41 protein-coding genes, 2 tRNA genes and 1 rRNA gene (1 of these 44 only partly in view) are annotated in these 48,276 nt (G+C 57.3%); 28 read left to right on the top strand and 16 right to left on the bottom strand.

All coding sequences use genetic code 11. The features are described 5' to 3' along the window. Positions 1 to 181: 181 nt before the first annotated feature. Positions 182 to 297: ribosomal RNA gene (gene rrf / locus N7V53_RS06235) — 5S ribosomal RNA — on the top strand. Between the two features lie 55 nt (positions 298 to 352). Continuing rightward, positions 353 to 429 (top strand) — tRNA-Asp (locus N7V53_RS06230). 85 nt (positions 430 to 514) lie between these two features. On the opposite strand, the gene fabF is transcribed toward N7V53_RS06230, so the two are convergent. Both fabF and N7V53_RS06220 read right to left on the bottom strand, forming a co-directional pair. Next, positions 515 to 1,795, bottom strand: coding sequence for a beta-ketoacyl-ACP synthase II (fabF, locus tag N7V53_RS06225; RefSeq protein WP_279792688.1), 1,281 nt, complete (start codon positions 1,793 to 1,795; stop codon positions 515 to 517). Positions 1,796 to 1,797: 2 nt separating this feature from the next. Then, positions 1,798 to 2,343, bottom strand: a complete 546-nt coding sequence (locus tag N7V53_RS06220) for a helix-turn-helix domain-containing protein (RefSeq protein WP_054804267.1) — start codon at positions 2,341 to 2,343, stop codon at positions 1,798 to 1,800. 184 nt (positions 2,344 to 2,527) lie between these two features. On the opposite strand from N7V53_RS06220, the gene dkgB reads away from it, so the two are divergent. Then, on the top strand, positions 2,528 to 3,331 hold the full coding sequence (gene dkgB, locus N7V53_RS06215) for a 2,5-didehydrogluconate reductase DkgB (RefSeq protein WP_279792686.1): 804 nt from the start codon (positions 2,528 to 2,530) through the stop codon (positions 3,329 to 3,331). 34 nt (positions 3,332 to 3,365) lie between these two features. Here the strand turns inward: dkgB and yafC are convergent, their stop codons facing one another. Next, positions 3,366 to 4,262, bottom strand: a complete 897-nt coding sequence (gene yafC / locus N7V53_RS06210) for a DNA-binding transcriptional regulator YafC (RefSeq protein WP_279792685.1) — start codon at positions 4,260 to 4,262, stop codon at positions 3,366 to 3,368. Between the two features lie 215 nt (positions 4,263 to 4,477). Here yafC and N7V53_RS06205 point away from each other — a divergent pair, with 215 nt between their 5' ends. Continuing rightward, positions 4,478 to 5,278, top strand: a complete 801-nt coding sequence (locus N7V53_RS06205) for an endonuclease/exonuclease/phosphatase family protein (RefSeq protein WP_071789488.1) — start codon at positions 4,478 to 4,480, stop codon at positions 5,276 to 5,278. A gap of 60 nt (positions 5,279 to 5,338) precedes the next feature. Here N7V53_RS06205 and mltD read toward each other — a convergent pair whose 3' ends face one another. Together mltD and gloB are read right to left on the bottom strand one after the other, a co-directional pair. After that, positions 5,339 to 6,709: a murein transglycosylase D gene (mltD, locus tag N7V53_RS06200; RefSeq protein ID WP_200135588.1), complete on the bottom strand. Its 1,371-nt coding sequence runs from the start codon at positions 6,707 to 6,709 to the stop codon at positions 5,339 to 5,341. Positions 6,710 to 6,782: 73 nt separating this feature from the next. Further along, the gene (gene gloB / locus N7V53_RS06195) at positions 6,783 to 7,538 is read right to left on the bottom strand and encodes a hydroxyacylglutathione hydrolase (protein WP_279792682.1); all 756 of its coding nucleotides are present in this window, start codon (positions 7,536 to 7,538) and stop codon (positions 6,783 to 6,785) included. Between the two features lie 33 nt (positions 7,539 to 7,571). On the opposite strand from gloB, the gene N7V53_RS06190 reads away from it, so the two are divergent. Beyond that, positions 7,572 to 8,279, top strand: a complete 708-nt coding sequence (locus N7V53_RS06190; protein ID WP_279792681.1) for a class I SAM-dependent methyltransferase — start codon at positions 7,572 to 7,574, stop codon at positions 8,277 to 8,279. On the opposite strand, the gene rnhA is transcribed toward N7V53_RS06190, so the two are convergent. Continuing rightward, positions 8,276 to 8,848: a ribonuclease HI gene (gene rnhA, locus N7V53_RS06185; protein ID WP_161629337.1), complete on the bottom strand. Its 573-nt coding sequence runs from the start codon at positions 8,846 to 8,848 to the stop codon at positions 8,276 to 8,278. The two genes, N7V53_RS06190 and rnhA, sit on opposite strands and share 4 nt — an antisense overlap. On the opposite strand from rnhA, the gene dnaQ reads away from it, so the two are divergent. After that, positions 8,802 to 9,533, top strand: coding sequence for a DNA polymerase III subunit epsilon (gene dnaQ, locus N7V53_RS06180; protein WP_023479454.1), 732 nt, complete (start codon positions 8,802 to 8,804; stop codon positions 9,531 to 9,533). The genes rnhA and dnaQ overlap by 47 nt on opposite strands. A gap of 134 nt (positions 9,534 to 9,667) precedes the next feature. Beyond that, positions 9,668 to 9,744: transfer RNA gene (locus N7V53_RS06175), tRNA-Asp, on the top strand. A 46-nt stretch (positions 9,745 to 9,790) separates the two neighbouring features. On the opposite strand, the gene N7V53_RS06170 is transcribed toward N7V53_RS06175, so the two are convergent. Then, on the bottom strand, positions 9,791 to 11,263 hold the full coding sequence (locus tag N7V53_RS06170) for an NCS1 family nucleobase:cation symporter-1 (protein WP_279792678.1): 1,473 nt from the start codon (positions 11,261 to 11,263) through the stop codon (positions 9,791 to 9,793). A 146-nt stretch (positions 11,264 to 11,409) separates the two neighbouring features. Between N7V53_RS06170 and N7V53_RS06165 the strand changes: the two genes are divergently transcribed. The 3 genes from N7V53_RS06165 to puuE are packed head-to-tail and all read left to right on the top strand — an operon-like array spanning position 11,410 to position 13,835. Further along, complete coding sequence (locus N7V53_RS06165) at positions 11,410 to 12,129, top strand: GntR family transcriptional regulator (RefSeq protein ID WP_279792676.1); 720 nt, start codon at positions 11,410 to 11,412, stop codon at positions 12,127 to 12,129. Then, positions 12,126 to 12,863 carry an aspartate/glutamate racemase family protein gene (locus N7V53_RS06160; protein ID WP_023479471.1) on the top strand — a complete coding sequence of 246 codons (738 nt, stop codon included), beginning with the start codon at positions 12,126 to 12,128 and terminating at the stop codon, positions 12,861 to 12,863. The genes N7V53_RS06165 and N7V53_RS06160 overlap by 4 nt, the downstream gene beginning before the upstream one ends. Positions 12,864 to 12,893: 30 nt before the next feature. Beyond that, positions 12,894 to 13,835 (top strand): allantoinase PuuE, encoded by a 942-nt coding sequence (puuE, locus tag N7V53_RS06155; protein WP_076769420.1) that lies wholly within the window; start codon positions 12,894 to 12,896, stop codon positions 13,833 to 13,835. Positions 13,836 to 13,868: 33 nt separating this feature from the next. On the opposite strand, the gene xni is transcribed toward puuE, so the two are convergent. The 5 genes from xni to queF form a co-directional block, all read right to left on the bottom strand. Next, the gene (gene xni, locus N7V53_RS06150; protein WP_023479496.1) at positions 13,869 to 14,621 is read right to left on the bottom strand and encodes a flap endonuclease Xni; all 753 of its coding nucleotides are present in this window, start codon (positions 14,619 to 14,621) and stop codon (positions 13,869 to 13,871) included. A gap of 112 nt (positions 14,622 to 14,733) precedes the next feature. After that, entirely contained in the window at positions 14,734 to 16,101 is a 1,368-nt protein-coding gene (locus N7V53_RS06145) for an L-serine ammonia-lyase (protein WP_279792672.1), read from the bottom strand. A gap of 57 nt (positions 16,102 to 16,158) precedes the next feature. Beyond that, entirely contained in the window at positions 16,159 to 17,448 is a 1,290-nt protein-coding gene (locus tag N7V53_RS06140; protein WP_279792671.1) for an HAAAP family serine/threonine permease, read from the bottom strand. A 457-nt stretch (positions 17,449 to 17,905) separates the two neighbouring features. Further along, positions 17,906 to 19,270 (bottom strand): nucleotide 5'-monophosphate nucleosidase PpnN, encoded by a 1,365-nt coding sequence (gene ppnN, locus N7V53_RS06135; RefSeq protein ID WP_279792670.1) that lies wholly within the window; start codon positions 19,268 to 19,270, stop codon positions 17,906 to 17,908. An 89-nt stretch (positions 19,271 to 19,359) separates the two neighbouring features. After that, positions 19,360 to 20,205 (bottom strand): NADPH-dependent 7-cyano-7-deazaguanine reductase QueF, encoded by an 846-nt coding sequence (gene queF, locus N7V53_RS06130; RefSeq protein WP_279792669.1) that lies wholly within the window; start codon positions 20,203 to 20,205, stop codon positions 19,360 to 19,362. Positions 20,206 to 20,273: 68 nt separating this feature from the next. Here queF and syd point away from each other — a divergent pair, with 68 nt between their 5' ends. The 8 genes from syd (at position 20,274) to N7V53_RS06090 (ending at position 28,695) form a co-directional block, all read left to right on the top strand. Continuing rightward, the gene (syd, locus tag N7V53_RS06125; RefSeq protein WP_279792668.1) at positions 20,274 to 20,819 is read left to right on the top strand and encodes a SecY-interacting protein; all 546 of its coding nucleotides are present in this window, start codon (positions 20,274 to 20,276) and stop codon (positions 20,817 to 20,819) included. A gap of 630 nt (positions 20,820 to 21,449) precedes the next feature. Next, entirely contained in the window at positions 21,450 to 21,779 is a 330-nt protein-coding gene (locus N7V53_RS06120) for a YqcC family protein (RefSeq protein WP_054804275.1), read from the top strand. Next, positions 21,779 to 22,573 (top strand): tRNA pseudouridine(65) synthase TruC, encoded by a 795-nt coding sequence (gene truC, locus N7V53_RS06115; RefSeq protein WP_279792667.1) that lies wholly within the window; start codon positions 21,779 to 21,781, stop codon positions 22,571 to 22,573. The genes N7V53_RS06120 and truC overlap by 1 nt, the downstream gene beginning before the upstream one ends. A gap of 5 nt (positions 22,574 to 22,578) precedes the next feature. Beyond that, positions 22,579 to 23,028, top strand: coding sequence for a flavodoxin (locus N7V53_RS06110; protein WP_023479490.1), 450 nt, complete (start codon positions 22,579 to 22,581; stop codon positions 23,026 to 23,028). A gap of 380 nt (positions 23,029 to 23,408) precedes the next feature. Further along, positions 23,409 to 24,764 carry an MFS transporter gene (locus tag N7V53_RS06105; RefSeq protein ID WP_023479481.1) on the top strand — a complete coding sequence of 452 codons (1,356 nt, stop codon included), beginning with the start codon at positions 23,409 to 23,411 and terminating at the stop codon, positions 24,762 to 24,764. Next, positions 24,764 to 26,104, top strand: a complete 1,341-nt coding sequence (locus N7V53_RS06100) for an enolase C-terminal domain-like protein (protein ID WP_279792742.1) — start codon at positions 24,764 to 24,766, stop codon at positions 26,102 to 26,104. Before N7V53_RS06105 ends, N7V53_RS06100 begins: the two co-directional genes overlap by 1 nt. Before the next feature lie 20 nt (positions 26,105 to 26,124). After that, positions 26,125 to 27,465, top strand: coding sequence for a glucarate dehydratase (gene gudD, locus N7V53_RS06095; RefSeq protein ID WP_279792665.1), 1,341 nt, complete (start codon positions 26,125 to 26,127; stop codon positions 27,463 to 27,465). 87 nt (positions 27,466 to 27,552) lie between these two features. After that, positions 27,553 to 28,695, top strand: coding sequence for a glycerate kinase (locus tag N7V53_RS06090; protein WP_279792663.1), 1,143 nt, complete (start codon positions 27,553 to 27,555; stop codon positions 28,693 to 28,695). A 500-nt stretch (positions 28,696 to 29,195) separates the two neighbouring features. Here N7V53_RS06090 and barA read toward each other — a convergent pair whose 3' ends face one another. Then, positions 29,196 to 31,970, bottom strand: a complete 2,775-nt coding sequence (gene barA, locus N7V53_RS06085) for a two-component sensor histidine kinase BarA (RefSeq protein ID WP_279792661.1) — start codon at positions 31,968 to 31,970, stop codon at positions 29,196 to 29,198. 57 nt (positions 31,971 to 32,027) lie between these two features. Here barA and rlmD point away from each other — a divergent pair, with 57 nt between their 5' ends. The 5 genes from rlmD to eno all read left to right on the top strand — a co-directional run bounded on the left by rlmD (position 32,028) and on the right by eno (position 39,838). Further along, on the top strand, positions 32,028 to 33,329 hold the full coding sequence (gene rlmD, locus N7V53_RS06080) for a 23S rRNA (uracil(1939)-C(5))-methyltransferase RlmD (protein WP_279792740.1): 1,302 nt from the start codon (positions 32,028 to 32,030) through the stop codon (positions 33,327 to 33,329). Positions 33,330 to 33,381: 52 nt separating this feature from the next. Then, positions 33,382 to 35,619: a GTP diphosphokinase gene (relA, locus tag N7V53_RS06075; RefSeq protein WP_023479480.1), complete on the top strand. Its 2,238-nt coding sequence runs from the start codon at positions 33,382 to 33,384 to the stop codon at positions 35,617 to 35,619. Between the two features lie 61 nt (positions 35,620 to 35,680). Beyond that, positions 35,681 to 36,472: a nucleoside triphosphate pyrophosphohydrolase gene (gene mazG / locus N7V53_RS06070; RefSeq protein ID WP_042717641.1), complete on the top strand. Its 792-nt coding sequence runs from the start codon at positions 35,681 to 35,683 to the stop codon at positions 36,470 to 36,472. 352 nt (positions 36,473 to 36,824) lie between these two features. Continuing rightward, entirely contained in the window at positions 36,825 to 38,462 is a 1,638-nt protein-coding gene (gene pyrG, locus N7V53_RS06065) for a CTP synthase (glutamine hydrolyzing) (RefSeq protein ID WP_023479487.1), read from the top strand. Between the two features lie 77 nt (positions 38,463 to 38,539). After that, positions 38,540 to 39,838: a phosphopyruvate hydratase gene (gene eno, locus N7V53_RS06060; protein ID WP_023479467.1), complete on the top strand. Its 1,299-nt coding sequence runs from the start codon at positions 38,540 to 38,542 to the stop codon at positions 39,836 to 39,838. A 51-nt stretch (positions 39,839 to 39,889) separates the two neighbouring features. On the opposite strand, the gene N7V53_RS06055 is transcribed toward eno, so the two are convergent. Beyond that, on the bottom strand, positions 39,890 to 40,999 hold the full coding sequence (locus tag N7V53_RS06055; protein WP_076769426.1) for an SDR family oxidoreductase: 1,110 nt from the start codon (positions 40,997 to 40,999) through the stop codon (positions 39,890 to 39,892). A gap of 395 nt (positions 41,000 to 41,394) precedes the next feature. Between N7V53_RS06055 and N7V53_RS06050 the strand changes: the two genes are divergently transcribed. Next, entirely contained in the window at positions 41,395 to 42,084 is a 690-nt protein-coding gene (locus N7V53_RS06050; RefSeq protein WP_279792655.1) for an N-acetylmannosamine-6-phosphate 2-epimerase, read from the top strand. On the opposite strand, the gene N7V53_RS06045 is transcribed toward N7V53_RS06050, so the two are convergent. After that, positions 42,070 to 43,011, bottom strand: coding sequence for a TPM domain-containing protein (locus tag N7V53_RS06045; protein WP_279792653.1), 942 nt, complete (start codon positions 43,009 to 43,011; stop codon positions 42,070 to 42,072). The genes N7V53_RS06050 and N7V53_RS06045 overlap by 15 nt on opposite strands. 183 nt (positions 43,012 to 43,194) lie before the next feature. Here N7V53_RS06045 and queE point away from each other — a divergent pair, with 183 nt between their 5' ends. Further along, positions 43,195 to 43,866 (top strand): 7-carboxy-7-deazaguanine synthase QueE, encoded by a 672-nt coding sequence (queE, locus tag N7V53_RS06040; protein ID WP_124969612.1) that lies wholly within the window; start codon positions 43,195 to 43,197, stop codon positions 43,864 to 43,866. A gap of 46 nt (positions 43,867 to 43,912) precedes the next feature. On the opposite strand, the gene queD is transcribed toward queE, so the two are convergent. Next, positions 43,913 to 44,272 carry a 6-carboxytetrahydropterin synthase QueD gene (gene queD, locus N7V53_RS06035; RefSeq protein ID WP_023479478.1) on the bottom strand — a complete coding sequence of 120 codons (360 nt, stop codon included), beginning with the start codon at positions 44,270 to 44,272 and terminating at the stop codon, positions 43,913 to 43,915. Between the two features lie 304 nt (positions 44,273 to 44,576). Here queD and cysJ point away from each other — a divergent pair, with 304 nt between their 5' ends. The 3 genes from cysJ to cysH form a co-directional block, all read left to right on the top strand. After that, positions 44,577 to 46,385: an NADPH-dependent assimilatory sulfite reductase flavoprotein subunit gene (gene cysJ / locus N7V53_RS06030; RefSeq protein ID WP_279792650.1), complete on the top strand. Its 1,809-nt coding sequence runs from the start codon at positions 44,577 to 44,579 to the stop codon at positions 46,383 to 46,385. Continuing rightward, positions 46,385 to 48,097: an assimilatory sulfite reductase (NADPH) hemoprotein subunit gene (cysI, locus tag N7V53_RS06025; RefSeq protein WP_279792648.1), complete on the top strand. Its 1,713-nt coding sequence runs from the start codon at positions 46,385 to 46,387 to the stop codon at positions 48,095 to 48,097. Before cysJ ends, cysI begins: the two co-directional genes overlap by 1 nt. A gap of 76 nt (positions 48,098 to 48,173) precedes the next feature. After that, on the top strand, positions 48,174 to 48,276 hold the 5' portion of the coding sequence (gene cysH / locus N7V53_RS06020) for a phosphoadenosine phosphosulfate reductase (protein ID WP_023479475.1). 632 nt of this gene lie beyond the right edge of the window; only the first 103 of its 735 coding nucleotides appear in the window; it begins with the start codon at positions 48,174 to 48,176; its stop codon lies off the right edge, out of view.

Below are 48,276 nucleotides of genomic sequence, written 5' to 3'. Positions count from 1 at the left end.
GATGAGAGACAGATTTTCAGCTGATACCAGATTAGATGTTGTGTCCGAAGGATTTTACGCAGCAGCAAGGCGGCAACTGAGACGAGACGACAGGAGCATACTGAAGTATGTGACTGTTGCGAGCGAAGGCAGCCAACGCAGAAGCGGCGTGAAAGACACAGGACGGAGCACAAAGAATTTGCCTGGCGGCACTAGCGCGGTGGTCCCACCTGACCCCATGCTGAACTCAGAAGTGAAACGCCGTAGCGCCGATGGTAGTGTGGGGTCTCCCCATGCGAGAGTAGGGAACTGCCAGGCATCAAATTAAGCAGTAAACCGGGGCAACAACCCGGTGGTTGTAGAAAAATTCGGTGGAGCGGTAGTTCAGTCGGTTAGAATACCTGCCTGTCACGCAGGGGGTCGCGGGTTCGAGTCCCGTCCGTTCCGCCACTTATTTTAAGAACCGTATCTCTCACGAGATACGGTTTTTTTTCGTCTGCAATTTGTGAAAAAAGGGCCAAACGGCCCCTGTTATTTACTCTTCCCAGCGCTTTAACAGCAAACTGGCATTCACCCCGCCGAAGCCAAACCCATTCGACATCGCGTAGCGAATCTCAAGCGGTCGCGCGGTAAGCGCCACCAGGTTTAACCCATCGGCCTTCTCATCCGGGTGATGTAAATTGAGCGTCGGTGGAGCAATCTGTTCACGCAACGCCTGAACCGTGAAAATCGCCTCAATACCGCCCGCCGCACCTAAAAGATGCCCCGTCGCTGATTTAGTGGAGGTGATTGCTACCGTACTGTTCGCACCGAACACGCGTTTTATCGCTGCCAGTTCGCCTTTATCGCCAACCGGAGTAGACGTCGCATGAGCATTAATATGCTGAATGTCGGAGACTGAAATGTCCGCCTGCCGGATCGCGGCTTCCATCGCCCGTGCGGCACCGTTACCGTCTTCCGGGCCGGCAGTGAGATGATGCGCATCCGCGCTTGTTCCATACCCTACCAGTTCCGCCAGCGGCGTCGCGCCGCGCGCCAGCGCATGTTCGAGCGATTCAATCACCAGCAGCCCGGCACCTTCACCCATCACAAATCCATCACGATCGCGATCAAATGGGCGTGAAGCCGTCGTCGGTTGATCGTTAAAACCGCTCGAAAGCGCCCGTGCCGCTGCAAATCCCGCAAGGCTGACCCGATGAATCGCTGCTTCACTGCCGCCGCATAAGGCGATATCTGCCTCACCGCTGCGTATCAACCGCGCGGCATCACCAATTGCCTGCGCGCCCGCCGCACATGCCGAAACGGGCGCACCGATCGGGCCGCGAAAGCCATAGTTGATTGAGACATGGCCGGCTGCGAGGTTGGCGAGGAAAGAGGGAACGGTAAACGGGGAGAGTTTACGTGGGCCGCGCGAATCGGTGGTGCGCACCGCGTTAGTGATCTCACTGAAGCCACCGATCCCGGTGGCAATAACCGTTGCGGTTCGATCGCGCTGTGCCTCCTCCTGCGGAAACCAGTTTGCCTGCGTCAGCGCTTCTTTCGCTGCCACCAGTGCAAACTCAATAAAACGATCCATCTTTTTACGCTCTTTCGCCGGGATCGTGCTTAAGGGATCAAACCCGTGATGTGGATCCTCTTCAATCGAAGGAACCTGGCCTGCCACTTTGCAGGCAATATCATCGACCATTTCATCGTCGAGGCGGGAAATACCCGATTTGCCCTCAACCAATGATGACCAGACGTGGGAAAGGCCGCAGCCCAACGGGCTGACGATGCCCATACCGGTTATAACGACGCGCTTTTGCGAAATGCTCATATTCACTCCTCCTTATTCATCTGTAATTGTGGCGCATATTTCAGCGACGTCTCTCCGGCCTGCTTACGTTGCAAATATTGATGACGATAGTGGAGAACCGGCGACGCTGCCGGGCCTGGCACCATGGCGTACTTTTCAGGGGTTATGGCTTCGCCGGTGGCCTTATCGACGAGGATCGCTTCAACCGGGCGCGCGGTTTCCCGCTCAACCAGCATCATCTGTGGGCCTTCAGGTGAGAAATGGCGGTTTCCCCACTGCGCCAGCGCGATGATGACTGGACGAAAATCATAGCCTAACGGCGTGAGGTGATATTCATAGCGCGGCGGGGTTGTGCTGTAGCTCACCTTTTCAAGCAACCCCTCTTCAACCAGCTCTTTCAGGCGCCGGGAGAGAATGTTCGGCGCAATATTGGCGTTTTTCTGGAACTCATCAAAACGGGTAAACCCTGCGAAGGCGTCGCGCAGGATAATCATGCTCCAGCTATCACCAATGCGTCCCAGACTTCGGGCAATAGGGCAGGGAGCCTGGTAAAGCGCTTCATTTTTCATGATGGTATCTGCTGTAGTAAACATGCCGCACCAAAGTGACATAGTGACTTTCAATATGCAAGTCACTACTTTTAGCACTATTGCCGCTGCGGCAAATATCCTCTGCATTCCCGCCTCTTTTTCCCCCGTACTCAACTCACCATAATCACGCCATCTGTTAAGAAATAATGAGAGAGGAATTGATATGTCTATCCCTGCATTTGGTCTGGGGACCTTCCGTTTAACCGATGAAGCGGTTATCGCCTCGGTGAAGACCGCCCTTGAACTGGGCTATCGCGTGATTGATACCGCGCAGATTTATGGCAATGAAGCCGCCATTGGCGAAGCGCTTGCCCAGAGCGGCGTCGCGCGGGAATCACTGTTTATCACCACTAAAATCTGGACTGAAAACCTGGGCGAAGGGCAGCTGATCCCAAGCCTGCAAGAGAGCCTGAAGAAGTTAGGCACTAACTATGTTGATTTGACGCTGATTCACTGGCCGTCGCCGGGCGCAGCAGTGCCGGTTGCCGAGTCGATGCAGCAGTTGATGAACGCCAAAGCGCAGGGGCTAACGCGCCAGATTGGCGTCTCCAACTTCACGATTGAGTTAATGGAACAGGCGATCGCGGCTGTTGGGGCGGAAAACATTGCCACTAACCAGATTGAGCTCTCTCCCTATCTGCAAAACCGTAAAGTGGCGCAGTGGGCAAAAGAGCACGGGATCCACATCACCTCATATATGACGCTGGCGTATGGTAAAGCACTGAAAGATGCCACGGTTGCCCGCATCGCGCAGAAGCACAGCGCAACGCCGGCCCAGGTGATCCTGGCATGGGCGATGGGGGAGGGATACGCAGTGATCCCATCCTCAACCAAACGCGAGAACCTGGCGAGCAACCTGCAAGCGAAGACGCTTGAACTGGATGCGGATGACAGAGCCGCCATCGCCGCGCTGGATTGCAATGACCGGCTGGTCAGCCCGGAAGGGCTTGCACCTGAGTGGGATTAATCAGCAACGTGACGGGAGCCTGGCTCCCGTTTTTTTATCTGCCCGTCTGCGGCACATGCTCGCTGACAAAGTCGATAAAGGCGCGAATACGCGTGCTCACCGCCCGATCGCTATAGTAGACGGCGCTGAAGGGCATCTCTACCGGCAGCAGTTTGTCTGACATCAGCGCAACCAGTTCGCCGCTCGCCAGCTCTTTATCAATCATATAATCCGACAGGCTGGCGATACCGTTGCCGCTCAGACAGAGGTGTTTAAGGGTTTCACCGCTGTTAGAGGCGAGCGTGGGCGTTACCTCCAGCAGTTGTCCATCGGCCGCAGCCACCGGCCAGGTATTCAGCGATACCGGCTCCGTAAAGCCGAGGCAGACATGATTTTGCAAATCCTCTACCGTTTCGGGTGTACCGTAACGGGCAAGATATTCGGGCGAAGCGATAATTTTGCGGTAGCTCTTAAAGAGCGGACGCGCGCGCAGGCTGGAATCTGTCAGCTTGCCGACGCGAATAGCGACATCGACTTTTCGTTCAATCAGGTTGATAAAGGTTTCGCTCGAGACCAGCGACAGGCTGATCTCCGGGTAACGTTCACGAAACGGCTTAATCAGCGGCATTAAAAAGTGCAGCACCACCGGCGTGGCGGCATCGATGCGCAGCGTGCCGCGCGGCACCAATTTATTCTCCATCACCTCGTTTTCCGCCGCCGCCATCTCCTGCAGCACCGTTTGTACGCGACGGAAATAGCGCTCGCCCTCTTCAGTGAGGCTAAGCTGGCGAGTGGTGCGATTGAGCAGGTTAACGCCGAGCTTATTCTCCAGCTTCTTCACCGCCCGGCTAATGGCAGAGTTTGCCTGACCAAGACGTTCAGCGGCACGGCTAAAACTGCCGCTCTCCACGACCGCGACAAAAATGGCGAGTTCTTCCGAGGTGGTTTTCATTATTGCCTCTGTAGCAACATTTCAACGAGATTATTCATGCGCGTGTATTTAACCACGCCGCGTGTCGCAATGCCATCGCGCGGCCTAAAGGTCAATGGCACCTATACAAGCTGGCGCTTTTCTGGTGATTATTCGTTGAAACTATGGTCTACAATCCCTATAACTGAGTGATGCCCCTTTTTCGGGCGCGGAAATCAAAGAGGTTCAAAGCCGAAGTGGCGAAAAATACTTACGCTATGCGATATGTTGCCGGACAACCTGCGGAGCGCATTTTACCGCCGGGATCGTTCGCCAGTATTGGTCAGGCTTTACCTGCCGGGGTTCCTCTCAGCCAGGATGAAAAGATCCGCGTACTGGTATGGAACATCTTCAAGCAGCAGCGGGCGGAGTGGCTCTCGGTGCTGCAAAGTTTCGGCAAAGATGCGCACCTGGTTCTGTTACAGGAAGCGCAGACGACGCCCGAACTGGTGAGTTTCGCAACCAGTAACTATCTTGCTGCCGATCAGGTTCCCGCCTTTGTGCTGCCTCAGCACCCCTCAGGCGTGATGACGCTCTCTTCTGCCCATCCGGTCTATTGTTGCCCTCTGCGCGAGCGTGAGCCGATTCTGCGGCTGGCAAAGTCAGCCCTGGTGACGGTCTACCCGCTGCCGGACAGCCGTAATCTGATGGTGGTGAATGTGCATGCGGTCAACTTCAGTCTCGGTGTTGATGTCTACAGTAAGCAGTTGCTGCCGATTGGCGACCAAATTGGGCGTCACGATGGCCCGGTGATTATGGCCGGCGATTTTAATGCCTGGAGCCGCCCGCGCATGAACGCGCTCTACCGTTTTGCGCGCGAAATGGCGCTGCGGCAGGTACGATTCACCGATGACAATCGCAGGCGAGCCTTTGGCCGACCACTCGATTTTGTCTTCTATCGTGGCTTAAACGTTGATGAGGCGTCGGTACTGGTGACCCGCGCATCGGATCACAACCCGCTGCTGGTGGAGTTCAGCCCGCTCCCTTCCGGCAAGTAGGGCGAAAAAAAGATAAAAAAAAAGCACCGTGGGGAAACGGTGCTTTTTTATTGCTTCAGGTCAGGAGTCTGGCGTCGCGCTGTTCTTCACAAAGAGCGTGATTTGATCGCCCGGCCGCAGATTGGAGGTATCGGTGTTCCAGCGCATCACATCTTTGATGTTCACGCCGTGACGTTTCGCGATACTCGACAACGAATCACCTTTGCGCACGCGATAGGTAATGCTATCGCTGTTGCTGGCAAGACGTTGTGCGCTGCTGCCTGCACCAACAGTCAGGTTTTGACCCACCTTCAGGTTCGCGCCGCGCAGATTATTCCACTGCTTCAGATCCTTCGCGCTTACGCCGAGGCGTGACGCGATGCCTGAGATCGTATCACCTGAGCGAACCTTGTAGCTTTTGCTGGAGAGCGGGGTGTTATCCGCAACCAGCGTCGGCTGTACGGCGGCGATTTCGCCGGATGCCAGCGACTCACGCAGCTGATCTGCATGTTTCTTCGGCACCATCACGTACTGTGGACCGGCTGAACCCAACGTCGAACCTTTAACGCCTGCGTTAAACGCCTTCAGTTTGTTGACGGAAATTCCCGCCATTTCAGCCAGCTGATTCACTTCTACCGGGCTACTCAGCCTGACACGCGCCAGCGCACGGCTTTCGTCCGGCGTTGGCAGATTAATGCCATAACGTTTGCTGTTTTTGAGAAGATCGCTCAACGCCAGCATCTTAGGCACATAAATCTTTGTTTCATAAGGCAATGAGAGCGACCAAAAATCGGTGGGTTTCCCCTGCGCTTTGTTCGCTTTAATTGCCTTCAGCACGCGACCTTCACCGCTGTTATAGGCGGCAACGGTCAATAACCAGTCGCCGTCAAACATACGGTTAAGACGCTGCATCATGTCGAGTGCGGCCGTGGTAGAGGCCACAATGTCACGACGCGCATCGTAGCTGCGTGTCTGTTTTAAACCATAATTTCGCCCTGTGCTCGGAATGATTTGCCAAATGCCTGCGGCATTGGCACCAGACGTTGCGTGCGGGTTAAAAGCGCTCTCCACTATGGGTAGTAGTACCAGTTCCATGGGCATGTTACGTTTTTTAACTTGCCCAGCTATCCAGTACATATACGGCTCTGCCCGTAAAGTTACATCGTGGAGATAGCTCTTATTGTTTAAATACTTCAGTTTCTGTTCGCGAATCCGGCTGTTTTCCGGAATTCCCATCTTTAGCTCGTCGCTTATGGAGGCCCACAAGTTGCTATCCGTTTGGTCGGCGAGTGTTCCGTCGTCCATCCAGCGTGCCTGACTTGTGAACTTCCCAGCTTCCCCTTGACCAGCTGCAGAAAGGCTCTGTGCGTGCTGTTGTACCGAACCGTCGCGCTGCGACGCCTGGCACCCCACGAGCAGGACAGAGGCGAGTAATATCGCTTTTGCCTTCATGTGTGTGTCAATAGTAGTTGCTTAAAAGACGAGCGATGATAACGGCGATGTTTTCAAAAGGCAACCCGCAATGTCAGAAAGCATCTTTCTTTGCCCGTAACCAGGCGAAACGCTCCTCTGGATGTTGCAATACCTTCTCTTGATTTATTACTTCAATTAAATCAGCATCTTCCGTGCGTAAAAATAAATTTATTTTGCGCTCATTTTTCAGAATTACAGGGAGTGTCTTTTCGTTTTTAGCACGTAACTCACTCACTTTCTTATAGTATTCCTGAACCTCTGCATCTTCAGGCAGCACGCTGACGGCAAACTTCATATTCCCTAAAGTGTATTCATGTGCGCAACAAATCACCGTGTCGTCGGGAAGGGCGTTAATTTTACAGAAGGATTGATACATCTGCGTTGCGGTCCCTTCGAATAATCTTCCACAGCCCCCAGAGAAGAGCGTATCGCCGCAAAAAAGGTAAGGGAAACTGAAGAAACAGATATGTCCTAAAGTGTGACCTGGGGTGGCGAAGACCGAGAAATCATGGCCCAAAACGGTGACCGTATCGCCTTCGGCCAAAACCTGGGTCGTGCCCTTATGTTGTGTCTCCGCTGGCCCATAAACCACTACATCAGGGAAAGCGTCGCGCAGCGCCTGCACACCGCCGACATGATCGTTATGGTGATGCGTCAGCAGAATAGCTTCGGGTTGCCACTGGTGCTCTTCAATGGCGCGCAGCACCGGGGCGGCTTCGCCCGGATCGACAATCAGGCAGCGCCCGTCATCCTCGCTCAACACCCAGATGTAGTTGTCCTGAAACGCGGGAATACTGTTAAGATTCATAAATTACCTCTCAAAGCGTAGCGGAAGGTTGTAATGAAGCCGGCAAGGACTCCCCGAAAACTCGTCGCGCCCGTAAGCTGGGGCGCACTCCCAAAAGGTGCTTATTACCGCCAGGCGCTGGAGGAGGAGCTCAAGCCGTGGCTGGCAAAAATGTATGGTTTTCACCTGCTTAAGATTGGCAACCTCAGCGCGGAAATCAACCTTGAAAGCTGCGCCATCTCTCACCAGGTTAATGTCTCGCTGGCAGGCGAACCGGCGCAGGTACGCGCGGATCCGCTCTCTTTGCCGTTTGCAGAGAAGTCCGTCGATGCCTGCCTGCTGGCCCATACGCTGCCCTGGTGCCCCGATCCCCACCGGCTGTTGCAGGAGGTCGATCGCGTGCTGATTGACGACGGCTGGCTGGTGATGAGCGGGTTTAATCCCGTTAGCCTGTTAGGCGTCTGCAAAGCGGTGCCGTTTGCGCGCCGCTCACCGGTGGTCAAAAGCCGAATGTTCACCCTCACGCGCCAGTTTGACTGGCTTGCGCTGCTCAATTTTGAAGTGCTTCATTATAGCCGCTTTCGCGTGTTGCCCTGGACGAAGCAGGGCGGAAAGCTGCTGAGCGCGCATCTGCCGGCGTTGGGCTGTATGCAGCTGATTGTGGCCCGCAAACGCACCATTCCGCTGACGCTCAACCCGTTAAAGCAGAGCCGCTCACGGGCGCGCGTGCCGCAGGCCGTTGGCGCGACACGGCAGTCTTAAGCCAGCGTTTCCGGCTGGTAACCGACATCTTCCTGGGTGGGATTCATCGCCGCCGCGCGCGCCAGCTCATCGCAGCGTTCGTTTTCCGGATGCCCGGCGTGGCCTTTCACCCACTCCCAGCGGATTTGATGCTGGCTGAGCGCTGCATCGAGCCGCTTCCACAGGTCGACATTTTTAACCGGCTTCTTATCCGCCGTTTTCCAGCCGCGTTTTTTCCAGTTGTGGATCCATTGGGTAATGCCCTGGCGCACATACTGGCTGTCGGTGCTGAGCACCACTTCGCAGTGCTCTTTCAGCGCTTCAAGGGAGACAATCGCCGCCATCAGCTCCATGCGATTGTTGGTGGTTAAACGATAGCCTTCGCTGAAGGTCCGTTCATGTCCGCGATAACGTAAAATGGCGCCATATCCACCCGGTCCCGGATTGCCGAGGCACGATCCGTCGGTGAAAATTTCTACCTGTTTGAGCATCTCTGGTAGACTTCCTGAGTTGAAAACGACAAGTCTGACATAAATGGCCGCTATGAGCACTGCAATTACACGACAGATCGTCCTCGATACCGAAACCACCGGTATGAACCAAATCGGTGCGCACTACGAAGGGCATAAGATCATTGAGATCGGTGCGGTTGAGGTGATAAACCGCCGCCTGACCGGCAATAACTATCACGTCTACCTGAAGCCCGATCGGCTGGTGGACCCGGAAGCGTTTGGCGTTCACGGCATCGCCGACGAGTTCCTGCTCGATAAACCGACCTTCGGCGATATTGCCGATGAGTTTATCGACTATATCCGCGGCGCGGAGCTGGTGATCCATAACGCCTCGTTTGATATCGGCTTTATGGATTATGAGTTCAGCAAGCTGAACCGTGGAATTCCGAAAACCGAAACCTTCTGCAAAATTACCGATAGCCTGGCGCTGGCGCGCAGGATGTTCCCGGGCAAGCGTAACAGCCTCGATGCGCTCTGCTCGCGTTACGAAATCGATAACAGCAAGCGAACGCTGCACGGCGCACTTCTCGACTCCCAAATTCTTGCCGACGTCTATCTGATGATGACCGGCGGCCAGACATCGATAAAATTTTCGATGGAGGGCGAGAGTCAGAATCAGTCAGGCGAAGCGGGGATCCAGCGCGTTGTGCGCCAGGCAAACAAACTGCGGGTTGTTTTAGCCAGTGATGAAGAGCTGATGGCCCATGAATCGCGCCTCGATTTAGTACAGAAAAAGGGCGGAAGTTGCCTCTGGCGCGGCTAAATTGATTTATTAACCGTGAAAAATCAGCCCGTGGGCGATTTTTGCAGCAAACGATTCAAAACAAGAGAAAAAGCGTTGACGGCACCAGGCGCAATACGTAATATGCGCCTCGTTCCCTAACAGGAACACAACGCGGAGCGGTAGTTCAGTCGGTTAGAATACCTGCCTGTCACGCAGGGGGTCGCGGGTTCGAGTCCCGTCCGTTCCGCCACTATTCAGAAGGCCTGAATCAGCAATGATTCAGGCCTTCGTCGTTTCTACTCCTTGGCCACCGCGCGCTGCGCGATAAATCCGCTCTCCACGCCCGCACGTTCATGACGTGCCAGCCAGCAGTAGCAACCTGCACCGAGAAAGACGCCGATAAACCAGCTAAAGTTTGCCACTTCGTGCAGCGCCGGAATAAAGCTGATCACCAGGCCCACCATCACCGACGGCAGCAGCGCGGCAATCGCTTTGGGGTTAAAGCCGTTTTTGTACCAGTAACGCCCCAGCGGGGAGACGGTAAAGAGATCGTCGACAAACACCTTGCCGCGTTTAATCAGGTAGAAGTCTGCCAGCAGAATGCCAAACAGCGGGCCGATGCAGGCACCGAGCACATCCAGCGTGTAGTGGATTAACTCCGGCGACTGGAACAAGTTCCACGGCGTCAGCAGCACAGAGCCGACCGCCGCAATCATCCCGCCGGTACGGAAGCTGATCTTCTGCGGCGCGCAGTTAGAGAAATCAAACGCTGGCGAGACGAAGTTGGCCACGATATTAATGCCGATGGTGGCGGTAATCATGGTCAGCAGGCCAATCGCCATCGCCAGATCGCTGCCCACGTGGCTGACGGTTTCAATCGGGTCGGTGATCATTTTGCCAAACAGCGATTGCGTTCCCGAGACAATCACCACCGTCACAATCGAGAAGAGCAGAAAGTTAAAGGGCAGTCCCCAGCGGTTGCCGCGGCGGATCGCCTGCATGCTTTTGCCGTAGCGGGAGAAGTCGCCAAAGTTGAGCAGCGGGCCGGAGAAGTAGGAGACCACCAGCGCCGTGGCGGTGATCATCTGCCACGCTTGTTCACCCGGCGTCAGCGCCTTGCTGGCAAGGGTAAAGGAGATGCCGTCAAACCCGGTCTGGTAGAGGATCCAGCCCGCCAGCGCCATCATCACTACATACACCGCCGGTCCGGCGACATCAATAAAGCGTTTGATCGCGTTCATTCCGTGCCAGAACACCAGTGCCTGTAACGCCCACATAATGCCGAAGCAGATCCAGCCCAGCGCCGACAGCCCCAGAAAGTGGCTGCTTGTCAGCGCGCCCAGCGAAGGCCAGAATTTCAGCGCCACCAGCATCAAGGCGTTGGCGGCGAGATAGGTTTGAATCCCGTACCAGGCGAAGGCGATAAGCCCGCGGATCACCGCCGGAATATTGGCACCGAAGACGCCAAATGCCTGACGGCAAATTACCGCATAGGGCACGCCGGTCATCTGGCTCGGCTTCGCCACCAGGTTTGCACAGAGCTGCACAATACAGATCCCCACCAACAGGCAGAGCAGCACCTGCCAGCTGGCGAGCCCTAAGGCAAAGAAGCTGGCGGCAACCACATAGCCGCCCATGCTGTGCACATCGGACATCCAGAACGAAAAGATGTTGTACCAGGTCCAGTTCTGCTGGCGAGTCGGGGCAAGGTCCTCATTGGTCAATCTTGGGCTATAACGAGCATCGTACTGCGGTTCAGGGTTTGGCATGGAATCTGCTCCTTTAAATAGCGATAGCGTTCACAGGTCTGCTATCGGCTATTGCATTAACCAGGCCAGGTTTGGATTTTTTGTATACAAGATGCATAAAAAACGTATACAAAAAAGGCAATGCTGCGTCACACAGGAATCAGGTTATGAATCATTACACCGGGCTACAGGCGCCTGCGGATCGGGAAGAGAGAGAGCATTTCATCTGGCAATCGCTGTTAACGGCCATTGTTGAGCACCAGTTGCCGCCGGGCAGTAAGCTGCCGGAAGAGGCGCTGGCGGAGGTATTTGGCGTCAGCCGCACCGGCATTCGTAAAGTGCTCACGCGCCTTGCAACGGTGCAAATGATCACCATCGCGCCCAGGCGCGGTGCATTTGTCGCTAATCCTGGCATCGACGAGTCAAAAGAGATCTTTGCCACGCGTAAAATGATCGAGTGCGCCAACCTGCCGCAGGTGCTGGCACATCTGCAACCGCCGCATCTGGCGGCACTGGAGGCGATCATTGCCGAGGAGGAAGCGGCGCACCAGCAGCATGACGGCGCGGCGGCCATTCGCCACTCGGCGGCTTTCCACATTCAATTACAGGCGATATCGGGCAATGCGGTGGTGACCGATATTATCACCACCCTGACGCAGCGCTCCTCGCTGGTGATTGCCGCCTGGGGCGCGCCGTGGCAGCAGGGCTGCCGCTGTCACGATCACGATGCGTTAATCGAACTGTTACGTAACAAAGATCTGGCGGGCCTAGAGCACGCCATGGCGCACCACTTTGACCACATTGTTTCCAGCCTGCGCTTTGAGCGCAGCGGCGAAACGCTGCCCGATTTTACCCGCCTGTTTGGCACCCGAGGAGAGTCGCAATGAGCGCATTTTGTATACAAGTCATCAACCCCAACACCAGCCCGGAGATGACCGAAACCATTGCCAGCGCCGCGCGCCGCATCGCCTCGCCGGGCACAACCATTCTCGCCAGCTGCCCGACGCAGGGCGTGGAATCGATTGAGGGCCATTTCGATGAAGCAATTGCCGCTATCGGCGTGCTGGAGCAGGTAAAGCAGGGCAAAGCGCAGGGCGCGCAGGGTCACGTGATCGCCTGCTTTGGCGACCCGGGATTGCTGGCGGCGCGGGAACTGGCGAGCGGCCCGGTTATCGGTATTGCCGAAGCGGCGATGCATATGGCGACGCTGGTGGCGACGCGCTTCTCAATAGTCACCACGCTGCCGCGCACGGTGATCATCGCCCGCCATTTACTGCGCCAGTATGGCTTTGAACATCACTGCGCCGCGCTGCACGCCATCGATTTACCGGTGCTGGCTTTGGAAGATGGCACGGGTCTTGCTCAGCAAAAGGTACGCGAGCGTTGTATACAAGCCAAACGCGAGGATGGAAGCGGGGCGATTGTGCTGGGGTGCGGCGGCATGGCGAATCTTGCCAGTGAGCTGACGCAGGAGTTGGGCATCCCGGTGATCGACGGCGTAACGGCGGCGGTTAAAATGGTTGAATCCCTGCTCGCCCTCGGTTTTGGCACCAGTAAATATGGCGATCTCGCGTATCCCAATAAAAAGCCGCTTTCAGGATGCTTCGATATGCTCAGCTGAAAGCGGCCCCGGTTAAGAGGTCGAATCAGCATGCAAGCAGCAACCGAGACTCCCTTCTGGCACTTTACTGCCGACTACCCGCGCGATATGGCGGGCTACGCCGGCAAGCCGCCGCACGCACAGTGGCCGGGCGGCGCGCGCATCGCCGTGCAGTTTGTGCTTAATTTTGAAGAGGGCGGCGAGAACCACGTTCTGCACGGCGACAGCGGCTCGGAGCAGTTTCTCTCCGACATTATCGGCGCGGCCAGCTATCCGGCGCGCCATATGTCGATGGACTCCCTCTATGAGTACGGTTCGCGCGCCGGTTTCTGGCGCATCCATCAGGAATTTCAGCAGCGCGGCCTGCCGTTAACGGTGTTTGGGGTGGCGATGGCGCTGGCGCGCAACCCGGCGATTGTCGAGGCGATCAAGGCGGCGGATTATGACGTGGTGAGCCACGGCTGGCGCTGGATCCACTATCAGGATCTCGATATCCAGACCGAGCGCCAGCATATGCAGCAGGCGATTGAGATCCTGCAAACGCTGTTCGGCAAACGCCCGCTCGGCTGGTATACCGGGCGCGACAGCCCAAATACTCGCGCGCTGGTGGTGGAACAGGGTGATTTTCTCTATGACAGCGACTACTACGGCGACGATCTGCCCTTCTGGACCACCGTCGGCGAGAAACCGCATCTGATTGTGCCCTACACGCTGGATGCCAACGACATGCGCTTTGCCACCGCGCAGGGCTTTAACACCGCCGAGCAGTTTTATACTTACCTGAAAGATAGCTTCGATGTGCTCTATGCCGAGGGCGAAACGGCACCGAAGATGATGTCAATCGGCATGCACTGCCGCCTGCTGGGCCGACCGGGGCGGTTTCGTGCCCTGCAACGTTTTCTTGATTACGTGCAGAGCCACGACAAGGTGTGGATCTGCCGCCGCCAGGAGATCGCCGAGCACTGGCTGAAACATCACCCCTATAAAGCGTAGCCAGCCTGCTGCCCGCCAGTGCGCGGGCGAAGTTTAGCGCGTCAGGCGCAGCTGTTGCAGGTTGCCATCAAGCTGTAGATCCGTTTGCAGACGCGCCACATCCCGGCAGATAAAGGCCATCTCGCGGTGCGCTTCCAGCTTCTGCCGCCACTTCTCAGGCACCTCGGCAAGATTGTCATACAGCGCTTCCAGCGTGGGAAAAGTGCTGAGCAGTTGGGTGGCGCTTTTCGGCCCGATCCCGGCGACGCCCGGCACTTTTGAACTGCTGATGCCCGCCAGCCCCCAGTAATCCGGCAGTTGCTGCGGCGTGACGCCATACTCCTGGTCAATAAACGGTGCATCCAGCCAGCGTTTCTGGAAGTAGTCGCGGATGCGGATGGTAGGCGAGAGTAGCTGGCAGTAGCCTTTATCCGTCGAGACAATCGTGGCCTCTTGCCCCGCCTGCGCCATTTTTACCGCCAGCGTGGCGGCGAGATCGTCGGCTTCATTGCCCGGCGTCGCCCAGCAGCGAATGCCGCGCTGCTCAAACGCCGCGCGCAGGGCGGGCATCTCCTGATGCAGCGGCTCCGGCATCGGCGGTCGGCCCGCTTTATAGTCCGGCAGCAGCTGGTGACGCCAGCCCTGATTGCGCGCTTCATCATCGAACACCGCCACCGCGTGGGTCGGCTGGCTGTGCACAATCAGTTGCTCCAGCGCGTGCAGGCAGGTCTCCGCGCAGGGTGAACCCTGCACCGCATGAATTCGGCGGATAAGATTGAGTGCGTCGACAATAAGCAGATGAGCCACGGATACCCTCCTTGTAAGCGAGCGCTAAGGGTAACATTGCCCGCTTTATGAGGCTATGAAACGGTGACTATTCAGGAAGATGCCTCGCAAAACGAGGCATCTGTCAGGCAGGTTAATCGCAGGTCACGACCTTCATCGCCAGCCCACCGCGCGAAGTTTCGCGGTACTTAGCGTTCATATCTTTCCCGGTTTCGTACATCGTCTCGATCACTTTATCGAGGCAGACACGCGGCTCGCTGGTGCGGCGCAGCGCCATACGCGCGGCGTTGACCGCTTTAACCGAGGCAATGGCATTACGCTCAATGCAGGGCACCTGCACCTGGCCGGCGACAGGATCGCAGGTCAGACCGAGGTTGTGCTCCATGCCGATTTCCGCCGCGATGCACACCTGTGCCGGGCTGGCGCCGAGCAGCTCGGCCAGACCCGCAGCCGCCATTGAGCAGGCGACGCCCACTTCCCCCTGGCAACCCACTTCCGCGCCGGAGATCGAGGCGTTCATCTTATAGAGCGAGCCAATGGCGCTGGCGACCAGCAGATAGCGCGCCAGCGAATTAGCGTTCACTTCGCGGATAAACTTGTCGTAATAGGCCAGTACCGCCGGGACGATGCCGCAGGCACCGTTAGTTGGCGCGGTCACCACGCGGCCACCGGCGGCGTTCTCTTCATTGACCGCCAGCGCGAACATATTGATCCAGTCGACAACCGCCATCGGATCGGTGGTGGTTTTATCACTGCTGACCAGCATGCGGCGCAGCGCGGCGGCACGACGCGGCACGCGCAGTCGGCCCGGCAGTACGCCTTCGGTGTTGATGCCACGCTCAATGCCGCCATGCATCACTTCCCACACGCGTGCCAGGTGCTGCTCCAGCTCCTCTTTGCTGTGCAGCGCCAGCTCGTTTTTCATCATCAGGCCGGAGAGGGAAAGCCCGCTTTCCTGGCAGTGACGCTGCAAATCAGCCGCGTTTTTATAGGGGTAAGGCACCTCAACCGACGCGCTGGTGGTCTGGCCGAAGTGCGCTTCGTCGACAATAAAGCCGCCGCCAATCGAGTAGTAGGTCTGGCTGTAGAGCACCGTTTCGCCCGCCAGCGCAGTAATGCGCATACCGTTCTCATGCAGCGAGAGGTTATCGGCATGGAAGTTCATGCAGCGATCGACCGGGAACTCCACTTCATGCTCGCCGTTCGCCAGCAGCAGGCGGCCGTGCGTATTCACATCCTGAATAAAGCCCGGGATTGCATCAATATCGACGCTATCCGGCAGATTGCCGGCCAGCCCCATAATAATGGCGATATCCGTATGGTGGCCTTTGCCGGTCAGGGAGAGCGAGCCGTAAACGTCAACCACCACGCGGGTGACGTCGCGCAGCAGGCCGCGGGCAATCAAATCATCGGTGAACTGTTTGCCAGCTTTCATGGGGCCGACGGTGTGCGAGCTGGAGGGACCGATACCGATCTTAAAAATATCGAATACGCTGATCATAACGCGTTATCCATGACAAAGAGGGATCGCGCCGCCCGGCTGGACGGCGCGCAGAGATTAGCTGAACAGGGAGTAGAAAATCGCGGAGATAGCGATAAGGCCCATAATCACAATGAAGACGTTGCTGATATGGCCGCTGTATTTACGCATCGCCGGAACGCGGGCAATGGCGTACATCGGCATCAGGAAGAGGATCATGGCGATAATCGGGCCGCCCAGCGTTTCGATCATGCCAAGGATGCTCGGGTTCCAGGTGGCAACCGCCCAGGTGGTCAGCAGCATGAACAGCGCGGTAATGCGGTTCAGCTTGTTGATTTCGATGGTTTTGCCTTTGCCACGCAGGGATTTAATCACCATACCGTTGAAACCTTCACGCGCGCCGAGGTAGTGACCGAGGAAGGATTTGGTGATGGCGATCATCGCGATGATCGGTGCCATCCAGGCGATGACCGGCGCATTAAAGTGGTTAGCCAGGTAGGAGAGAATCGAGATGTTCTGCTCTTTCGCCGAGGCCAGATCGGCCGGTGCCAGGCTCAGCACGCAGCTGAAGACAAAGAACATCACCGTCAGCACCATCATGATGTGGGCGAAGGCCAGAATGCGTGAGCATTTACGTTCTGCTTCTGCGCCGTACTCTTCACGTTTCGCCACGGCGAAAGAGGAGATGATCGGCGAGTGGTTAAAGGAGAAAACCATTACCGGGATCGCCAGCCACAGGGTCATCCACAGGCCATTGCCGGTCGCAGACGCGCTGTTGAAGGAGAGGGTTTCCAGCACCGCGCCGTTCCACTGCGGAATCAGGTAGAGCGCCAGCAGCATCAGGGCGATAACAAACGGGAAGACCAGAATGCTCATCGCTTTAACGATCATCTGCTCGCCGAAGCGCACGATGGTCATCATACCGACGATCAGAATCAGGGAGAGAATGGCGCGCGGCGGCGGCGTCATGCCCAACTGGTGGGTCATAAAGCTGTCGACGGTGTTGGTGATCGCCACGCTATAGACCAGCAGAATCGGGTAGATGGCAAAGAAGTAGAGCAGGGTAATCAGTTTACCCGCGCCGATACCAAAATGTTCTTCCACCACTTCGGTGATATCTTCGCCGGGATTTTTACCGGAGAGCACAAAGCGGGTCAGACCGCGGTGCGCGAAGTAGGTCATTGGGAAGGCAAGAATGGCCATGATGATCAGCGGAATCAGTCCGCCTACGCCAGCGTTGATGGGCAGGAACAGTACGCCAGCGCCAATCGCGGTACCGTAGAGGCCTAGCATCCACATGGTGTCGGTCTTGCGCCATGCGCTCCGCGTTCCGGTTGAAGCCAGATTACTGGTTTGAGTCGTTTCCATTGGTAAATCTCCTGGGAAAATCAAAAAGCTGCCATTTAGACAAATCGTTTGCCATCCACGCCAGCGGTAATATTTTATCCGGTTGATTGCGGCTATTTTTATAATTTCTTACCGCAATTATTTGCGGCGGAAAGATACATGTATGTTATGACTCTATCAGTGATCAGGATCGCAATTGCAATAATCCACTTATTAAGTGGGTATATTTAGACCATCTGTCTGTTTATCAAAAATCATCTGAGATTTATGGGCGCGAAGGCTATCACCCGCCAGATATGCGATCAAACTCACAGCGGCCAAAGACGATAAAAGCGCTGTGGATCATCCGATTAGCAGTGATTTATCGACTTTTAAGCCAACTGGAGTGGATCATTACCTTGTGCAGGGTAGGGGAATTACGGCGGGAAAGGCGGGAAGGTATAAGGGCGGCTTATGGCCGCCCGGTAAGAAGCAAGGATTAGGCGCAGATTTCGTAGCAGGGGATATAGGCCGATCCGGGGAGTTTCATGCGGTGCTGGGCGACGAAGCCCTGCAACAGATCATCCATCCGGCGCATCATGTCGCTGTCGCCATGAATTTTGTACGGGCCGTACGCTTCAATCGCACGAATGCCGTGCTCTTTGACGTTGCCCGCCACAATGCCGGAGAAGGCGCGACGCAGATCCGCTGCCAGCACTTCGACGGGTTGATCCGGGTAGAGCTTCAGGTTGGCCATGTTTTCATGGGTCGGCTCGAACGGCACCTGCAGATCCGGCGCGATGCGAATCGACCAGTTGAAGCTGTAGGCATCGCCGGTTTCGCGACGATTCTCTTTCACCTGCGGCATCGCCTTTTTCATCTGGCGCGCCACTTCGGCCGCATCGTTGATGATGATGGTGTAGTGGCGGCGCGCGGCTTCGCCCAGCGTGTTAACGATAAACTCATCCAGCACGCGGAAGTAGTCAGCGCTCTCTTTCGGCCCGGTGAGGATCAGCGGCAGCACCTGATTTTTGTTCGCCGGGTTCATCAGAATACCCAGTAGGTAGAGCAGCTCTTCCGCCGTGCCGACGCCGCCCGGGAAGATAATGATGCCGTGGGCGATACGCACAAACGCTTCCAGACGCTTTTCAATGTCCGGCATGATAATCAGCTCGTTAACCAGCGGGTTTGGCGGCTCTGCGGCGATGATCGACGGCTCGGTCATGCCGATAAAACGCCCCTCTTTATAACGCTGCTGCGCGTGGCCGACCGCCGCGCCCTTCATCGGCGCTTCCATCGCCCCCGGCCCGCAGCCGGTGCAGATATTCAGTTCACGCAGACCAAGCTGGGTGCCGACGCGGCGTGCGTAGAGGTACTCGGTTTCGTTAATCGAGTGACCGCCCCAGCAGACCACCATGCTCGGCGCTTCGCCGACGTGCAGGGCACGGGCATTACGCAGAATCGAGAAGACCAGGTTGGTGATATGGGTCGAACTCTCCACATCAAGATGCTGAAAACGACTGGCGTTATGGATCTGGCCGTTCACGAAGAGGATATCGCGCAGCACGGCAAAGAGGTTGGCCTGTAGCGCACGGATCAGACGCCCGTCGACAAACGCCTCTTCCGGTGGGTTTATCAACTCCAGCTTTACGCCGCGTTCACGGCGCAAGACGTTGATATCAAAACTTTCGTTACGGGAGAGCAGCTCTTTGCTGCTGTCGGTCTGGCTCCCTGAGTTCAGTACAGCGAGCGAACAGTTGCGAAACAGTTGATACAGGTCGCTGCTGGCCGTGCGTTTAAGCATATCGACTTCCAGCTGCGACAACATATCCATCGAGCCAAGCGGGCTAATATGTGTAATCAAGTGAACTCCTTACGGGACGAAAATTTTATCTTCCCTGCTGATTACAATAGCCCTGGCTTATGACGTTTAACAACCTGCCAACGCATGTTTTACTGGCGCGCCAGCCGTCCGGTTGCCGGAACGAAGCTGGTGTTGCTGCGCCACGGGTTGATATCGAGGCCGCCGCGACGGGTGTAGCGCGCGTAAACGCTGAGGGATTCCGGCTGGCAGAAGCGCTGGATATCCGTAAAAATGCGCTCAACGCACTGCTCGTGAAACTCATTGTGATGGCGGAACGAGACCAGATAGCGCAGCAGTTTTTCCCGGTCGATTTGGCTCCCGCGATACCGGATCTGCACCGAGCCCCAGTCCGGCTGGTGGGTGATCAGGCAGTTCGATTTCAGTAGATGGCTAACCAGCGTCTCTTCCACCATCTCGCCACTCGCGGCGTCGGTTAACAGCGCGGCATCAAACTCATAGTTATCAATAGCGACATCCTGATCGTCGATGCAGAGGCCAGCAAAGTGGGCAACCGGCTGGCCTTCCAGTTCATCGACGCGGTAGAGCGTGACGCTTACCGCACCTTGCGCGCAGGCGCTGAGATCGCGTTGCAAGGTGCTGCGTACTTCATCCCAACTGGCGAAACGGGTCTGGTTAAAGCTGTTGAGATAGAGTTTAAAACTTTTAGACTCCACCAGATTGAGGCTGGCGTAATCCAGTTCCACCTGGCCGACCGCGACCTGCGGCAGCCCGTTGGCATTGAGCCAGGAGAGCTCGTACAGCGTCCAGATATCCGCGCCGTGAAAGGGGAGGTTATCAGCCTTCAGCCCAAGGGGATCGCGGTTGAGGGAGCGCGGCACGCCTTGCAGCAGGCTGGCGTCATAGGTGTCGCGGTAGTCGGTGGTTTTGCCCAGCGTCAGGCCCGAGAGCGCCTGGTGGTTATCATAAGAAGACATGTTTCATCGCCATTTTGCAGGTAAACTATGGCGCAAGTTTATCCTGGCTTAAGTAAAGAGAGAAATCGGTGGAAAAAGAGACGGCTCAGGCGCTGAAAGCCTTTACGGAACGTTATTGCGATGCGTGGCATGCGGCGCACGGCAGTTGGCCACAGAGTGAAGATCTGTATGGCGTCCCTTCGCCCTGCATTATCTCTTCTACCGAAGATGCCGTTTTCTGGCAGCCGCAGCCCTTTACGGCACAGCAGAATGTCCACCCCGTTGAACAGGCGATGGAGATTGTGGTACAACCGCCGATCCATGCGTTTTATACCACACAGTTTGCCGGTGATATGACCGCGCGGCTGGGCAATATCAGCCTGACGCTGCTGCAAACCTGGAGCGAAGCGGATTTTGTCCGGGTACAGGAAAATCTGATTGGGCACCTGGTGACGCAGAAAAGGCTCAAATTATCGCCTACACTTTTTATTGCCACGCTCGATAGCGAGCTGGATGTCATCTCAGTCTGTAACCTGAGCGGTGAGGTGATGCAGGAGACGCTCGGGACACGTAAACGCACGCGTCTGGCCAGCGATCTGCCCACTTTCCTCACCCAGCTTGAACCCGTCGTGTAAGCCCATCGCCTACATCCTGTGTGAGAGATCTCTTACAGAGCCTGTAGGAGATCGGCTGTTCGTATTCTATAACTCACGTGAGTTATCTTTATTTAAACAATTAGAAATCATGATGTTAATACGATAATCCCTGGGGTCAATGGCGTATTACGGCAGAGCTTTGTCGTTAAGTCTCCTTGTAAGACCGGCCGGAATACGTAATTCTATCTCTTGTCGACACGGAGTCTGACTAAGAGACGTACATCAGGATGATGTTGTTTCTGGACACACCGGGAAGGTGCTTCACGGACAGACTTCAGGACGAAGTGAGAGGATATCGCCGGAGTGCGTTAAAGGACACCTCCAGGACGGAGAATGAGAGCCGGTCAGGATGGACGGTAGATCAGGAGGATCCAGGACACGCTTTAAGGATAAGGCCAGGTCACATCGGGGTGGTGTGAGCATGATGCGTTGTTTAAGGATGAACGGGTCAGGAGACCGCAGGAAAAGTTTTCATGGATGAGCAGGGAGCACACGGGTAGCCGGATAGCTGCGAAACGAACCGGGAGCACTGTTTTTACAGTGCTCCCTTTTTTTATTTCTCCCGCTCTTTGCTATGCTGCGCGCCAGTCTGATTAAACGGGGGCTTTTATGACTCAACATCAACGCGTGCGCCAGCAGCTTCAGCTGATTGAAGCGCAGCTGCGCGAGCACGATCTCTGGCAAACCACTGCCCCGGCGCTGAGCGCCTTTGAGAGCACGCAACCCTTCTGCATGGACACCCTCGCACCCTTTGAGTGGCTGCAGTGGGTGCTGATCCCACGTATGCATGCGCTGCTCGACAGCAAGCAGGCGCTGCCGCAGGCGTTTGCTATCGCGCCCTATTACGAAATGGCCCTTGAGGCGACACACCCCTCCCGCGATGCGATGCTGGTTCATCTCCAGCAGCTTGACGCGCTGTTTAGCGACGAAAACCACTGATGCTGGAGATAATCTACCAGGATGAGTGGCTGGTCGCCGTCAACAAACCCTCCGGCTGGCTGGTGCATCGCAGCTGGCTCGACCGCGATGAAAAAGTGGTGGTGATGCAGACCGTGCGCGACCAGATTGGGCAGCATGTTTTTACCGCCCATCGTCTCGACAGGCCGACTTCCGGCGTTCTGCTGATGGGGCTCTCCAGCGAAGCGGGGCGGCGTTTATCCCAGCAGTTTGAGCAGCACCAGATGCAGAAGCGCTACCACGCCATCGTGCGCGGCTGGCTGATGGAGGAGGCATTGCTCGACTATCCGTTGGTGGAAGAGCTGGACAAAGTGGCGGATAAATTCGCCCGCACCGACAAAGAGCCGCAGCCTGCCGTAACCCACTATCGCGGCCTTGCGACGACCGAATTACCGGTCGCGATCGGTAAGTTTCCCTCTACGCGCTATGGGCTGGTCGAGCTGGAGCCTAAAACCGGGCGCAAGCATCAGCTTCGCCGTCATCTCTCCCATCTGCGCCACCCGATTATTGGCGACAGCAAGCATGGCGATCTGCGGCAAAACCGCAGCGCGGCGGCGCATTTCGGCCTTAACCGCCTGATGCTGCACGCTAGCCAGTTAAGCCTTACGCACCCGTTTACCGGCGAGGCGCTGACCCTGCGCGCCGGCTTCGATGCGGTGTGGATGCAGGCGCTGGATCAGTTCGGCTGGCGGGGCCCTCTCCCTGAGAATGAAAGGGTTGAGTTTAGCGGCCTCAGCGGTCAGGATGAGGGCAATCTGGAATCACGCAAGGAGTGATAAGCATGGCGAATATAGGCATTTTTGTCGGCACGATGTACGGCAATTCGCTGCTGGTAGCGGAAGAAGCGCAGGCGATTTTAGAAGCCCAGGGCCACACGGCAAAGGTGTATGAAGATCCTGAGGCGGCGCAGTGGGAGAGCAACAAAGGCAACTACGCGCTGGTCGTTACCTCCACTACTGGCCAGGGCGATCTGCCGGACAGCATCGCGCCGCTGTTTCACTACCTGCGCGACACCGTCGGCTACCAGCCCGAGCTGCGCTACGGCGTGATTGCGCTGGGCGACAGCACCTACAGCCACTTCTGCGGCGGCGGGAAAAAATTTGATGCGCTGTTGCAGGAGCAGGGCGCGCAGCGCATCGGCGAGGTACTGCTGATTGACGCCAGCGAAGATCCGGAGCCGGAAAGCGTCTCCAACCCGTGGGTTGAGCAGTGGGCAAGCCTGCTGAAATAAGCCCGTTTCCCTCCCGCTCGCCGGGAGGGTTAGCCTCTTTTTATTAACCGTCAAGCGACGCCATTCACACTCTTCGCACCTGACCCGCGCTTTTACCCCGCCGTTTATCGTCTGTTTCAATTTTCGTGAAATACCCCCCATCGCCCTGGGCTAATGCCCCAAACCCGCGCTGAGCTGCCGCCGAATGTTGTGTTGATGCACGGTGAGAGTTACCAGGCCGCTTTTTATACTCCTTGAGCCAGTTAATAAAGCCGCCCGCCGTGGAGTGAAAACGCGACGGGCCGCGGCATAAAAAGAGCGACAGCGTTCTGTCTACCCCTACAGGTTGCGCCGTACAGGATGCATGTTGAAAAGAACATCTATGCTTCGGGAGTACAACCATGAGTGCATTAAGCCAGGCGGCGAGCGGCGCTGAAAAGCGCACAAATGCCCGCTACTGGATCGTGGTGATGCTATTTATCGTCACATCCTTCAACTACGGCGATCGCGCTACGCTATCGATTGCTGGCTCGGAAATGTCCAAGGCTATCGGCCTTGATCCTGTCGGTATGGGCTATGTCTTCTCCGCCTTCTCCTGGGCCTATGTGATTGGTCAGATCCCGGGCGGCTGGCTGCTTGACCGCTTCGGCTCAAAACGCGTCTACTTCTGGTCCATCTTCACCTGGTCACTCTTTACCCTGCTGCAAGGGTTCGTCGATCTCTTCAGCGGCTTTGGCATCATCATCGCGCTCTTTACGCTGCGCTTTATGGTCGGCCTGGCAGAAGCCCCCTCGTTTCCGGGCAACAGCCGCATCGTTGCCGCCTGGTTCCCGGCGCAGGAGCGCGGCACGGCGGTCGCCATCTTCAACTCCGCGCAGTACTTCGCCACGGTGATCTTCGCGCCGATTATGGGCTGGCTGACCCACGAAGTGGGCTGGTCGCACGTCTTCTTCTTTATGGGCGGGCTTGGGATCTTCATCAGCTTCCTGTGGCTGAAAATGATCCACGAGCCGAACCAGCATCCGGGCGTCAACAAAAAGGAGCTGGAGTACATCGCCGAGGGCGGGGCGCTGATCAATATGGATCAGAAGAACCCCCAGCAGAAAGTGCCCTTTTCGCAGAAGTGGGGGCAGGTCAAACAGCTGCTCGCCTCGCGCATGATGATCGGCGTTTATCTCGGGCAGTACTGCATTAACGCCTTAACCTACTTCTTTATCACGTGGTTCCCGGTCTATCTGGTGCAGGCGCGCGGCATGTCGATCCTGAAAGCGGGCTTTGTCGCCTCGATCCCGGCGATCTGCGGCTTTGTCGGCGGCGTGCTTGGCGGAGTGATCTCTGACTGGTTAATGCGCCGCTACGGATCGCTGAACGTGGCGCGTAAGACGCCGATCGTGCTGGGCATGCTGCTCTCGATGAGTATGGTGTTCTGTAACTACACCGATTCGGAAACTCTGATTATCGCCTTTATGGCGCTGGCCTTCTTCGGCAAAGGCATCGGCGCGCTCGGCTGGGCGGTGATGGCGGATACTGCGCCGAAAGAGATCAGCGGTCTGAGCGGCGGCCTGTTTAATATGTTCGGCAATATCTCCGGCATCGTCACGCCGATTGCGATTGGCTACATCGTCGGCACCACCGGCTCGTTTAACGGCGCGCTGATTTACGTTGGCGTTCATGCGCTGGTGGCGGTGCTCAGTTACCTGGTGCTGGTGGGCAATATCAAACGCATCGAACTTAAACCCGTAACAGGACGCGAATGATGAATACACAAGCCACGCCCGTCATCACCGACATGAAGGTGATCCCGGTTGCCGGGCACGACAGCATGCTGATGAATATCGGCGGCGCGCATAACGCTTACTTCACCCGCAATATCGTGGTGCTGACGGACAGTGCCGGGCACACCGGCGTGGGTGAAGCGCCGGGTGGCGAGGTGATTTATCAAACATTGGTTGATGCCACGCCAATGGTGGTGGGACAAGAGATCGCCCGGCTGAACAAAGTGGTGCAGCGGGTGCACAAAGGCAACCAGGCGGCGGATTTCGACACCTTCGGCAACGGTGCCTGGACCTTTGAACTGCGCGTTAACGCGGTGGCAGCGCTGGAAGCGGCGCTGCTCGATCTGCTCGGTAAAACCCTTAACGTCCCGGTGTGCGAACTGCTGGGGCCGGGCAAACAGCGCGATGCCGTTACCGTGCTCGGCTACCTCTTCTACGTCGGCGATCGCACGAAAACCGATTTGCCCTATCTGGACGCGACGCCGGGCAGCCACGAGTGGTACCGGCTGCGCCATCAGGAGGCGATGAGCAGCGAAGCGGTGGTGCGCCTTGCCGAAGCTTCACAGGATCGTTACGGCTTTAAAGATTTCAAACTGAAGGGCGGCGTGCTCCCGGGCGAGCAGGAGATCGACACCGTGCGCGCGCTGAAAAAACGCTTCCCCGATGCGCGCATCACCGTCGATCCCAACGGCGCGTGGCTGCTCGACGAAGCGATCCGCCTCTGTAAAGGGCTGAACGATGTGCTGACCTACGCGGAAGATCCCTGTGGCGCGGAGCAGGGCTTCTCCGGGCGCGAAGTGATGGCGGAGTTTCGCCGCGCCACCGGTCTGCCGGTCGCCACCAATATGATCGCCACCAACTGGCGGGAGATGGGCCACGCGGTAATGCTCAACGCGGTCGATATTCCGCTCGCCGATCCGCACTTCTGGACCCTCTCCGGTGCGGTGCGCGTCGCGCAGTTGTGCGACGACTGGGGCTTAACCTGGGGCTGCCACTCCAACAACCATTTCGATATTTCGCTGGCGATGTTTACCCATGTCGCCGCCGCAGCACCAGGCACGCCAACGGCGATTGATACCCACTGGATCTGGCAGGAGGGCGACGCGCGCCTGACGAAGCAGCCTTTAGAGATCCGCGAGGGCAAAATCACCGTGCCGGACGCGCCGGGGCTTGGCGTTGAGCTGGACTGGGCGCAAATTGAGAAAGCGCACGCACTCTATAAAACCTTGCCGGGCGGCGCGCGCAACGACGCCGGCCCGATGCAGTACCTCATTCCTGGCTGGACGTTTGATAAAAAACGCCCCGTTTTTGGACGGCATTAAAAGAGCAAAAGGACACAATTATGAGTACTTACAGTTCCACGCCCGTTGTGGCATCGATGCAGGTTATTCCCGTTGCCGGTCACGACAGCATGTTGATGAACCTGAGCGGGGCGCACGCGCCTTTCTTCACCCGCAATATCGTGATCATTAAAGATAACGCCGGTCATACCGGGGTCGGCGAAATCCCCGGCGGGGAGAAGATCCGCCAGACGCTGGAGGAGGCCGCCGCGCTGGTGGTTGGGAAGACGCTGGGCGAGTACAAAAATGTGCTCAACAGCGTGCGCAACACCTTCGCCGATCGCGATGCCAGCGGGCGCGGGCTGCAAACCTTCGATCTGCGCACCACTATTCACGTGGTCACGGGTATCGAAGCGGCGATGCTCGATCTGCTCGGTCAGCACCTTGGCGTGAACGTCGCTTCCCTGCTCGGCGAAGGCCAGCAGCGCAGCGAGGTAGAGATGCTCGGCTACCTCTTCTTTGTCGGCGATGCCAAAAAGACGCCGCTGCCTTACCAGAGCCAGCCCGATGATGCATGTGACTGGTATCGCATCCGCCATGAAGAGGCGATGACGCCGGATCGCGTGGTGCGCCTGGCAGAAGCGGCTTATGAGAAATATGGCTTTAACGACTTCAAACTGAAGGGCGGCGTGCTGGCCGGGATGGAAGAGGCGGAAGCGATTGCCGCGCTGGCAAAACGCTTCCCGCAGGCGCGCGTCACCCTCGATCCGAACGGCGCGTGGTCGCTCGATGAAGCAATCACCATCGGCAAGCAGCTGAAAGGCGTGCTCGCCTATGCCGAAGATCCGTGCGGGGCCGAGCAGGGTTTCTCCGGGCGTGAAGTGATGGCGGAGTTCCGCCGCGCCACCGGGCTGCCGACCGCTACCAATATGATCGCCACCGACTGGCGGCAGATGGGCCATACCCTGTCGCTGCAATCGGTCGATATTCCGCTGGCCGACCCGCACTTCTGGACCATGCAGGGCTCAGTGCGCGTGGCGCAGATGTGCCATGAGTTTGGCCTCACCTGGGGTTCCCACTCTAATAACCACTTCGATATTTCACTGGCGATGTTCACCCATGTCGCCGCCGCTGCGCCGGGCAAGATCACCGCCATCGATACCCACTGGATCTGGCAGGAGGGCAACCAGCGCCTGACCAAAGCGCCGTTTGAAATCAAAGGCGGAATGGTGCAGGTGCCAACCACGCCGGGTCTTGGCGTTGAGCTGGATATGGATCAAGTGATGAAGGCCAACGAGTTGTATCAAAAGCATGGGCTCGGCGCGCGCGACGATGCGATGGGCATGCAGTACCTGATCCCCGACTGGAAATTTGATAACAAGCGTCCCTGCATGGTGCGTTAATGAAATTGCCACTCCTTGCGGGGGCTGGCATTTCCCGCTGCCGGCAAGGTGTATGCTTACCGTGGTGAATATGCGTAAGGACGGCTTATGAAAATTGTCATCGCACCGGACTCCTACAAAGAGAGTTTAACGGCCCTGGAGGTGGCGACCGCCATTGAAGCGGGGTTTAGCGAGGTGTACCCCAACGCTGAGTACGTGAAAATCCCGGTGGCGGACGGCGGGGAAGGGACGGTAGAAGCGATGGTCGCCGCCACCCAGGGGCGGGTGGTGAAGGTGACGGTTAAAGGGCCGCTCGGCGAGGAGGCCGACGCCTTTTATGGCCTCTCCGGCGATGAGCAATCGGCGTTTATCGAAATGGCGGCGGCAAGCGGGCTGGAGCGCGTGCCCACGGCGAAGCGCGATCCGTTAATCACCACCTCATGGGGGACCGGGGAACTGATCCGCCATGCGCTGGATGCGGGCGTGAAACAGATCATTATCGGCATTGGCGGCAGCGCGACCAACGATGGCGGCGCAGGTATGGTGCAGGCGCTGGGCGCAAAGCTTCTTGATGAGCAGGGGGAGCAGATCGCCGCAGGCGGCGCGGCGCTGGAGCGCCTGGCGCGCATTGATATTAGCGAGCTGGATCGTCGCCTGGCGCAGTGCCGGATCGATGTGGCCTGCGATGTTACCAATCCGCTTACCGGTAAAGAGGGGGCCTCGGCGGTGTTTGGCCCGCAAAAAGGGGCAACGCCGGAGATGATTGCGCGGCTGGATAAAGCGCTGGCGCACTACGCGCAGATTATTGCCCGCGATCTCGATTGCGATGTGTTAACGCTCTCCGGCGGCGGTGCGGCGGGTGGCATGGGCGCGGCGTTGTACGCTTTTTGTGGAGCAGAGCTGCGCCAGGGGATTGAGATTGTGACCGATGCGCTGGCGCTGGATAAGCACGTGGCTGATGCGGATCTGGTGATCACCGGCGAAGGGCGAATCGACAGCCAGACCGTGCACGGCAAAGTGCCGGTCGGCGTGGCGAAGGTCGCCAAACGGTATGATATTCCGGTGATCGGCATTGCCGGTAGCCTGACCGCCGATGTTGGCGTGGTGCACGATCACGGCATCGACGCGGTGTTCAGCGTGATTTACAGCATCTGCTCCCTCGACGAGGCATTAGCCAACGCCGGGGAGAATGTGCGCCTCACCGCCCGCAATGTGGCGGCGGTATTAAAAGCGGGGCAAGGGTTGCGGTAAGGATTGCCGGATGCCTGATGGTTGGTTGTGCCGGATGGCGGCTGTGCCTTATCCGGCCTACGGGTGCGGTATGCCTGGGGTTTTGGTTTTGCCGGATGGCGGCTGCGCCTTATCCGGCCTACGGGGGCGATATGCCTGTGGGGTGGTTGTGCCGGATGGCGGCTGCGCCTTATCCGGCCTACGGGTGCGGCATGCCGGGGGGTTGGTTTTGCCGGATGGCGGTTACGCCTTATCCGGCCTACGGGTGCGATATGCCGGGGGTTTTGGGTTTGCCGGATGGCGGCTACGCCTTATCCGGCCTACGGGTGCGATATGCCGGGGGTTTTGGGTTTGCCGGATGGCGGCTGCGCCTTATCCGGCCTACGGGTGCCATATGCCTGCGGTTTTGGTTTTGGTTTTGCCGGATGGTGGCTATGCCTTATCCGGCCTACGGTCACGAAGCTGCTGAAACCGCGTAGGCCGGATAAGCGTTTACGCGCCATCCGGCAATGGGATCGCGCTTAACCAATCAACCGGTGCGCTTCGCGCGCTACGTTATCCATCTCGTCGAGCAATTCGAGAAGCTCCGGCTCCAGATCTTCGGCACGCACGCCGCTGCGCAGCTGGTGCTCAAGCAAATGACAGAGCTTTTTCAGGCGTGGTACGCCGCTATAACCGCAGCTGCCGTGCAATTTATGGATCCCCTCCGCCAGCCCGGCGGGCGCTTCACCGACTAACTGCTCTTCAACCATATTGCGGATCTCCGGCAGGAACTCGACCAGCATATGCAGCATATCGCGCGCTAAATCCGATTTCCCCGCCGCCTGACGCAGCGCTAACTGCCAGTCGAGCGTCGTTTCATCATCCACGGTAATAACCGGCGGCGTCTGATCCGCTTCCGGCTCCAGCGGCGTCAGCCATGCGCCGACGCTGTGGCCGGGCTTGTAGCGCAGCAGCAGGTTACGCAGCTTCTCCTCCTCAATCGGCTTCGCCAGGTAGTCATTCATCCCGGCGCTAAGCAGCTTCTCTTTCTGCCCGGCCATCGCATGGGCGGTGACGGCGACCACCGGCGTCTGCTGCTGGTGCGGCAGCTGGCGAATCAATTCGCAGGCGCGAATCCCGTCCATCTCCGGCATCTGAATATCCATCAGCACCAGATCGAACTGCATCTGCTTCGCCCGCTCAAGAGCCTGCTGGCCACTTTCGCACAGCTCCACCTGCTGAACCTGATCCTCAAGCAGCGCGCCAATCAGCTTCAGGTTGGCGGGGTTATCATCCACCGCCATCACCGACATCGGCAATTTGCTCTCATCCGGCGCGGGCAGTTCCGCCAGCCGTGTGATGCGGCAATATTCGGTTAACGCAGGCAGCAGGCGCGTCGAGGTGAGCGGTTTAAGCAGACAGGCCGCCGCGCCATCTTGTTTAAGCGATTCGGCGTCAACCTGCGCATGGCACGGCAGCGCCAGCAACAGGTAGTCAGTCATTGCCGCGGCACGCGCCAGGCGGTCATGCTGCATACTCAGCGGCTCGCGCACGGTCACCGGGATCGCCATCAACAGCATGTCGTAGTGTGCCTGCGGCAGCGCGGAAAACGACGGGCTGTAGATCACCTCAAGTGGCGTTTCGCTCAGCACATCGAGCGTACACTGCGCCGCCGTCGCATTTGGCTCCACGTAGGCCAGGCGTTTGCCGACCAGACAGCGGGTCGGCTGCATCTCGCTGATAGCGTTCGGGTTAAGATCGAGATTGATATGGAACCAGAAAGTCGAACCGCGATTGGGCTGGCTGTGGAAGGAGATATCGCCGCCCATCTCATTGACCAGCCGCTGAGTGATCACCAGCCCCAGCCCGGTGCCGCCGTGGCGACGCGAAATACTGGCGTCCGCCTGACGAAACGCCTGGAAGAGCCGCGACTGATCGCGTTCTGGAATGCCGATGCCGGTATCGCGGATCTGCATCTCCACCTGCACTTTGTTATTGCTGATGGCGCGCTTCTCCACCACCACGTCGATATTGCCGTTTTCCGTAAACTTGATCGCATTGCCGACCAGATTGGTGATTACCTGCTGCAGGCGCAGCGGATCGCCAATCACGTTATCCGGCACATCGTTTTTGATGCTCAGCGTCAGCTCCAGCCCCTTATCGTGGGCCGAATGCGCCAGCAGCGTCACCACCTCATCCAGCGTGCTGCGCAGCGGGAAGGGGATACTCTCCAGGATCAGCTTGCCCGCTTCCAGCTTGGAGAAGTCGAGTACGTCATTGATGATCGCCAGCAGGTTATTGGCTGAGCGCTCAATGGTCAGCAGATGGTCACGCTGGGTAGGATTCAGTTCCGATTTCAGCGTCAGGCGGGTAAAGCCAATCACGCCATTAAGCGGCGTCCGCAGCTCGTGGGACATATTGGCGAGAAACTCGGATTTGATACGCGCCGCTTCCTGGGCGCGCTTTTTCGCCAGATCCAGTTCAACGTTCTGGATCTCCATCTGCTCCAGCGTTTCGCGCAGATCGGAGGTGGACTGGTCGATATTGTGCTGCATCTCTTCGTGATAGGCCGCCAGCGACATCGCCATCGAGTTGATGCCGTTTTTCAGCATATCCAGTTCGCCAAGCATAAAGCCTTCGACGCGGCTATCGAGCTGGCCGCGGCGAATGCGGTCGACGGTATTGACCATATTGCGAATGGGGCTGGTGACATCGCGCATCAGCCGCCAGCCGAAAATCAGCGCGATGCCGATACAGAAGAGGATCATCAGGCTGGAGATAAAGATCTCTTTGTACTGCTGCAAACGCACCGATTTGAGATCCAGCTCCAGCGCCACATAGCCGAGCAGATTGCCGGTGATTTTATCCGCCGGCAGCGAGGAGCTGGCGGGCGCAAACCCTTCGGTGAGGATCGGCGTGCGCAGGATCATCACATCGCCGCGCCGGGTGACGCTCAGCTTGCGCGGGAAGGGTTGATTGGCGGGCAGCTTGAGGGAATCGCCCTCGAGTTGCAGGTTCGACGAGACGAAGAGCGCGTTCTTATTGTCGTAGATCGAGATGGCCCGCACGATATCGGAGTGGCGGCGGTGCAGGACGCTAATCAGCTGGCCGATGGCGTCTTTATCCTGCAACGTCATGCTGTATTCGCTGGAGACCGCCAGCGGCTCAATAATGCTGGCACCGGCGTCTTCCAGTTGACGCTGCAAATCGTTATAGCGATGGACGACAAAAAAGACGCTGAGCAGCACACCGATAAGTACGGTGGGCGCCAGAATCAGAATCATCATGCGTGCGCGCAAGCTGTAGTTGGTCATGGAATTCCGTTATGGGAGAATGGGGCCATGGATCAGTAATTGAGATTTTTCACCGCAATGGCGCAATTCTACTCTGCAAAACGACGAGTGACGACTCGTCAAAAAATAACCGTAACAGTAAACGACCTTGACCCGTTTGGGCAGGGGGTGGCGCGTCATAATGGTAAAGCGCTGTTTATTGCCGGTTTGTTACCCGCAGAGACGGCGGAAATTATCCTCAAAGAGGATAAACGCCAGTTTGCCCGCGGCGAAGTGAGCCGTCGGCTGAACGACAGCCCGGAGCGCGTAGCGCCGCGCTGCCCGCACTTTGGCGTCTGCGGCGGCTGCCAGCAGCAGCATGCCAGCGTTGAGCTGCAACAGCGCAGCAAACGCGCCGCGCTGGCACGCCTGATGAAGCAGGATGTCGACGATGTGATCGCCGGTGAGCCGTGGGGTTACCGCCGCCGCGCGCGCTTAAGCCTGAGCTGGCAGCCGAAAGCGCAGCGTCTGGAGATGGGTTTTCGCAAAGCGGGCGACAGCGATATCGTCAATGTCACACAATGCCCGGTGCTGGTGCCCCGTCTTGAGGCACTGCTCACACCGCTGCGCGACTGCCTGGCGGAATTAAGCGGCGCTCGCCAGCTTGGGCATGTCGAGCTGGTCGACGCGGATAATGGCCCGCTGATGGTGCTGCGCCATACGGCACCGTTAAACGCCGCCGACAGAGCAAAACTGGAACGCTTTTCGCATTCCCATCATCTGGCGCTTTATCTCGCGCCACAAAGCGATATTGTTGAGCAGATCACTGGTCAGACTCCCTGCTACGCTTCTGACGGGCTACCCTTACACTTCAGCCCGCGGGATTTTATCCAGGTCAATGATGGCGTAAATCAGCAGATGGTCGCCCGTGCGCTGGAGTGGCTTGATGTGCAGCCGCAGGACCGCATTCTCGATCTCTTCTGTGGGATGGGGAACTTCACGCTGCCGCTGGCGAAACGCGCGGCGGAAGTGGTTGGCGTGGAGGGTGTTGCCGAACTGGTGGCGAAAGGGCAGGAGAACGCGCAACAGAATGGTTTGCACAATGTGACATTCTTTCACGAAAATCTGGAGGAAGATGTTACAAAACAGCCGTGGGCGAGCCGGGGGTTTGACAAAGTTTTACTCGACCCTGCGCGCGCGGGCGCGGCGGGTGTCATGCAGCATATTATAAAATTGTCGCCGGGCCGGGTGGTCTACGTCTCCTGTAATCCCGCCACGCTTGCGCGCGACAGTGAAGCGCTGCTGAGTGCGGGATACCAGATTGAGCGGCTGGCGATGCTGGACATGTTCCCGCACACTGGCCACCTGGAATCGATGGTGTTGTTTGTGAAACACAAATGATTAATTTCGGCTTGCCGAATTCGGCAGGCCCGGTCCCTGAAAGGAGAGGACAATGGTTGCGGTACGCAGTGCGCATTTGAACAAAGCGGGTGAATTCGATCCGGCCAAATGGATCGCCAGTCTGGGCATTACCAGTCAGCCGTCGTGTGAACGCTTAACCGAAACCTGGGCTTATTGTCTGCGTCAAACTCAAGGGCATCCGCAGGCGGAGATCCTGCTTTCACGCGGTATCGAGATGGTGGAGATCCTCTCGATGCTGAGTATGGACACCGACACGCTGCGCGCTGCGCTGCTCTTCCCGCTCGCCGATGCGGAAGTGGTCAGCGAAGAGGTGCTGCGCGAAAATGTCGGCGCGGCGGTGGTTGAGCTGATCCACGGCGTGCGCGACATGGCCGCCATCCGCCAGTTAAAAGCGACTCATACCGATTCCGTCTCCTCCGAACAGGTGGATAACGTCCGCCGCATGCTGCTGGCGATGGTGGATGATTTCCGCTGCGTAGTCATCAAGCTTGCTGAACGTATCGCCCATCTGCGCGAAGTGAAAGATGCGCCGGAAGACGAGCGCGTGCTGGCGGCGAAAGAGTGTACCAACATCTATGCGCCACTGGCGAACCGCTTAGGTATCGGCCAGCTGAAGTGGGAGCTGGAGGATTACTGCTTCCGCTACCTGCACCCGGAAGAGTACAAACGCATCGCTAAGCTGCTGCACGAGCGCCGTATCGATCGCGAACACTACATTGATGAGTTTGTTGGCCACCTGCGCGCCGAGATGAAGACCGAAGGCGTCAAAGCCGAAGTCTATGGCCGCCCGAAACATATCTACAGCATCTGGCGCAAGATGCAGAAAAAGCATCTCGCGTTCGACGAACTGTTTGATGTCCGCGCCGTGCGCATCGTCGCTGAACGGTTGCAGGACTGCTACGCCGCGCTGGGGATTGTGCATACCCACTACCGCCACCTGCCGGATGAGTTTGATGACTATGTCGCCAACCCGAAACCGAACGGTTACCAGTCCATCCATACGGTGGTGCTCGGGCCGGGCGGTAAAACCGTTGAGATCCAGATCCGTACCCGCCAGATGCACGAAGATGCCGAGCTGGGCGTTGCCGCGCACTGGAAGTACAAAGAGGGCACCGCGACGGCGACCGGCGCGCGTTCCGCCCATGAAGATCGCATTGCCTGGCTGCGTAAGCTGATTGCCTGGCAGGAAGAGATGGCGGACTCCGGCGAGATGCTCGACGAAGTGCGCAGCCAGGTCTTCGACGACCGGGTCTACGTCTTTACGCCAAAAGGCGATGTGGTGGATCTGCCCGCTGGCTCCACGCCGCTGGACTTCGCTTACCATATTCACAGCGATGTCGGTCACCGCTGCATCGGCGCGAAAATCAGCGGCCGCATCGTGCCCTTCACCTATCAGCTGCAGATGGGCGATCAGATTGAGATCATCACCCAGAAACAGCCGAACCCGAGCCGCGACTGGCTCAACCCGAACCTCGGCTATGTCACCACCAGCCGCGGGCGCTCGAAGATCCACGCCTGGTTCCGCAAGCAGGATCGCGACAAGAACATTCTTGCCGGCCGCCAGATCCTCGACGACGAGCTGGCGCACCTCGGCATCAGCCTGAAAGAGGCGGAAAAACACCTGCTGCCGCGCTACAACTTCAACGAGCTGGACGAGTTGCTGGCGGCGATTGGCGGCGGCGATATTCGCCTTAACCAGATGGTCAACTTCCTGCAGGCGCAGTTCAACAAGCCGAGCGCCGAGGAGCAGGATGCCGCTGCGCTCAAGCAGTTGCAGCAGAAGACCTACGCGCCGCAGAACCGCAGCAAAGACAACGGGCGCGTGGTAGTGGAAGGGGTTGGCAACCTGATGCACCACATTGCGCGCTGCTGCCAGCCGATCCCGGGCGACGAAATCGTCGGCTTTATCACCCAGGGGCGCGGCATCTCGATTCACCGCGCCGACTGCGATCAGCTGGAAGAGCTGCGTAACGTCGCGCCGGAGCGCATCGTGGATGCCGTCTGGGGTGAAAGCTACTCGGCGGGCTACTCGCTGGTGGTGCGCGTCACGGCGAACGATCGCAGCGGGCTGCTGCGCGATATCACCACCATTCTCGCCAACGAAAAGGTCAACGTGCTGGGCGTTGCCAGCCGTAGCGACACCCGCGAGCAGCTGGCGACTATCGATATGAATATCGAAATCTACAACCTGCAGGTGCTGGGCCGCGTGCTTGGCAAACTGAATCAGGTGCCTGACGTTATCGACGCCCGTCGCCTGCACGGCGGCTGATCGTCTCTTCACCCGATCCTCCCATCTCCTTGGGAGGATCGCTTTTTAGCAAGGATTTTTCATGACACAAATCGATCGTCTGCTCGGGATCATGCAACGGCTGCGCGACCCGCAAACCGGCTGCCCGTGGGACAAAGAGCAGACTTACGCCACCATCGCGCCCTATACGCTGGAAGAGACTTACGAAGTGCTGGACGCCATTTCGCGCGAAGACTTCGACGATCTGCGCGGCGAGCTGGGCGATCTGCTCTTCCAGGTGGTCTTCTACGCGCAGATGGCGCAAGAAGAGGGGCGTTTTGATTTCAACGATATTTGCGCCGCCATCAGCGACAAGCTGGAGCGCCGCCATCCGCATATCTTTGGCGACGCGCAGGCGGGCAATAGTGCCGAAGTGCTTGAGCGCTGGGAGCAGATCAAAACCGCCGAGCGGGCAGAGAAAGCGCAGCACTCGGCGCTGGATGATATTCCCCACAGCCTACCGGCGCTGATGCGCGCCCACAAAATCCAGAAGCGCTGCTCAACCGTGGGCTTTGACTGGACCACCATCGGCCCGGTGCTCGACAAAGTGTATGAAGAGATCGACGAAGTGATGGACGAAGCCAAACAGGCGGTTGTCGACCAGGCGCGGGTAGAAGAGGAGATGGGCGATCTGCTTTTCGCGACGGTTAATCTTTCCCGCCATCTGGGCGTTAAAGCGGAAGTGGCGCTGCAAAAAGCGAACCTCAAATTTGAGCGCCGCTTCCGCGAAGTTGAAAGGCTGGTTCAGGAGCGCGGCCTGGAAATGACCGGCGTAGATCTGGAAACAATGGAAACTATCTGGCAGCAGGTAAAGCGCCAGGAACATGATCTTTAAGGCATTTGTGGTAACAAGCGCGATTTGTGTGATTTTTTAAATAGCAAGCGCTTGATTTGCGTCAAAAACATTTGCTGGAAAGGGGCTATTTTCACACTCATTACGTTTGTTGAAACGTTTCCGCTAACGCCGCTTCGGCTTATCCTTAGGGCTTCCGGGCGGCAACAGCACGAATCAGTAAACGTTCAGAATTGTTGTACAAGCGGCGTCAGCCAAGAGAGCTAACGCTAATGCGGCCTGAAGAGAGAAGGGGAGGGGGAATGAAAGTTTGTGGCGCAACTCATCATCCGGTATACTGCTTTCCCGTCCTGGTTATTCCACCGTCTTTTAAACCTAACTTCTCAGGTTCAGCATGACAACGAACTATATTTTTGTGACCGGCGGGGTCGTATCCTCTCTGGGTAAAGGCATTGCCGCAGCCTCCCTGGCAGCTATTCTTGAAGCCCGTGGCCTCAAGGTCACCATGATGAAACTGGATCCGTACATCAACGTCGATCCGGGCACAATGAGCCCTATCCAGCATGGTGAAGTGTTCGTTACCGAAGATGGCGCAGAAACCGATCTTGATTTGGGTCACTACGAGCGTTTCATCCGCACCAAGATGACCCGTCGCAACAACTTCACCACCGGCCGTATCTACTCCGAGGTGCTGCGTAAAGAGCGCCGCGGCGACTATCTCGGTGCGACCGTGCAGGTTATCCCCCATATCACCAACGCCATCAAAGAGCGCATTATTGCCGGCGGCGAAGGCCACGACGTTGCGCTGGTTGAGATCGGCGGTACTGTCGGTGATATCGAATCCCTGCCATTCCTCGAAGCGATCCGCCAGATGGCGGTAGAAGTGGGCCGCGAGCGCACTCTCTACATGCATCTGACGCTGGTGCCATACATGGCCGCTTCCGGTGAAGTGAAAACCAAGCCGACTCAGCACTCTGTGAAAGAGCTGCTCTCCATCGGTATTCAGCCAGATATCCTGATTTGCCGCTCCGATCGCGCCGTTCCGGCCAACGAAAGAGCCAAAATTGCTTTGTTCTGTAACGTTCCAGAAAAAGCAGTGATTTCTCTGAAAGATGTCGATTCCATTTATAAAATCCCGGGCCTGTTGAAATCGCAGGGGCTGGACGATTATATTTGTAAACGATTCAGCTTAGACTGCCCGGAAGCGAATCTCGCCGAATGGGAGCAGGTGATTTACCAGGAAGCGAATCCGTCAGGTGAAGTCACGATTGGTATGGTCGGCAAGTACATTGAGCTGCCGGATGCCTATAAATCGGTGATTGAAGCGCTGAAACATGGTGGTCTGAAAAACCGCGTAACCGTCAACATCAAGCTGATTGATTCGCAGGATGTTGAGACGCGCGGCGTTGAGATCCTCAAAGGCCTCGATGCCATTCTGATCCCGGGCGGCTTCGGCTACCGCGGCGTAGAAGGCAAGATCGCCACCGCGCGTTTTGCGCGTGAAAACAATATTCCTTACCTCGGCATCTGCCTGGGTATGCAGGTTGCGTTGATTGAGTATGCGCGCCACGTTGTCGGGATGGAGAACGCCAACTCCACGGAATTTGTGCCAGACTGTAAGTACCCGGTTGTGGCGCTGATCACCGAGTGGCGTGACGAAGAGGGCAACGTTGAGCAGCGTTCTGAGAAGAGCGATCTCGGCGGCACCATGCGCCTTGGCGCGCAGCAGTGCCAGCTTAGCGATGAGAGCCTGGTTCGCCAGCTGTATGGCTCAGAAACGATTGTTGAGCGCCATCGCCATCGCTACGAAGTCAACAATATGCTGTTGAAACAGATTGAAGCTGCGGGCCTGCGCGTTGCGGGCCGTTCCGGGGATGATCAGTTGGTCGAGATCATCGAAGTGCCGAACCATCCGTGGTTTGTCGCTTGCCAGTTCCACCCGGAGTTTACTTCTACGCCGCGTGACGGACATCCGCTGTTTGCCGGCTTTGTGAAAGCCGCCAGCGAGTATCAAAAGCGCCAGGCGAAGTAAAATATACAAAGACAGTGCACCCCGACGGGTGCATTGTTGTCTGGAGTTTTAGTTTAACTTGTACTGAGGAAAACCTAATGTCCAAAATCGTTAAAGTCATCGGTCGTGAAATCATCGACTCCCGTGGTAACCCGACTGTTGAAGCAGAAGTTCACCTGGAAGGTGGTTTCGTTGGTCTGGCTGCCGCTCCGTCAGGTGCTTCCACTGGTTCCCGCGAAGCGCTGGAACTGCGCGATGGCGACAAATCCCGTTTCCTGGGTAAAGGCGTAACCAAAGCAGTTGGCGCAGTTAACGGCCCGATTGCTCAGGCGCTGCTTGGCAAAGATGCCAAAGACCAGGCTGGCATCGATAAGATCATGATCGATCTGGACGGTACTGAGAACAAATCTAACTTCGGCGCCAACGCTATCCTCGCGGTCTCCCTGGCTGCTGCGAAAGCTGCTGCTGCCTCTAAAGGCCAGCCGCTGTACGAGCACATCGCTGAACTGAACGGCACCCCGGGCAAATACTCCATGCCGGTTCCGATGATGAACATCATCAACGGCGGCGAGCACGCTGACAACAACGTCGACATCCAGGAATTCATGATCCAGCCGGTTGGCGCTTCCAGCGTTAAAGAAGCGATCCGCATGGGTTCTGAAGTGTTCCATCACCTGGCGAAAGTGCTGAAGTCTAAAGGCATGAACACCGCTGTGGGTGACGAAGGTGGCTACGCGCCGAACCTGGGTTCCAACGCCGAAGCGCTGGCTGTTATCGCTGAAGCGGTAAAAGCAGCAGGCTACGAACTGGGCAAAGACATCACCCTGGCGATGGACTGCGCAGCATCTGAATTCTACAAAGACGGCAAATATGTGCTGGCTGGCGAAGGCAACAAAGCCTTCTCTTCTGAAGAGTTCACTCACTTCCTGGAAGAGCTGACCAAACAGTACCCGATCGTCTCCATCGAAGATGGCCTGGACGAATCTGACTGGGACGGCTTTGCATACCAGACCAAAGTGCTGGGCGACAAAATCCAGCTGGTGGGCGACGACCTGTTCGTAACCAACACCAAGATCCTCAAAGAAGGTATCGACAAAGGTATCGCTAACTCCATCCTGATCAAATTCAACCAGATCGGTTCTCTGACCGAAACTCTGGCTGCAATCAAGATGGCGAAAGATGCGGGCTACACTGCCGTTATCTCTCACCGCTCTGGCGAAACTGAAGACGCAACCATCGCTGACCTGGCGGTAGGTACTGCGGCTGGCCAGATCAAAACCGGTTCCATGAGCCGTTCTGACCGCGTTGCTAAGTACAACCAGCTGATTCGTATCGAAGAAGCGCTGGGCGAAAAAGCACCGTACAACGGTCGTAAAGAGATCAAAGGCCAGGCATAATCCCTGCGCTTTTGTCTTAGAGAAATGCCAGTCGAATGACTGGCATTTTTTTTACTTAAAATCGACTTCCATCTGCTGCGGAATCGTCAAACCACGCGTCGTCTGCACACAGCGGGCGATATAGTCGGTAAAGCGCGGCGGCTTAGGCATGCCGAGGCTCAGCAGCTTATCATTACTGAAACGCACGTTAAGCGTGGCGAAGGCACCATATAACCGCATCGCTTTCAGCATCAGCCGCTCATTGCACGGCCCGAAGATATCCTTCAGCTCGCGGCGCATCTTCACCAGCGTTTCATAGCTCACCTGCGCGTAGTTATCGGCAATCGGAGCTTTCTCCAGCGCCTGCGCCATCGCACTGTCGATATCCGCAAAGCGCACGCTGTTCTCCTCCCCGGCAGAGATATGCACCACTTCCCCGTGCGCCATCTCTTTTTCCAGCAGCATCAGCAGGGCATCAGCACAGTAATCAACCGGGATCACATCTACGCGATCCTCCAGCGAGCACATAAATTTTTGCAGCATCAGCCCCATACTGAAGACCCAGAAAATACTGGTCGACGGCTGGCAGCCGTGGCATGTGTGTCCAACCACAATAGAGGGACGGGCGATAACCAGTGGCAGCTGCGGGCAGTGCTGGCGCATCAGCTGTTCAATGGTCGATTTGGAGTGGGTATACGCCACAAGGTGCTCCGCGTTTTCACGGAACTCTGCGCTCTCCGCCACCAGCGAATCCGGCTCCGGAGTACAGGACATCGCCGTGCCAACATGCAGGAAGCGCTGCAAACCCGTTACCTGCGCCATCCGGCGCGCGAAGGCGAGGGTACCTTCCACGTTCACTTTCCAGATCAGAGGATTGCTGCCAAATGAGGCCACTGCCGCGCAGTTGACTACATGGGTGACCTGCTCAAGGCGCGGATCGTCGAGAAAGCTCTCCGGCTCGCCCAAATCACCGCAGAGGATCTGCCCGGCGGTGAGGGCGGCAAGCTGCGCCTCGCTGAGATTAAATTTGCGCATATTCGTGACAATGCGTGCCAGCCCGGTTTCGCGATCGGCGGCGCGCACCAGCAACAGTAAATTGACCTTTTCATTACGCTGCAGGATTTTTTCTAATACTGCTCCGCCCAGAAAACCCGTTGCGCCCGTTATTAATAGTGTGGTCATGCGTGCTATCCCATTATGGTTGAATGGGCGGATTGTAGGAGCAGAAAAGTAAACGCCAGATAAATAAACGCACGGCGTGAAAAAGCAAAAATTAAGCTTAATTTAAGGAAAGTCTCACGGGGGATTTTTATAGGACAGCGAAGCCGGGGAAAAAATCCGGGCAAGATAAATAAATTATCTATATTCCTGATTTTATTTATTTTTAATTATCTTTCATCAGCCTGAAATAAAAGCGTAAATTATTTCCATATGTAAAATAAATAATCTCTGCTTACATCCTTTTTCCCCTTTTAAAAAGCAGATTAGACGATTCGCATGCGCTAATAACGGGCAGGCACTTTCGCTTTTAACGACAATAATAAACATAACATTAAAAAGTCAGAGGGAGTCCGACGATGTTAGAGCAAATCAAAGGCAAGCTGGTGGTCTCGTGCCAGGCGCTGGAAAATGAGCCGCTACATAGCCCGTTTATTATGGCGAGGATGGCGCTGGCGGCCGCCGAGGGTGGAGCATCGGGAATTAGGGCTAACAGCGTGGCGGATATTGAGGCCATCAGGCAGCAGGTCGCGCTGCCGGTGATTGGCCTTATCAAGCGCGACTACCCCGACAGCGAGGTGTTTATCACTCCCACGCTGCGCGAAGTGAATGAACTGATGCCTGCCGCGCCAGAGATGATTGCGCTTGATGCCACCCAGCGCCCGCGCCCCGGCGGCGAGACCCTCGCACAGCTGGTCGCCGGGATCCGCGCCCGCTGGCCCGCACTGTTATTAATGGCGGATATCGCAAGCGTTGAAGAGGCAGTGATAGCAGAGCAGGTCGGTTTCGACTGCGTCGGCACCACGCTCTACGGTTATACGCCGCAGACAAAAGGCCATACGCTGCCGGAGAGTGACTTTGCCCTGCTCAAAGCCGTGCTCGCAGCCGTTGCCATTCCGGTCATTGCCGAAGGGAATGTTGATACCCCCGCGCGCGCGGCGCGCTGCCTGGCGCTCGGTGCCCATGCGGTGGTAGTGGGCGGTGCGATTACCCGCCCGCAGCAGATCACGCGCCGTTTTACCGACGCAATAAGTTCACCAGCTGTCTGACGAGCCGCCGCCGTCGCTGGAGCCGCCGTCACCGGAGCTTGAGCTATCACTGCTGCTGTGGCTGCCGCTATCACCGCCCGAATGGTGGTGAAGATGGCTGGTGCTGGTCGAGGTCCAGGTGGCGCTGTCATCGCGCACCGTGCCGCCGCCGACAGCCATCAAGCGCTGCGGGTAGAGCCACAGGAAGAACAATCCGGAAAAGATGCTGATAAAAGGGATAGAGAAGCTGAGCCAGACAAAAGGCATTACCCAGGAGACAAACTCAGAGGTGATGGCGAGTGCCGGGGTCAGCAACAGAGAGCCAAAAAAGATCACCCGCACCGTTCTCTTTTTACGCTTGAGGATCAGTAAAAAGAGGCCGACGGCGAGAAAGGGCAACCCTTGCCAGTAAGAGAAGTTAACCAGCTTTCCGCGCACCCACGCCCACGAGGCGGAGGCGGGCGACGGCAGCGGTTGCCCACTCAGCAGCGCATCAATCCCTTCCAGCCCGTGCTGTAAGCCGGAGAGCAGATCCCCCTCCCTGAAGTAGGGCAGCATCTGCTCTTTGATCACCTGGCTTGCCAGCGCATCGCTGATGGTGGTTTCAAGACCGCGGCCGACCTCCACGCGCACCCGGCGATCTTGCCATGCCACAAGGATCAGCACGCCGTCATTGCGCTGCGCACTGCCGAGCCGCCACTCATTAAAGGTTTGCGTGGCAAACGTTTCGAGGTTCTCTCCCTCAAGGGAGGGCAACACCAGCACGGCGACCTGCGCGCCGGTTCGCCTGTTAATCTCCGCGACCTCGCTAATAAGCGACAACTTATCCTCGGTCGCAAACAGGGCGAGCGGATCGTTGACGAAGCCGCGCATCGACGGCACCGGGAGCGCGTGGGCCTGAAACGTCATGCTCACGAACAGCAGCAATAAAGTGACTACGCGTGCCATAAAGCAACTTCCTTGCAGGGCTGGGGGAGATTCGCCACATCATAGCGGCACTCTTTTACCGCTGACAATTCGCCATAAATGGCGTAGTAGCCGCCGGAGATGTTACGGCAAAGCGCAAATGGCACATGATCGGCGGCGGGTTATCTGCAATAATCCCTTTTTTCACTTCAATAAAGAGCCAGCATGCAGTACCCGATTAACGAGATGTTCCAGACCCTGCAAGGCGAGGGTTACTTCACCGGCGTTCCCGCCATTTTTGTTCGTTTACAGGGATGCCCGGTTGGTTGCGCCTGGTGCGACACCAAACACACCTGGGATAAGCTCGCGGATCGGGAGGTGTCGCTCTACAGCATTCTTGCCAAGACCAAAGAGAGCGACAAGTGGGGGGCGGCCAGCAGCGAAGATCTGCTCGCCATTATTGAGCGCCAGGGCTGGACGGCGCGCCACGTGGTGATCACCGGCGGCGAACCCTGCATCCACGACCTTATCCCGCTCACCGCGCTGCTTGAGAAGCACGGCTTTAGCTGCCAGATCGAAACCAGCGGCACCCACGAAGTACGTACCTCCCACTCCACCTGGGTGACGGTTTCGCCGAAGGTGAATATGCGCGGTGGGTATGATGTGCTGCAGCAGGCGCTGGAGCGGGCCGATGAGATCAAGCACCCGGTCGGGCGCATGCGCGATATCGAAGCGCTGGATGAACTGCTGGCGCAACTGCACGATCAGAAGCAGCGGGTTATCGCCCTGCAGCCGATCAGCCAGAAAGAGGACGCCACGCGTCTGTGCATTGAAACCTGCATTGCGCGCAACTGGCGGCTGTCGATGCAGACGCACAAATATCTCAACATCGCCTGAAAAAACAAAACCCGCCAGCGGCGGGTTTGTTGTTTTACGCAGAGGATCAGCCGCGGTAGACGCATCCGGCGGTACAGGTCTCTTTCACCATCACCGCACTTAGCAGCGGCACAACCGGCTTCATCTGATCCCAAATCCATTTCGCCAGCACTTCGCTGGTCGGGTTTTCCAGCCCCGGGATCTCATTCAGATAGTAGTGATCCAGTCTGTCGTAGAGCGGTTTAAACGCCGCTTTCAGCTCGGCGAAATCCATAATCCAGCCGGTATAAGGGTCCACCTCGCCGGTGATCTCCAGGCGCACCATAAAGGAGTGGCCATGCAGGCGGCCGCACTTATGTCCCTCAGGAACATGGGGCAGGTGGTGCGCGGCTTCGAAGGTGAAATCTTTAAACAAGGTGGTCGACATAATGCACTCTCAGGCTACAAAAACCGCCGAATGGTAGCGGAAATGACCTTTTTTAGCATTAACTAAAACCGCTAAAAACGATTACCGCTGCACGCGCTTAACGAAGCAGTCGATTTATCGCTAAAATTCAGTCACTTATTCAACCTGTTTTACTGTTAACGATGATAGCTAAAACAGGTTAGTCCTTTTGGTTATTTATTATTTCCAACCTTTCTTTAATTGTTATTATCCCCGCCGTTAACCTTACTTTCTCTTCTGTTTTTCAAAACATAAAAACAGCTTTGCTACTGGAACATAACGACGCATGACAACCCAGGCCCCATCTTCCGCGTTGCTCCCGTTAAACCCGGAGCAACTGGCGCGCCTCCAGGCGGCCACCACCGATTTGACTCCCACCCAGCTCGCCTGGGTTTCCGGCTATTTCTGGGGCGTGCTCAATCAGCAGCCCGGCGCGGCGGCCGTTGCCACTGCCGCACCCGTTGCCGAAACCCCATCGATTACCCTGATCTCCGCCTCGCAGACCGGCAATGCGCGCCGCGTCGCTGAAGCGTTGCGCGACGATCTGCTGGCGGCGAAACTGAGCGTCAACCTGGTCAACGCGGGCGACTACAAATTCAAACAGATTGCCAACGAGAAACTGCTGGTGATTGTCGCCTCAACGCAGGGCGAGGGGGATGCGCCGGAAGAAGCGGTAGCACTGCATAAATTCCTCTTTTCGAAAAAAGCGCCGAAATTTACCGATACTGCCTTTGCGGTGTTTGGCCTCGGCGACAGCTCTTATGAGTTCTTCTGCCAGGCGGGGAAAGATTTCGACAGCAAGCTGGCAGAGCTGGGCGCTGAGCGTCTGCTCGATCGCGTTGATGCCGACGTTGAGTACCAGGCCGCCGCCGCCGAGTGGCGCGCGCGCGTGGTCGAAGTGCTGAAAGCCCGCGCCCCGGCCGCTACGCCTGCACAAACCGCAGCCAGCACCAGCGGCGCGGTGAATGAAGTCACCTCCAGCCCCTATACCAAAGAGGCGCCGCTTGCCGCGACCCTCTCCGTTAACCAGAAAATTACCGGCCGTAACTCGGAAAAAGATGTTCGCCATATCGAAATCGATCTTGGCGACTCTGGCCTGCGCTACCAGCCTGGCGACGCGCTCGGCGTCTGGTACCAGAACGATCCGGCACTGGTGCAAGAGCTGGTGGAGCTGCTGTGGCTGAAGGGCGACGAGCCAGTCACCGTTGACGGCAAAACCCTGCCGCTGGCTGAAGCTTTACAGTGGCATTTCGAGCTGACCGTTAACACCGCCAATATCGTTGAGAACTACGCCACTCTGACGCGCAGCGAATCGCTGCTGCCGCTGGTGGGTGATAAAGCGAAGTTGCAGCACTACGCCGCGACCACGCCTATTGTTGATATGGTGCGCTTCTCCCCGGCGCAGCTCGATGCCGATGCGCTGATTGGCCTGCTGCGCCCGCTGACGCCGCGCCTCTACTCCATCGCCTCTGCGCAGGCAGAAGTGGAGAGCGAAGTGCACGTCACCGTCGGCGTGGTGCGGTATGAGATTGAAGGCCGTCCGCGTGCCGGTGGTGCCTCAAGCTTCCTCGCCGATCGCGTGGAAGAGGAGGGGGAAGTGCGCGTCTTTATCGAGCATAACGACCACTTCCGCCTGCCGGCCAACCCGGAAACGCCGGTCATTATGATTGGCCCTGGCACCGGCATCGCGCCGTTCCGCGCCTTTATGCAACAGCGCGCCGCCGATGAAGCGCCGGGCAAAAACTGGCTCTTCTTTGGCAACCCGCACTTTACCGAGGATTTCCTCTACCAGGTGGAGTGGCAGCGCTATGTGAAAGAGGGCGTGCTGAGCCGTATCGATCTCGCCTGGTCGCGGGATCAAAAAGAGAAAATATACGTACAAGACAAACTGCGCGAACAGGGCGCAGAGCTGTGGCGCTGGATCAATGAGGGTGCCCACATTTATGTCTGCGGCGACGCCAATCGCATGGCGAAAGACGTTGAGCAGGCTTTACTGGACGTGATTGCCGAATTCGGTGGCATGGATACCGAAGCGGCGGATGAATTTTTAAGTGAGCTGCGCGTTGAGCGCCGTTATCAGCGAGATGTCTACTAATGAGCGAAAAACATCCCGGCCCTCTGGTGGTCGAAGGCAAACTGGCCGATGCCGAGCGCATGAAGCTTGAGAGTAACTATCTGCGCGGCACCATCGCCGAAGATTTAAATAACGGTCTGACCGGTGGCTTCACCGGCGACAACTTCCTGCTGATCCGTTTTCACGGCATGTACCAGCAGGATGATCGCGACATTCGCGCCGAGCGCGCCGAGCAAAAACTCGAACCGCGCCACGCAATGCTGCTGCGCTGCCGCCTGCCGGGCGGCGTTATCACCACCAAACAGTGGCAGGCGATCGATAAGTTCGCCCATGACAACACCATTTACGGCAGCATCCGTCTGACTAACCGCCAGACCTTCCAGTTTCACGGCATTCTGAAGAAGAACGTGAAGCCGGTGCACCAGATGCTGCACTCTGTCGGTCTTGATGCGCTGGCGACCGCCAACGACATGAACCGTAACGTGCTCTGCACCTCAAACCCGTTCGAATCGCAGCTGCACGCCGAAGCGTACGAGTGGGCGAAGAAGATCTCCGAGCATCTGCTGCCGCGCACCCGCGCCTATGCGGAGATCTGGCTCGATCAGGAGAAGGTCGCCACCACCGACGAAGAGCCGATCCTCGGCCAGACCTATCTGCCGCGTAAGTTCAAAACCACGGTGGTGATCCCGCCGCAGAACGATATCGATCTGCACGCCAACGACATGAACTTTGTGGCGATTGCCGAGAATGGCAAACTGGTCGGCTTTAACCTGCTGGTCGGCGGCGGGCTCTCCATTGAGCACGGTAACAAGAAAACCTACGCCCGCACGGCGAGCGAGTTTGGCTACCTGCCGCTGGAGCATACGCTGGCAGTGGCGGAAGCGGTGGTCACTACCCAGCGCGACTGGGGTAACCGTACCGATCGTAAAAATGCCAAAACCAAATACACCCTTGAGCGCGTCGGCGTTGAGACCTTCAAAGCGGAAGTGGAACGCCGCGCGGGGATCAAGTTTGAGCCGATCCGCCCGTATGAGTTTACCGGTCGCGGCGATCGCATCGGTTGGGTCAAAGGGATCGACAACAACTGGCACCTGACGCTGTTTATTGAAAACGGCCGCATCCTGGATTATCCGGGACGCCCGCTGAAAACTGGCCTGCTGGAGATCGCGAAGATCCACCAGGGCGAGTTCCGCATTACCGCCAACCAGAACCTGATTATCGCCAGCGTGCCGGAGAGCCAGAAAGCGGCGATCGAGCAGCTGGCGCGTAGCCACGGTCTGATGGATGCGGTAACGCCGCAGCGCGAAAACTCGATGGCCTGCGTCTCCTTCCCGACTTGCCCGCTGGCGATGGCGGAAGCGGAGCGTTTCCTGCCTTCCTTCGTCGATAAAGTGGAAGAGCTGATGGTGAAACATGGCGTTGGCGACGAGCATATCGTGCTGCGCGTCACCGGCTGCCCGAACGGCTGTGGCCGCGCAATGCTGGCGGAGATTGGCCTGGTGGGCAAAGCACCGGGTCGTTACAACCTGCACCTCGGCGGCAACCGCAGCGGTACGCGCATTCCGCGTATGTACCACGAAAACATTACCGAACCGGAGATCTTAGGCGAGATCGATACCCTCGTCGGGCGCTGGGCGCAGGAGCGCGAAGCGGGTGAAGGCTTCGGCGATTTCACCGTGCGCAGCGGCATTATCCGCCCGGTATTAGATCCGGCGCGCGATTTTTGGGAATAAGCGTTGCAGGCCGGATAAGGCGAAGCCGCTATCCGGCACTGAACACGCCACTCGGTAACAAAACTGTGAGGAACCTATGTCCATACTCGATCTGAACGCGCTCAACGCGCTGGCGAAAGAGGAACGCGACCAGCAGCTGGCCGACACCAACGCCCAGCTTGAAACCTTCACCGCCGAAG

It is taken from the genome of Kosakonia sp. HypNH10 (assembly GCF_029850615.1).
In the GTDB taxonomy this organism is placed as follows: domain Bacteria; phylum Pseudomonadota; class Gammaproteobacteria; order Enterobacterales; family Enterobacteriaceae; genus Kosakonia; species Kosakonia cowanii.
The sequence above is the reverse complement of the archived record's forward strand: the minus strand, read 5'-3'. Positions and strand labels throughout refer to the sequence as shown.

Excerpts from the sequence above, each read along its gene's own strand:
- fabF (WP_279792688.1), bottom strand. The coding sequence starts at position 1,795 with ATGAGCATTTCGCAAAAGCGCGTCGTTATAACCGGTATGGGCATCGTC.
- N7V53_RS06220 (WP_054804267.1), bottom strand. The coding sequence starts at position 2,343 with ATGAAAAATGAAGCGCTTTACCAGGCTCCCTGCCCTATTGCCCGAAGT.
- dkgB (WP_279792686.1), top strand. The coding sequence starts at position 2,528 with ATGTCTATCCCTGCATTTGGTCTGGGGACCTTCCGTTTAACCGATGAA.
- yafC (WP_279792685.1), bottom strand. The coding sequence starts at position 4,262 with ATGAAAACCACCTCGGAAGAACTCGCCATTTTTGTCGCGGTCGTGGAG.
- mltD (WP_200135588.1), bottom strand. The coding sequence starts at position 6,709 with ATGAAGGCAAAAGCGATATTACTCGCCTCTGTCCTGCTCGTGGGGTGC.
- gloB (WP_279792682.1), bottom strand. The coding sequence starts at position 7,538 with ATGAATCTTAACAGTATTCCCGCGTTTCAGGACAACTACATCTGGGTG.
- N7V53_RS06190 (WP_279792681.1), top strand. The coding sequence starts at position 7,572 with ATGAAGCCGGCAAGGACTCCCCGAAAACTCGTCGCGCCCGTAAGCTGG.
- dnaQ (WP_023479454.1), top strand. The coding sequence starts at position 8,802 with ATGAGCACTGCAATTACACGACAGATCGTCCTCGATACCGAAACCACC.
- N7V53_RS06170 (WP_279792678.1), bottom strand. The coding sequence starts at position 11,263 with ATGCCAAACCCTGAACCGCAGTACGATGCTCGTTATAGCCCAAGATTG.
- N7V53_RS06165 (WP_279792676.1), top strand. The coding sequence starts at position 11,410 with ATGAATCATTACACCGGGCTACAGGCGCCTGCGGATCGGGAAGAGAGA.
- N7V53_RS06160 (WP_023479471.1), top strand. The coding sequence starts at position 12,126 with ATGAGCGCATTTTGTATACAAGTCATCAACCCCAACACCAGCCCGGAG.
- puuE (WP_076769420.1), top strand. The coding sequence starts at position 12,894 with ATGCAAGCAGCAACCGAGACTCCCTTCTGGCACTTTACTGCCGACTAC.
- N7V53_RS06145 (WP_279792672.1), bottom strand. The coding sequence starts at position 16,101 with ATGATCAGCGTATTCGATATTTTTAAGATCGGTATCGGTCCCTCCAGC.
- N7V53_RS06140 (WP_279792671.1), bottom strand. The coding sequence starts at position 17,448 with ATGGAAACGACTCAAACCAGTAATCTGGCTTCAACCGGAACGCGGAGC.
- queF (WP_279792669.1), bottom strand. The coding sequence starts at position 20,205 with ATGTCTTCTTATGATAACCACCAGGCGCTCTCGGGCCTGACGCTGGGC.
- N7V53_RS06120 (WP_054804275.1), top strand. The coding sequence starts at position 21,450 with ATGACTCAACATCAACGCGTGCGCCAGCAGCTTCAGCTGATTGAAGCG.
- truC (WP_279792667.1), top strand. The coding sequence starts at position 21,779 with ATGCTGGAGATAATCTACCAGGATGAGTGGCTGGTCGCCGTCAACAAA.
- N7V53_RS06110 (WP_023479490.1), top strand. The coding sequence starts at position 22,579 with ATGGCGAATATAGGCATTTTTGTCGGCACGATGTACGGCAATTCGCTG.
- N7V53_RS06105 (WP_023479481.1), top strand. The coding sequence starts at position 23,409 with ATGAGTGCATTAAGCCAGGCGGCGAGCGGCGCTGAAAAGCGCACAAAT.
- N7V53_RS06100 (WP_279792742.1), top strand. The coding sequence starts at position 24,764 with ATGAATACACAAGCCACGCCCGTCATCACCGACATGAAGGTGATCCCG.
- gudD (WP_279792665.1), top strand. The coding sequence starts at position 26,125 with ATGAGTACTTACAGTTCCACGCCCGTTGTGGCATCGATGCAGGTTATT.
- N7V53_RS06090 (WP_279792663.1), top strand. The coding sequence starts at position 27,553 with ATGAAAATTGTCATCGCACCGGACTCCTACAAAGAGAGTTTAACGGCC.
- barA (WP_279792661.1), bottom strand. The coding sequence starts at position 31,970 with ATGACCAACTACAGCTTGCGCGCACGCATGATGATTCTGATTCTGGCG.
- rlmD (WP_279792740.1), top strand. The coding sequence starts at position 32,028 with ATGGCGCAATTCTACTCTGCAAAACGACGAGTGACGACTCGTCAAAAA.
- relA (WP_023479480.1), top strand. The coding sequence starts at position 33,382 with ATGGTTGCGGTACGCAGTGCGCATTTGAACAAAGCGGGTGAATTCGAT.
- mazG (WP_042717641.1), top strand. The coding sequence starts at position 35,681 with ATGACACAAATCGATCGTCTGCTCGGGATCATGCAACGGCTGCGCGAC.
- pyrG (WP_023479487.1), top strand. The coding sequence starts at position 36,825 with ATGACAACGAACTATATTTTTGTGACCGGCGGGGTCGTATCCTCTCTG.
- eno (WP_023479467.1), top strand. The coding sequence starts at position 38,540 with ATGTCCAAAATCGTTAAAGTCATCGGTCGTGAAATCATCGACTCCCGT.
- N7V53_RS06055 (WP_076769426.1), bottom strand. The coding sequence starts at position 40,999 with ATGACCACACTATTAATAACGGGCGCAACGGGTTTTCTGGGCGGAGCA.
- N7V53_RS06050 (WP_279792655.1), top strand. The coding sequence starts at position 41,395 with ATGTTAGAGCAAATCAAAGGCAAGCTGGTGGTCTCGTGCCAGGCGCTG.
- N7V53_RS06045 (WP_279792653.1), bottom strand. The coding sequence starts at position 43,011 with ATGGCACGCGTAGTCACTTTATTGCTGCTGTTCGTGAGCATGACGTTT.
- queE (WP_124969612.1), top strand. The coding sequence starts at position 43,195 with ATGCAGTACCCGATTAACGAGATGTTCCAGACCCTGCAAGGCGAGGGT.
- queD (WP_023479478.1), bottom strand. The coding sequence starts at position 44,272 with ATGTCGACCACCTTGTTTAAAGATTTCACCTTCGAAGCCGCGCACCAC.
- cysJ (WP_279792650.1), top strand. The coding sequence starts at position 44,577 with ATGACAACCCAGGCCCCATCTTCCGCGTTGCTCCCGTTAAACCCGGAG.
- cysI (WP_279792648.1), top strand. The coding sequence starts at position 46,385 with ATGAGCGAAAAACATCCCGGCCCTCTGGTGGTCGAAGGCAAACTGGCC.